Source organism: Streptomyces sp. AM8-1-1 (assembly GCF_032229325.1).
GTDB lineage: Bacteria > Actinomycetota > Actinomycetes > Streptomycetales > Streptomycetaceae > Streptomyces > Streptomyces achmelvichensis.
Genome location: NZ_CP135086.1, coordinates 2,970,553 through 3,026,558, shown reverse-complemented (window position 1 = coordinate 3,026,558; position 56,006 = coordinate 2,970,553). Strand labels below are relative to the sequence as shown.

General features: G+C 71.0%; 53 protein-coding genes (2 of these 53 only partly in view). 27 read left to right on the top strand and 26 right to left on the bottom strand.

The genetic code is table 11. From position 1 onward, the window contains the following. The 4 genes from RPQ07_RS13495 to RPQ07_RS13480 all read left to right on the top strand — a co-directional run. Positions 1 to 190, top strand: partial view of an OmpA family protein gene (locus tag RPQ07_RS13495; RefSeq protein ID WP_313944380.1) — the final stretch only. The gene continues 440 nt to the left of window position 1, outside the view; 190 of the gene's 630 nt are visible here — the last part of the coding sequence; the start codon falls outside the window, past its left edge; it ends in the stop codon at positions 188 to 190. Between the two features lie 83 nt (positions 191 to 273). Continuing rightward, the gene (locus RPQ07_RS13490; RefSeq protein ID WP_313944379.1) at positions 274 to 1,599 is read left to right on the top strand and encodes a hypothetical protein; all 1,326 of its coding nucleotides are present in this window, start codon (positions 274 to 276) and stop codon (positions 1,597 to 1,599) included. 286 nt (positions 1,600 to 1,885) lie between these two features. After that, positions 1,886 to 2,767, top strand: a complete 882-nt coding sequence (locus RPQ07_RS13485; protein WP_313944378.1) for a hypothetical protein — start codon at positions 1,886 to 1,888, stop codon at positions 2,765 to 2,767. Between the two features lie 89 nt (positions 2,768 to 2,856). Next, a complete protein-coding gene (locus tag RPQ07_RS13480) occupies positions 2,857 to 3,939 on the top strand; it encodes a phosphotransferase family protein (protein WP_313944377.1) in 1,083 nt (360 codons plus the stop codon). 140 nt (positions 3,940 to 4,079) lie between these two features. Here RPQ07_RS13480 and RPQ07_RS13475 read toward each other — a convergent pair whose 3' ends face one another. Beyond that, the gene (locus RPQ07_RS13475; RefSeq protein ID WP_313944376.1) at positions 4,080 to 4,484 is read right to left on the bottom strand and encodes a DUF192 domain-containing protein; all 405 of its coding nucleotides are present in this window, start codon (positions 4,482 to 4,484) and stop codon (positions 4,080 to 4,082) included. 103 nt (positions 4,485 to 4,587) lie between these two features. On the opposite strand from RPQ07_RS13475, the gene RPQ07_RS13470 reads away from it, so the two are divergent. The 4 genes from RPQ07_RS13470 (at position 4,588) to RPQ07_RS13455 (ending at position 8,237) form a co-directional block, all read left to right on the top strand. Next, positions 4,588 to 5,382 carry an A24 family peptidase gene (locus RPQ07_RS13470; RefSeq protein WP_313944375.1) on the top strand — a complete coding sequence of 265 codons (795 nt, stop codon included), beginning with the start codon at positions 4,588 to 4,590 and terminating at the stop codon, positions 5,380 to 5,382. A gap of 97 nt (positions 5,383 to 5,479) precedes the next feature. Further along, positions 5,480 to 5,875: a cupin domain-containing protein gene (locus tag RPQ07_RS13465; protein ID WP_313944374.1), complete on the top strand. Its 396-nt coding sequence runs from the start codon at positions 5,480 to 5,482 to the stop codon at positions 5,873 to 5,875. After that, positions 5,872 to 6,672, top strand: coding sequence for a class I SAM-dependent methyltransferase (locus RPQ07_RS13460; protein WP_313944373.1), 801 nt, complete (start codon positions 5,872 to 5,874; stop codon positions 6,670 to 6,672). Before RPQ07_RS13465 ends, RPQ07_RS13460 begins: the two co-directional genes overlap by 4 nt. Positions 6,673 to 6,683: 11 nt before the next feature. Continuing rightward, the gene (locus tag RPQ07_RS13455) at positions 6,684 to 8,237 is read left to right on the top strand and encodes a DUF2079 domain-containing protein (protein WP_313944372.1); all 1,554 of its coding nucleotides are present in this window, start codon (positions 6,684 to 6,686) and stop codon (positions 8,235 to 8,237) included. Between the two features lie 55 nt (positions 8,238 to 8,292). Here RPQ07_RS13455 and RPQ07_RS13450 read toward each other — a convergent pair whose 3' ends face one another. Then, a complete protein-coding gene (locus RPQ07_RS13450) occupies positions 8,293 to 9,447 on the bottom strand; it encodes a winged helix DNA-binding domain-containing protein (RefSeq protein ID WP_313944371.1) in 1,155 nt (384 codons plus the stop codon). Positions 9,448 to 9,560: 113 nt separating this feature from the next. On the opposite strand from RPQ07_RS13450, the gene RPQ07_RS13445 reads away from it, so the two are divergent. Next, positions 9,561 to 9,914, top strand: a complete 354-nt coding sequence (locus RPQ07_RS13445) for a helix-turn-helix domain-containing protein (protein WP_313944370.1) — start codon at positions 9,561 to 9,563, stop codon at positions 9,912 to 9,914. Between the two features lie 379 nt (positions 9,915 to 10,293). On the opposite strand, the gene mgrA is transcribed toward RPQ07_RS13445, so the two are convergent. Further along, positions 10,294 to 11,331: an L-glyceraldehyde 3-phosphate reductase gene (gene mgrA / locus RPQ07_RS13440; protein ID WP_313944369.1), complete on the bottom strand. Its 1,038-nt coding sequence runs from the start codon at positions 11,329 to 11,331 to the stop codon at positions 10,294 to 10,296. 210 nt (positions 11,332 to 11,541) lie between these two features. Here mgrA and RPQ07_RS13435 point away from each other — a divergent pair, with 210 nt between their 5' ends. The 5 genes from RPQ07_RS13435 to RPQ07_RS13415 all read left to right on the top strand — a co-directional run bounded on the left by RPQ07_RS13435 (position 11,542) and on the right by RPQ07_RS13415 (position 17,209). Beyond that, the gene (locus RPQ07_RS13435; RefSeq protein ID WP_313944368.1) at positions 11,542 to 12,303 is read left to right on the top strand and encodes an isoprenyl transferase; all 762 of its coding nucleotides are present in this window, start codon (positions 11,542 to 11,544) and stop codon (positions 12,301 to 12,303) included. A gap of 305 nt (positions 12,304 to 12,608) precedes the next feature. Then, entirely contained in the window at positions 12,609 to 13,931 is a 1,323-nt protein-coding gene (locus RPQ07_RS13430; RefSeq protein ID WP_313944367.1) for a PhoH family protein, read from the top strand. A gap of 388 nt (positions 13,932 to 14,319) precedes the next feature. Further along, positions 14,320 to 15,009 (top strand): transglycosylase SLT domain-containing protein, encoded by a 690-nt coding sequence (locus RPQ07_RS13425; RefSeq protein ID WP_313944366.1) that lies wholly within the window; start codon positions 14,320 to 14,322, stop codon positions 15,007 to 15,009. Positions 15,010 to 15,119: 110 nt separating this feature from the next. Next, complete coding sequence (locus tag RPQ07_RS13420) at positions 15,120 to 16,460, top strand: AI-2E family transporter (protein WP_313944365.1); 1,341 nt, start codon at positions 15,120 to 15,122, stop codon at positions 16,458 to 16,460. Next, on the top strand, positions 16,457 to 17,209 hold the full coding sequence (locus RPQ07_RS13415; RefSeq protein WP_313944364.1) for a hypothetical protein: 753 nt from the start codon (positions 16,457 to 16,459) through the stop codon (positions 17,207 to 17,209). Before RPQ07_RS13420 ends, RPQ07_RS13415 begins: the two co-directional genes overlap by 4 nt. A 108-nt stretch (positions 17,210 to 17,317) precedes the next feature. Here the strand turns inward: RPQ07_RS13415 and RPQ07_RS13410 are convergent, their stop codons facing one another. Together RPQ07_RS13410 and RPQ07_RS13405 are read right to left on the bottom strand one after the other, a co-directional pair. Beyond that, positions 17,318 to 17,851, bottom strand: coding sequence for an alkyl hydroperoxide reductase (locus RPQ07_RS13410; protein ID WP_313944363.1), 534 nt, complete (start codon positions 17,849 to 17,851; stop codon positions 17,318 to 17,320). Between the two features lie 2 nt (positions 17,852 to 17,853). Further along, complete coding sequence (locus RPQ07_RS13405; protein WP_313944362.1) at positions 17,854 to 18,408, bottom strand: peroxiredoxin; 555 nt, start codon at positions 18,406 to 18,408, stop codon at positions 17,854 to 17,856. A 141-nt stretch (positions 18,409 to 18,549) separates the two neighbouring features. Between RPQ07_RS13405 and RPQ07_RS13400 the strand changes: the two genes are divergently transcribed. Next, the gene (locus RPQ07_RS13400) at positions 18,550 to 19,482 is read left to right on the top strand and encodes a LysR substrate-binding domain-containing protein (RefSeq protein ID WP_313944361.1); all 933 of its coding nucleotides are present in this window, start codon (positions 18,550 to 18,552) and stop codon (positions 19,480 to 19,482) included. Here the strand turns inward: RPQ07_RS13400 and RPQ07_RS13395 are convergent, their stop codons facing one another. The 5 genes from RPQ07_RS13395 to RPQ07_RS13375 form a co-directional block, all read right to left on the bottom strand. Beyond that, complete coding sequence (locus RPQ07_RS13395) at positions 19,483 to 21,840, bottom strand: FtsX-like permease family protein (RefSeq protein ID WP_313944360.1); 2,358 nt, start codon at positions 21,838 to 21,840, stop codon at positions 19,483 to 19,485. It lies immediately after the preceding gene. Next, positions 21,840 to 22,523, bottom strand: coding sequence for an ABC transporter ATP-binding protein (locus tag RPQ07_RS13390; protein ID WP_313944359.1), 684 nt, complete (start codon positions 22,521 to 22,523; stop codon positions 21,840 to 21,842). The genes RPQ07_RS13395 and RPQ07_RS13390 overlap by 1 nt, the downstream gene beginning before the upstream one ends. Continuing rightward, positions 22,520 to 23,044 carry a PadR family transcriptional regulator gene (locus RPQ07_RS13385; protein ID WP_313944358.1) on the bottom strand — a complete coding sequence of 175 codons (525 nt, stop codon included), beginning with the start codon at positions 23,042 to 23,044 and terminating at the stop codon, positions 22,520 to 22,522. Before RPQ07_RS13385 ends, RPQ07_RS13390 begins: the two co-directional genes overlap by 4 nt. Positions 23,045 to 23,218: 174 nt before the next feature. Then, positions 23,219 to 23,494, bottom strand: coding sequence for a hypothetical protein (locus tag RPQ07_RS13380; RefSeq protein ID WP_391840179.1), 276 nt, complete (start codon positions 23,492 to 23,494; stop codon positions 23,219 to 23,221). Then, positions 23,440 to 24,375, bottom strand: a complete 936-nt coding sequence (locus RPQ07_RS13375) for an SPFH domain-containing protein (RefSeq protein ID WP_313944356.1) — start codon at positions 24,373 to 24,375, stop codon at positions 23,440 to 23,442. Before RPQ07_RS13375 ends, RPQ07_RS13380 begins: the two co-directional genes overlap by 55 nt. Positions 24,376 to 24,662: 287 nt before the next feature. On the opposite strand from RPQ07_RS13375, the gene RPQ07_RS13370 reads away from it, so the two are divergent. Next, positions 24,663 to 26,891 (top strand): transglycosylase domain-containing protein, encoded by a 2,229-nt coding sequence (locus tag RPQ07_RS13370; protein ID WP_313944355.1) that lies wholly within the window; start codon positions 24,663 to 24,665, stop codon positions 26,889 to 26,891. Positions 26,892 to 26,966: 75 nt separating this feature from the next. Here the strand turns inward: RPQ07_RS13370 and RPQ07_RS13365 are convergent, their stop codons facing one another. The 4 genes from RPQ07_RS13365 to RPQ07_RS13350 all read right to left on the bottom strand — a co-directional run bounded on the left by RPQ07_RS13365 (position 26,967) and on the right by RPQ07_RS13350 (position 32,835). Beyond that, the gene (locus RPQ07_RS13365) at positions 26,967 to 28,448 is read right to left on the bottom strand and encodes a catalase (RefSeq protein WP_413777736.1); all 1,482 of its coding nucleotides are present in this window, start codon (positions 28,446 to 28,448) and stop codon (positions 26,967 to 26,969) included. Positions 28,449 to 28,534: 86 nt separating this feature from the next. Continuing rightward, positions 28,535 to 30,385 (bottom strand): SpoIIE family protein phosphatase, encoded by a 1,851-nt coding sequence (locus RPQ07_RS13360; RefSeq protein WP_313944353.1) that lies wholly within the window; start codon positions 30,383 to 30,385, stop codon positions 28,535 to 28,537. Between the two features lie 309 nt (positions 30,386 to 30,694). Further along, positions 30,695 to 31,372, bottom strand: coding sequence for a DUF402 domain-containing protein (locus RPQ07_RS13355; RefSeq protein ID WP_313944352.1), 678 nt, complete (start codon positions 31,370 to 31,372; stop codon positions 30,695 to 30,697). Between the two features lie 68 nt (positions 31,373 to 31,440). Then, a complete protein-coding gene (locus RPQ07_RS13350) occupies positions 31,441 to 32,835 on the bottom strand; it encodes a class II fumarate hydratase (RefSeq protein WP_313944351.1) in 1,395 nt (464 codons plus the stop codon). A gap of 135 nt (positions 32,836 to 32,970) precedes the next feature. On the opposite strand from RPQ07_RS13350, the gene RPQ07_RS13345 reads away from it, so the two are divergent. Continuing rightward, entirely contained in the window at positions 32,971 to 34,527 is a 1,557-nt protein-coding gene (locus RPQ07_RS13345) for a ricin-type beta-trefoil lectin domain protein (protein WP_313944350.1), read from the top strand. 82 nt (positions 34,528 to 34,609) lie between these two features. Here RPQ07_RS13345 and RPQ07_RS13340 read toward each other — a convergent pair whose 3' ends face one another. Next, positions 34,610 to 36,307 carry a fumarate hydratase gene (locus RPQ07_RS13340; RefSeq protein ID WP_313944349.1) on the bottom strand — a complete coding sequence of 566 codons (1,698 nt, stop codon included), beginning with the start codon at positions 36,305 to 36,307 and terminating at the stop codon, positions 34,610 to 34,612. 253 nt (positions 36,308 to 36,560) lie between these two features. Between RPQ07_RS13340 and RPQ07_RS13335 the strand changes: the two genes are divergently transcribed. Next, positions 36,561 to 37,220, top strand: a complete 660-nt coding sequence (locus RPQ07_RS13335; protein ID WP_313944348.1) for a DUF1707 domain-containing protein — start codon at positions 36,561 to 36,563, stop codon at positions 37,218 to 37,220. Positions 37,221 to 37,372: 152 nt separating this feature from the next. Continuing rightward, a complete protein-coding gene (locus RPQ07_RS13330; RefSeq protein WP_313944347.1) occupies positions 37,373 to 37,726 on the top strand; it encodes a WhiB family transcriptional regulator in 354 nt (117 codons plus the stop codon). A 185-nt stretch (positions 37,727 to 37,911) separates the two neighbouring features. On the opposite strand, the gene glpX is transcribed toward RPQ07_RS13330, so the two are convergent. Next, positions 37,912 to 38,943 (bottom strand): class II fructose-bisphosphatase, encoded by a 1,032-nt coding sequence (glpX, locus tag RPQ07_RS13325; RefSeq protein WP_313944346.1) that lies wholly within the window; start codon positions 38,941 to 38,943, stop codon positions 37,912 to 37,914. 115 nt (positions 38,944 to 39,058) lie between these two features. On the opposite strand from glpX, the gene RPQ07_RS13320 reads away from it, so the two are divergent. Beyond that, the gene (locus RPQ07_RS13320; protein ID WP_413777735.1) at positions 39,059 to 39,613 is read left to right on the top strand and encodes a DUF4245 domain-containing protein; all 555 of its coding nucleotides are present in this window, start codon (positions 39,059 to 39,061) and stop codon (positions 39,611 to 39,613) included. Between the two features lie 138 nt (positions 39,614 to 39,751). On the opposite strand, the gene RPQ07_RS13315 is transcribed toward RPQ07_RS13320, so the two are convergent. The 4 genes from RPQ07_RS13315 to RPQ07_RS13300 all read right to left on the bottom strand — a co-directional run bounded on the left by RPQ07_RS13315 (position 39,752) and on the right by RPQ07_RS13300 (position 43,410). After that, entirely contained in the window at positions 39,752 to 40,342 is a 591-nt protein-coding gene (locus tag RPQ07_RS13315; RefSeq protein WP_313944344.1) for a malonic semialdehyde reductase, read from the bottom strand. A gap of 126 nt (positions 40,343 to 40,468) precedes the next feature. Beyond that, positions 40,469 to 40,708 (bottom strand): exodeoxyribonuclease VII small subunit, encoded by a 240-nt coding sequence (locus RPQ07_RS13310; RefSeq protein WP_313944343.1) that lies wholly within the window; start codon positions 40,706 to 40,708, stop codon positions 40,469 to 40,471. Between the two features lie 29 nt (positions 40,709 to 40,737). Then, entirely contained in the window at positions 40,738 to 41,946 is a 1,209-nt protein-coding gene (gene xseA, locus RPQ07_RS13305; RefSeq protein WP_313944342.1) for an exodeoxyribonuclease VII large subunit, read from the bottom strand. Positions 41,947 to 41,985: 39 nt separating this feature from the next. Then, positions 41,986 to 43,410 carry an APC family permease gene (locus RPQ07_RS13300; RefSeq protein WP_413777834.1) on the bottom strand — a complete coding sequence of 475 codons (1,425 nt, stop codon included), beginning with the start codon at positions 43,408 to 43,410 and terminating at the stop codon, positions 41,986 to 41,988. A 79-nt stretch (positions 43,411 to 43,489) separates the two neighbouring features. Between RPQ07_RS13300 and RPQ07_RS13295 the strand changes: the two genes are divergently transcribed. Both RPQ07_RS13295 and ppgK read left to right on the top strand, forming a co-directional pair. Then, the gene (locus RPQ07_RS13295; protein WP_384437415.1) at positions 43,490 to 44,494 is read left to right on the top strand and encodes a 4-hydroxy-3-methylbut-2-enyl diphosphate reductase; all 1,005 of its coding nucleotides are present in this window, start codon (positions 43,490 to 43,492) and stop codon (positions 44,492 to 44,494) included. Between the two features lie 30 nt (positions 44,495 to 44,524). Continuing rightward, a complete protein-coding gene (gene ppgK, locus RPQ07_RS13290) occupies positions 44,525 to 45,265 on the top strand; it encodes a polyphosphate--glucose phosphotransferase (protein WP_313944340.1) in 741 nt (246 codons plus the stop codon). A 46-nt stretch (positions 45,266 to 45,311) separates the two neighbouring features. Here ppgK and RPQ07_RS13285 read toward each other — a convergent pair whose 3' ends face one another. Beyond that, on the bottom strand, positions 45,312 to 45,884 hold the full coding sequence (locus tag RPQ07_RS13285) for a DUF6542 domain-containing protein (RefSeq protein ID WP_313944339.1): 573 nt from the start codon (positions 45,882 to 45,884) through the stop codon (positions 45,312 to 45,314). Between the two features lie 184 nt (positions 45,885 to 46,068). Here RPQ07_RS13285 and ychF point away from each other — a divergent pair, with 184 nt between their 5' ends. Further along, on the top strand, positions 46,069 to 47,157 hold the full coding sequence (gene ychF / locus RPQ07_RS13280; RefSeq protein WP_313944338.1) for a redox-regulated ATPase YchF: 1,089 nt from the start codon (positions 46,069 to 46,071) through the stop codon (positions 47,155 to 47,157). Between the two features lie 93 nt (positions 47,158 to 47,250). Here ychF and RPQ07_RS13275 read toward each other — a convergent pair whose 3' ends face one another. Then, positions 47,251 to 47,832, bottom strand: a complete 582-nt coding sequence (locus RPQ07_RS13275; protein WP_313944337.1) for a Uma2 family endonuclease — start codon at positions 47,830 to 47,832, stop codon at positions 47,251 to 47,253. An 89-nt stretch (positions 47,833 to 47,921) separates the two neighbouring features. On the opposite strand from RPQ07_RS13275, the gene RPQ07_RS13270 reads away from it, so the two are divergent. Continuing rightward, a complete protein-coding gene (locus RPQ07_RS13270; RefSeq protein WP_313944336.1) occupies positions 47,922 to 50,090 on the top strand; it encodes a DEAD/DEAH box helicase in 2,169 nt (722 codons plus the stop codon). A 183-nt stretch (positions 50,091 to 50,273) separates the two neighbouring features. On the opposite strand, the gene RPQ07_RS13265 is transcribed toward RPQ07_RS13270, so the two are convergent. The 3 genes from RPQ07_RS13265 to RPQ07_RS13255 all read right to left on the bottom strand — a co-directional run bounded on the left by RPQ07_RS13265 (position 50,274) and on the right by RPQ07_RS13255 (position 51,531). Further along, the gene (locus tag RPQ07_RS13265; RefSeq protein WP_313944335.1) at positions 50,274 to 50,603 is read right to left on the bottom strand and encodes a DUF4326 domain-containing protein; all 330 of its coding nucleotides are present in this window, start codon (positions 50,601 to 50,603) and stop codon (positions 50,274 to 50,276) included. A gap of 18 nt (positions 50,604 to 50,621) precedes the next feature. Next, on the bottom strand, positions 50,622 to 51,161 hold the full coding sequence (locus RPQ07_RS13260; protein ID WP_313944334.1) for a PaaI family thioesterase: 540 nt from the start codon (positions 51,159 to 51,161) through the stop codon (positions 50,622 to 50,624). 73 nt (positions 51,162 to 51,234) lie between these two features. Continuing rightward, on the bottom strand, positions 51,235 to 51,531 hold the full coding sequence (locus RPQ07_RS13255) for an antibiotic biosynthesis monooxygenase (RefSeq protein ID WP_313944333.1): 297 nt from the start codon (positions 51,529 to 51,531) through the stop codon (positions 51,235 to 51,237). 118 nt (positions 51,532 to 51,649) lie between these two features. Here RPQ07_RS13255 and RPQ07_RS13250 point away from each other — a divergent pair, with 118 nt between their 5' ends. The 3 genes from RPQ07_RS13250 to RPQ07_RS13240 all read left to right on the top strand — a co-directional run bounded on the left by RPQ07_RS13250 (position 51,650) and on the right by RPQ07_RS13240 (position 54,439). Next, positions 51,650 to 52,609: a GlxA family transcriptional regulator gene (locus RPQ07_RS13250; protein WP_313944332.1), complete on the top strand. Its 960-nt coding sequence runs from the start codon at positions 51,650 to 51,652 to the stop codon at positions 52,607 to 52,609. A gap of 129 nt (positions 52,610 to 52,738) precedes the next feature. Next, positions 52,739 to 53,902: a thiolase family protein gene (locus RPQ07_RS13245; protein WP_313948881.1), complete on the top strand. Its 1,164-nt coding sequence runs from the start codon at positions 52,739 to 52,741 to the stop codon at positions 53,900 to 53,902. Positions 53,903 to 53,989: 87 nt separating this feature from the next. Continuing rightward, positions 53,990 to 54,439, top strand: coding sequence for a helix-turn-helix domain-containing protein (locus tag RPQ07_RS13240; RefSeq protein ID WP_313944331.1), 450 nt, complete (start codon positions 53,990 to 53,992; stop codon positions 54,437 to 54,439). A gap of 198 nt (positions 54,440 to 54,637) precedes the next feature. Here the strand turns inward: RPQ07_RS13240 and RPQ07_RS13235 are convergent, their stop codons facing one another. Continuing rightward, positions 54,638 to 56,006: the 3' portion of a glycosyl hydrolase family 95 catalytic domain-containing protein gene (locus RPQ07_RS13235; protein WP_313944330.1), read on the bottom strand. The gene runs 1,199 nt beyond the window's last position; 1,369 of the gene's 2,568 nt are visible here — the last part of the coding sequence; its start codon lies beyond the right edge, outside the window; it ends in the stop codon at positions 54,638 to 54,640.

The following is a 56,006-nucleotide window of genomic DNA, read 5'->3' as shown; positions in this document are numbered from 1 at the left end:
CCGGGTCCTGTCCAAGAAGCGGGCCGACGCCGTGCACGGGGTGCTCAGCGGGCAGCTCGACGACGCCGGGATCACCTACGAGGTCCGCGGCTACAGCGAGGACTATCCGATCGCGGACAACTCCAGCGAGGAGGGCCGGACCAAGAACCGTCGTGTGGAGGTCTCCTTCCCGACCGGGGGCACCAACTGAACGCGTTCCCGCCGTACGTCCCGCAGCCGGCCCGCAGTACGCTGCGGGCCGGCTGTCGACCGAGTGGGCCGAGGAGCGCACGGATGAGACGGGTGGGGGCGGCAACGGTGAAGGTGCTCCGCGGAGTTCTCCTCGCGGTCGTCTCCGGTGCTCTCCTCGTGCCGGCCCCCGCCGCCGCGGTCTCCCCGAGCGGCCCGGCCGCCGCCTACCGGACCGCTCCGGACGCGAAGCCCGTCCATGGCGCGGCATCGAGCACCGAGGGCCCGCGGCTGCGGCCCGGGACGTACACCGACACCGTCTCCGCCGGGGAGCGGAAGTTCTACCGCGTCGTGCTCGACGACGTCTCGAACGCCTATGTCTCCGCCGTACTGGCTCCGCCGCCGGGCAGCCCGGTCGGCGCCACGGACGGCGTCCGGATAACGCTGGAGTCCGCGGACGGTGAGAAGTGCAGCGTGAGCAACGACGTCACGTTCGGCAGCTCCACCGCCCGGCCCGTCGCCGACTACGCCACGCGGCGCATCGGTCGGGGCCGGGAGTGCCAGGAGGCCGGTGACTACGTCTACAGCGTCGAGTGGATCGGCTCCGGAGCCGGTTCCGGGGCCCGCGACTGGCCGCTGGAGCTGAAGTACATGACGGAGCCCGGGGTCGGGGCGGGGACGGAGACGCCCGGGCCGTCCTCCTGGGCGACGCGCCCGGCGGAGCCCGTCACCGGTACGGCGAAGGGCGTCGACGGCGGATCCGGGTTCAACGACGCGCCCGCCGTCGGCCACGGCGTGTGGAAGGACCGGCTGAGCCCCGGTGAGAGCCGGTTCTACAAGGTGCCCGTCGAGTGGGGTCAACAGGTGTTCCTCGACGCGGAGTTCGCCGGTACGGCCACCGGCCGGGCCGCGTCCGTCCCGGACGGCCTGCGGCTGACGCTGTTCAACACGGGCCGCGGGTTCGTCAAGAACGCGGCGGCCGGGTACCGGGGCAGTTCCTCGGAGGTGTCGCTCGGCACGGCACCCGCCGCGTTCGCCAACCGGACCTCGCCCCGGGACGACACCGGAGCGATGCGGTTCTCCGGCTGGTACTACGTCCGGGTCTCTCTCGACCAACGGGTGGACACCGCACTGCCGTTGACCCTGCGGGTCGGCGTCGAGGGCGATCGCGTCGAAGGCCCGGCGTACCGAGGTGACGCCGTCGCGGCCGGCTTCGGGCTCACCGACGCGGACCGGGCGGCCGCGCAGGACGGGCGGGCGGCGTCCGGCGGCGGCACCCGGAACAGCGTGCTGTACCGGACCGTCGGCTACACCGGGATCGGCCTGGGCACAGCTCTCGTACTGATCCTCGCCGCCTGGACCCTGCTGGCCCGCCGCAGCCGCGGCCGCCATGTACGGCAGCCGCTGCCGTGGGAGCCGCGCGCCCACTGAGCGGGCGGGCGGCATGGGCCTCCTGGGCCGTCGCCGGCGCAGGTCGGGCACAAGGCCCAGGTCACGGGGGCCCACGATTGGGCCCGGGGGCCCATGACCCCGGCACATCCGCTCCTTACCGTCGCTTCATGTCGCCACACGGGGTTGCGCGTCGGGCCCGCCGTCGAGTGTGCCGGGGGCTGCCGCGCCCCCGGACAGGCCTCCTCGGCCCGCGGATGGAGCGCGGGGACCGGTCGGGCCGGCCTGCCGCCGACCGTGCGGACCGGGCCGACGGCGGGACGTCTTCGTGATCTACAGCTTTCTGACCGTCCACCGGCTGACCGTGTCCGCCATGGCGGTGGCGCTGGCGCGGGCGGTGGGTGTGCCCTCCACGGCGGTCGACATCGCCGACGAGGACTCGGCCGAGGACCGAAGCGGCCGCAACTGGGACGCGCTCGTGCTCTGCGGCTATCACGCGGTCGCCGGTGATGTCGCGCTCGCCTGGGAGGTGTCCGTCGCGGACGCCGTGCCCGACCCCCCGGACGAGGCGGAGGCGGCGCGGAGCCTCGCCGCCCTGAGCGGTACGACGGTGCTGTACCCCGCCGAGGAGGCGGTTCCGTCCGCGTACTGGGCGGCCGCTCCGGACGGCACGGTGACACGCGCCCGTGTGGTCGAGGCGGGCGCGAGCGGCGGAGCCGTGGTGGTGGAGGTCGAGGCCGTCGAGACCGCCGTCGCCCAACTGCCCTCGGCGCGCGTCCAGTTGCTGCCGGAGATCTTCCGCGAGGAGAAGGTGCCGACCCCGGTGGCGGACGCCTTCGCCGCCCTCACCGACGCGGACGGCAGCGCACCGGCCCGCGGACCGGAGAACCGGGCGCGCGAGGAACTGCTGCTCTGGGAGCGTCTCGTCCGCAGGATCGAGGCCGACTGGGCGCCGACCGGCCGCTACCCCGAGGAGTTGTATCTGGAGGACCTGCGCACCCGCGACGGGCTCGCCGAGCGGCTGTCCACCGTGCACGGCACCCTGGCCGAGGAAATCGCTCGTTCCGCCGAGACGCTCGACATACTCTTCCGTACGCACACCACGGACGACGGGGGAGAGCTGCTCGGGCGCCTGACCAAGGCGGGATCCGCGATGGCGGACCGCGGCTGGTGGTGGCGACGGCGACCCGCGCGGCTGCCCTGGGTCTGACGGCTGACGGCTTGACGGCCTGACGGGGTCCCGGGCAGCCCGGTCGGCGGCCTGCGGCAGGCAGGTGTGCCGGCGAAGGAGGGACGCGCGTGGCAGTGCCGTTCGGTGACCGGCTGCGGGACGAGCTGGGTCCGCCCCGGCGGGAGCGGCTGCTCGACAGCAGCCCGCGGTCGGCGGTCTGGCGCGTCGAACTGGTGGACGGCACAGCCGCCGTGGTGAAGCAGCTCGTCGCCGATGAAGCAGCCGATGAAGCAACCGGCGAGACACCCGATGCGGCAGCAGCCGACGCCGCGGCCGACGAACGCTTCCGCCGTGAGATCACGGCCCTGTGCTCCGCCGGACGCGTACGTCCCGCGGTGGTGCCACGCCTGCTCGGCGCGGACCCGGATTCCCGGGTGCTGGTACTGGAGCACGTGGAACACCGAACACCCGGCGAGGGCTGGCAGATCGCGTACGCACAGGGCCTCGCCCGGTTGCATGCCGCGGCCACCGGCGACGAGACGGAGCTGCCCCGTTGGACCGGTCCCGGCGAGCGCGATGTCACCGCGTTCCTGGCGTTCGCCCGGCGTCTCGGTGCCACTGTCCCGGCGGCGGCGGAGGACGAACTCGGTGCGTTGGTGCACCGCCTCGGAGCACCGGCTGCACGCAGCGCACTGCTGCACGGCGACCCCTGCCCCGGCAACGATCTCCACACCCCCGACGGCATCCGCTTCGTCGACTTCGAGCAGGCCTGCCTCGGCAACGGCCTCATGGAACTGGCGTATCTGCGTATCGGTTTCCCGACCTGCTGGTGCGTCACCGACGCTGCCGGGCCACTGCTGTCCGAGGCCGAGGAGATGTACCGCACCACCTGGCGCGCGGCGACCGGCACCGAGGTCGCGGGTGATCTCGCCGACGCCTGCGCGGGCTGGCTGATCCGGGGCGACGCCCTGGTGGAGCGCGCCCGCCGGGGCACCGTCGACCGGCTCGCCCGTGCGGTGGACGAGGACTGGACGTGGGGCACCGTCACCGCGCGGGAGCGGCTGCTGCACCGGCTCGGCGTGGTCGCCGGGATGACCGGGGGCCATGAGGCACTGGGCGCGCTGGGTGCGCTCGCCGGAGACGTGCGTGACCGGGTCCGACTGCGCTGGCCCCGGCTCGGTACGGTGCCGACCCGCAGACCGCCGTCATAGACAGCCGGGTGAACGCACGGGCCGGGCCGCCCGGCTCGCCGCCTGATGCGGTCCTGCCGGCGGCGTGGAAGGACCGAGCCCGCAGCGCGGAAGGACCGAGCCCGCAGCCTGGTAGCCCGCGGCCCGCCCGGCCGAGGGCATCACCGGTCAGCCGGCTCCGGACCCACCGTCCCCGCCGTCCCCGGCGTCTCGATCGTGAGCCGTGCCCCGGCGACGACACCCCACTCCTTCATCGCCCCCGCCTCGGCCTCCAGCACATGCCGCGCCCGCAGCCGGGGCCTCCCGAGCCGCCCCGGACCCATCGTCCGGACCTGCACGACCCGCAACTCCCGGTCCAGATAGGCCACATCGATCGCGAACCGCATCCGGAAGGTGTGCACGCTGTTGCACGGCGTCAGGAGCATGGCCCCGTCGATCCCTTCCCGGCCCAGCAGCCCCCGCCGTCGCGGACCGTACGTCGCCGCGATCTCCACCGGCACCGCGGCGTCGCGCCCGGCCACCCGCAACACCCCCGTGCCGTCCCGCCACCGACGCCGTCCGCTCATGGTCGTAGACCGTAGCGCCGGCCTTCCCGCCGTGGGCCCGGAAGCCCCGAGTGGGCCCCCGGACCCATGACCGCGGCCGGAGCGGGCCCTTACGCTCTTTGCCGTGTATGCCACGCTGCTCGCCGTCGCCGCCCTGTGGGGTGCCGCCGCGGGCCTGCTCGTGCCCCGCGCCGCGTACCGGCTCTCCGTGGAGCCGGGGGAGCCCTGGCGCGACAGCTGTCCTTCCGGGCACCGCTTCGCCGGTCCGGTGCGCGGGTGGATCGGCGGAGTCCGGTGCGCGGCGTGCGCGACGGCGGTACCGGCCGTGTCCGGCCGGGCGGCCGACGGTGTGGCGGGCCCTTCCCCGGACGCACCCGCGACGCCCGTCACGGTCCCCCTCGTCACCATCGCGGCCTGCGTCGCGGTGGCGGCTGCCACCGGGGTCCGCCCCGAACTGGCCGTCTGGCTGCTGATCGTGCCCTTCGCCGTACTGCTCGCGGTCGTCGACCTCCGGGTACACCGGCTGCCCGACGGGCTGACCCTGCCGCTGGCCGCCGCGGCCGCACTTCTCCTCGGGCCGGTGGCACTGCTGTCCGGCCACGCCGGCTCCTGGACCACGGCACTGCTCGGCGGACTCGTCCTCGGCGGCGCCTACTTCGTGCTCTTCGTCATCCATCCGAACGGCATGGGCTTCGGTGACGTCAAACTGGCGCTGTCGCTGGGCGTCGTCCTCGGCTGGTACGGCTGGACCGTGCTCTTCGCCGGCGCCTTCGCGGGCTTCCTGTTCGGCTCGCTCTACGGGGTCGTGCTGATGGCCCTCGGCCGCGCCGGCCGCAGGACGGCGATCCCCTTCGGGCCGTTCATGATGGCGGGAGCCCTGCTGGGGCTGCTGCTCGGCGCACTCGCCGTACGAGGCTGACACCGCACGTACCCGGCCGTCCCCACCCGCACGCCGCACACCGCGCGTCGCCCATAACGAGAAGACAAGCGCAGCCGCGGCGCGCAGTATCGGTCCCATGGACACCGAGCCGGTCAACATCATCGAGGCGCTCGCCTCCTTCGACGACGTCTACAGCCCGCGCATCGTCGCCCGGATGAACGACTACGACGTACGCATCGCCCACACCGCCGGAGAACATGTCTGGCACGTCCACGAGGACACCGACGAGTTCTTCCTCGTGCTCGACGGCCGCTTCGACATCGCCCTGCGCGCCGCCGACGGCACCGAGTCCACCGTCGAGCTCACCAAGGGCGACACCTTCGTCGTGCCCAGGGGAACCGAGCACAAGCCGTCGTCGCCCGGCGGCTCGATCCTCATGTTCGAGCCGTCCGGTACGAAGTCGACGGGCGACCGGCACGAGGGCGAGATCCCCGGCCATGTCGACAGCACCACGGGACACGCCCTGTCATGACAGCGCAGCAGCACGGCACACCGCGGTCGTTCGATGACCTGATCGAGGAGGCGGCGGCCGTCTCCGTCGAGGGATGGGACTTCTCCTGGCTGGAGGGGAGAGCCACCGAGCAGCGCCCTTCCTGGGGGTACGCCCGGTCGATGGGCGAGCGCATGGCGCGGGCCTCGGCGGCGCTGGACATCCAGACCGGTGGCGGTGAAGTCCTGGCCTCCGTACCGGTGTTGCCACAGCTCACCGTTGCGACGGAGGCCTGGCCGCCGAACGTCGCCAAGGCCACCGCCCTGCTGCGGACGAGGGGCGTGGCGGTCGTCGCCGATCCCGAGGAGCCGCCGCTGCCGTTCGCCGACGAGGCGTTCGACCTCGTCGTCAGCCGCCATCCCGTCCGTGCGTACTGGCAGGAGATCGCCCGCGTACTGCGCCCCGGCGGCACCTACTTCTCGCAGGAGGTCGGCCCGGCCAGCGTCTTCGAACTGGTGGAGTACTTCCTCGGGCCGCAGCCGCCCGAGGTGCGCGGCGTCCGCGACCCCGGGGCGGCGCGGGCCGCGGCCGAGTCCGCGGGTCTGGACGTGGTGGATCTGCGGGCGGAGTCGCTGCGCACCGAGTTCCACGACATCGGGGCCGTCGTCTACTTCCTGCGCAAGGTCATCTGGATGGTCCCCGGGTTCACGGTCGAGCAGTACCGTCCGCGGCTCGCGGCGCTCCACGAACGGATCGAGTCCGAGGGACCCTTCGTCGCCACGACGACGCGCTTCCTCATCGAGGCGGTCAAGCCCGTCCAGTGCCGCTCCCGGCACTAGCATTCGGAGATATGCGGACATTTTCTGACAACTCGGTGGTTCGGCGCAGCGTCCTGCGATCCCTCGTCCCCGCGCCCTCGCCGGAGCCCGGAACCCGCACCGCTGCCCGCTTCCCCGCCGCCCTCCTCCCCTGGAGCTGGGCGGCGGCCTTCTTCCTGCTCTACGCCACCGTCGCCGTGCGCCGTCATCTGCTGCTGCGCACCACCGGCTACGACCTCGGCATCTTCGAGCAGGCCATCCGCGCCTACTCCCAACTGCGCGCTCCGATCGTCCCGTTGCGCGGGGAGAACTTCCATCTGCTCGGCGACCACTTCCACCCCGCGCTCGCCGTCCTCGCCCCGCTCTACCGCCTCTGGCCGTCCCCGCTGTGTCTGCTCCTCGCCCAGTCGGCGCTGCTGGCGCTCGGCGCCGTACCGCTGGTGGCCTGGGCGCAACGGGTGCTCGGGCGGCGGCCGGCGCACGCCGTCGCCCTCGGGTACGGGCTCAGCTGGGGCATCGCGTCAGCCGCCGCGTTCGACTTCCACGAGGTCGCGCTCGCCGTGCCGCTGCTGTCGTTCGCCGTCGTCGCACTCGGCCGGCGGCGCTGGGGAGCCGCGGTGGCCTGGGCCGCACCGCTGGTCCTGGTCAAGGAGGACCTGGGCCTCACGCTCGCCGCGCTGGGCTGCTTCGTCGCCTGGAAGGGGCCGCGGCTTCTCGGCGTCGTCACCGCGGCCGCCGGTGTGGTCGCCTCGGTGATCGAGATCAAGGTGCTGCTGCCCGCGTTCAATCCGGCCGGCGGCTATGCCCATGGTGTGAACCTGGGCGAGGGCGGCCACTCCACCCTGCTCGGCACCCTCGTCTTCGCCCCGCTCGACGCGCTGCGCCCGGACATCAAGGCGATGACGCTCATCCTGGTGTTCGCGCCCTCGGCGCTGCTCGCCCTGCGCTCTCCGCTCGCCCTGCTGGCGGTGCCCACGCTCGCCTGGCGGATGCTCTCCCAGAACGGCTTCCACTGGGGCACGTCCTTCCACTACAGCGCCGTTCTGATGCCGATCGTGTTCGCCGGGCTCATCGACACCCTGCGGCGCTGGGGCGCGGCCGACCACCCGCTCGCCGCGCGGCAGGTGAGGGCGTCCCTCGCCACGGTCCTCGCCGTCACCGTCGTGATGCTGCCGTCGTTCCCCCTGGCCCAGCTGGCGCAGCGGGCCACCTGGCGCACGACACCGCACATCGAGGCCGCCCGCTCCCTGCTGGCGAAGATCCCCGACGGCGCGTCGGTCGCCGCCTCCAACCGCCTGGTGCCCCAGCTCACTTCACGCTGCGACGTGGTGCTCTTCCCGACCTTCCCGGTCGACGCCCGGCTGTACGAGTACGACAAGGACCGGCTGCCGCGCCCGACGGCCGAGTGGATCATCCACGACCGGGAGGCGCCCGAGGCCTGGCCGTACCGCACCGGCCACTGGCCCTATCCGCCCGAGAAGCAGGCCGCCGAACTCGACGCCGCCGAGCGCCGGTACGGCTACGAGCGGATCGCCGAGAAGGACGGCATCACCCTGCTGCGCCTCAGGCATGCGGCCCGACCGTGACGGTACCGACCGCCGCTCAGGCATGCGGCCCGACCGTGACGGTACCGACCGCCGCTCAGGCATGCGGCCCGACCGTGACCGTACCGACCGTCAGCTCCGCCGTCCCCTCCAGCACTTCGGCGACCCGCTCCACCTGGCGCTGAAGGTCACGGCGCGTCCGGGCGCCCTCCAGCGCCTTCCCCACCGGCTCGACCGTGACCGCGATCCGCTTCCCCGACCGCTTCTGGTGCCACACCCCGCGGACCTCTCCGTCGACGAGGACGACGGGGAAGTTCCCGGCCTGACCGCCTGCGAGCGCCCGCTCGCGGGCGGCGCCCGGGAAGAGCAGCTCGCGCGGCTGCGAGGCGATGGTGAACGCGTCGAAGTAGGGCAGCAGCCGCACCCCGCGCGGTGCCTCGTCGGCGAACCCGGTGTCCCCGGCCGCCACCCATGCCCGCTCACCCGCGAACGCGACCTCCTCGATCCGGCCGTCGGCCGCCGATGACGCGAAGACCCCGGCCGCCCAGGCGCGCGGAGCGGCGAGCCACTTCGCGAAGTGCGCGGGTGTGGCGGGCCCGTACGCCCGCAGATAGTGCTCCAGGAGGACCTCCAGCGCTGCCGGCCCCTCCATCGGGGTGACGCCGGGGTTCGTGCAGGTCGCCTTGCGCCCGCGGTTGGGGGCGAAGGCGAGCAGCCCGCGGTGCGCCGCCAGATGGGTCGCCTGGCGCCACCGGGGCCACTTGTCCTGGAAGGCCTCCATCACCCGATCGCCCGCCCACGGACCGGTGCGCTCGACGATCGCCTCGGTCAGCTCGTCGATCGTCAGCTCCGCGCCGGTGAGTGCGTCGCCGATGGCCGCCAGGACCTGCTCCGTCTGCTCGTCCGTCATCCGCACATCGGGCGGCATCGGGTTCGATCCGGTGGGGATCGCGGAGAGCGCCCCGGTCCACATCGGCATGTCCTCGGCCGCCAGCAGATGGACGGTGCCACGGGGTCCGTACGTCTTCACCAGACTGCGCTCCGTCCACAGCGCCTCGCGCACGCCCGTCCTGTTCGCGCCGCCGTCCAGGCGCAGCGCGACGGACAGCTCGGCGGCGGAGAGGACCTGCGCGTGTGCGCCGAGCATGGCGGCGGTGATCCGGGCGGGTGAGTCCTGGGCGGGGGTGACCAGGCCCTGGCGGCGGAGCCTGCGGGCGGAGGCCTCGGTCCATGTCACGTCGCGCGTCGTCATGACAGGACTGTAGGAGCCGTACAGGCCAGATCCTGTCCGCGTTCCGGACCGCGATCCGCGAACAGTGGTGTACTGGCGAAACGGTAAGTATCGAGCGTGTCGGAGGAGTTGCCGTGGCCAAGGCGAAGAGTGCGTACAGCTGCGGTCTCGATGCCGCCGTGGATGTCGTCGGCGGCAAGTGGAAGCCGCTCATCCTGTGGGCGCTGCACGACGGCACGCACCGCTTCGGGGAGCTGAAGCGCCATGTCGGCGGCGTCAGCGAGAAGATGCTCATCCAGCAGCTGCGCGAGCTGGAGGCGGACGGTGTGGTGCACCGCGAGGTCTACCGGGAGGTGCCGCCCCGGGTGGAGTACTCCCTCACCGAACTGGGGGAGGCGCTGAACACCGCGCTGCTGCCGCTCGGGGCGTGGGGCGACACCTTCATGGAGCAGATCATCGCCAACAAGACGAAGGAACCGTCGGCCTGACGGACCGGCTGACGGGCCTCCGTTCCCTACACGCCGTCACCGCGTCAACGGCGCGCCCGTACCCCGGGTCCCCCCTGAGGGGTACGACCCGGGATGCCCGAAGAGCCCAAAAGCCCCTGGTTTCCGGGCTCCCGGGCTACAAGGGGCCCTCCGTTCGCCGCATCCGTGGCGTAGTTCCGGCACGGCGTGGCACGCAGCATCACTTACGAAGGGTTATGGTGGAAACCCCCCCTCGGGCCGGTCCGTATCCCCCCCACGGACCGGCCCGTTTTCTGTCCCGGCGCGTGCGGCACCCGCAATTCCCGGCAGTGGGCGGCTTCCGCCCCCTCCCCGCCGGTGCACGGCCACCGCTTCCCCCGGCCTCACGCGGCGTCAGCCGTCAGCTGCGGCCCGCCCAGATGTTGGTGCCTTCGGTGTCGACCGCGTAGACATCGATCTCCCGCAGCTCCTCCTCACTCAGAGGCGCACCGGCCAGAGCCGCCACGTTCTCCTCGAGCTGCTTCACACTGGACGCGCCGATCAGGGCCGACGTCATCCGCGGATCCCGCAGCACCCAGCTGATGGCCAGCTGCGCCAGCGACTGACCGCGCCCGGCGGCGATGTCGTTCAGCCCGTTCAGCCGGCGCACGACCTCGTCGGAAAGAAGCTTCGGGTCCAGCGACTTGCCCTGGGTGGCCCGCGAGCCCTCGGGGATGCCCTTCAGGTACTTGCCCGTCAGCAGGCCCTGCGCGAGCGGCACGAAGGAGATGCAGCCCATGCCGGCGCTCTCCAGGGTGTCGAGCAGCCCGTCGTCCTCGATCCAGCGGTTGATCATCGAGTAGGAGGGCTGGTGGATCAGGGCGGGGACGCCCATCTCCTTCAGCAGCCGGGCCGCCTCGGCGGTCTGCTCCGCGGTGTAGGAGGAGACGCCCACGTACAGCGCCTTGCCCTGCTGCACGGCGGTCGCCAGCGCGCCCATCGTCTCCTCGAGAGGAGTGTTCGCGTCGAAGCGGTGCGAGTAGAAGATGTCGACGTAGTCGAGCCCCATGCGGTCCAGGGACGCGTCGAGCGAGGACAGCAGGTACTTGCGGGATCCCCACTCGCCGTACGGCCCCGGGTGCATGAGATAGCCGGCCTTGGTGGAAATGACCAGTTCGTCGCGGTAGGGCGCGAAGTCCTGCGCGAAGAGCTTGCCGAAGTTGAGCTCGGCGGAGCCGGGCGGCGGGCCGTAGTTGTTCGCCAGGTCGAAGTGCGTCACGCCGAGATCGAAGGCGCGGCGCAGGATGGAACGCTGCGAGTCGAGCGCGCGGTCGTCGCCGAAGTTGTGCCACAGGCCGAGCGAGAGCGCGGGGAGCTTCAGCCCCGACCGGCCGGAGCGGCGGTACTCCATCGAGTCGTAACGGTCGGGAGAAGCGAGGTACGGGGAGGTATGAGTCACGTATCCCTCCTTATCACGGACTTGTGACAGACCGGGTTGGGTGGCCGTGGCCCGTGCGCAGTACTGTTGCGGCTTCGGGGATTGCCGCCCGGCGGGGGCCGAGGCCGGTGCTGCGTTCACCCGGGGCACGGCGCCCGACGGCGGCCGCGCCACGGGCCGGGCCCCGGGTACAGGGCGGGTGAGCCCGACGGAACCGAGAGGTGGACTGGCGTGAACTTGCGTGACCTGGTGTACGGGCTCTACGCACGCCGGGTGGAGGGCCGACTCGACCACGCCCAGGTGCCCAAGCACATCGGCGTCATCCTGGACGGCAACCGTCGCTGGGCCAAGGCATCCGGCGGTACCGCCGAACAGGGTCACAAGGCCGGCGCCAGCAAGATCCAGGAGCTGCTGGGCTGGTGCGCCGAGACCGATGTCGAGGTCGTCACCCTGTGGCTGCTGTCCACGGACAATCTGGACCGCCCGGAGAAGGAGCTCGTCCCGCTCCTCGGCATCATCGAGAACGCGGTCCGCGACCTGGCGGCCGACGGCCGCTGGCGCGTGCACCACGTCGGCACGCTCGACCTGCTTCCCGCCCGCACCCAGTCCGTGCTGAAGGAGGCCGAGCAGGCCACCGACGGCATCGACGGAATACTGGTGAATGTCGCGGTCGGCTACGGCGGCCGGCAGGAGATCGCGGACGCGGTCCGCTCCCTCCTTCTGGAGCACGCCGACAAGGGCACCAGCTTCGAGGAGCTGGCCGAGATCGTCGATGTCGAACACATCTCCGAACATCTGTACACCCGCGGCCAGCCCGATCCCGACCTGGTCATCCGCACCAGCGGCGAGCAGCGGCTGTCCGGATTCATGCTCTGGCAGAGCGCCCACTCGGAGTACTACTTCTGCGAAGTCTTCTGGCCGGCGTTCCGCAAGGTGGACTTCCTGCGAGCCCTCCGTGACTACGCCGCGCGCCATCGCCGCTACGGAAACTGAGGTCCCCACGGGGCTCTCGCAGCGCTGATCACCCTCTGTTCACCCACACGTCGTCATATGCCATGGCATGGCTGCGCGTGTTCGAGGGAATATCCCTTCCAGGTCGACGTCCGATCCACGAACGTCGTATCTCAGTGAGCGGCCGAGACCGCTCACCCGGGAGGCCCTTTGCACACGAAGGAACGCACCCCCTGTGCGGACCGCGCGGAGGGCCGGTGCTCGGCCCGCGCATCGTGGCCAGAGCCCGGCCCAGTCGCCCGCGACGCCGTCGCAGCCCGACCTCGTCCGAGGGGGTACGTCCTTCCGTGGTGAACAGCACTAAGCGCCGCATGCCCGACAGGCGCACTTACGTTCTCGACACCAGCGTCCTGCTGGCCGACCCGAACGCCATGACCCGCTTCGACGAGCACGAAGTCGTGCTCCCGATCGTGGTCATCACGGAGCTGGAGGCAAAGAGGCACCATCCGGAACTCGGCTACTTCGCCCGTCAGGCCCTGCGCCTGCTGGACGACTTCCGAATCCGGTACGGACGCCTCGACGCCCCCATCCCCATGGGCGACCTCGGCGGCACGATCCGTGTCGAGCTCAACCACTCCGATCCCGGCGTCCTTCCGGCCGGCTTCCGATTGGGGGACAACGACTCACGGATCCTGGCGGTAGCGCGCAATCTCCAGGCCGAGGGGTACGACGTCACGGTCGTCTCCAAGGACCTGCCTCTGCGGATCAAGGCCTCCTCCGTCGGTCTGCTGGCCGAGGAGTACCGCGCCGAGCTCGCCATCACCGACTCCGGCTGGACCGGAATGGCGGAGATGTCGCTCTCGGCCGAACAGGTCGATCTGCTCTACAGCGAGGAGACGCTCTACGTCCCCGAGGCGGCCGAGCTGCCCGTCCACACCGGACTGGTCCTTCAGTCCGAGCGCGGCAAGGCGCTCGGCAGGATCACGGCCGAGGGCAACGTCCGGCTCGTGCGCGGTGACCGGGAGGCCTTCGGCATCCACGGCCGCAGCGCCGAGCAGCGCATCGCCCTCGATCTGCTCCTCGACCCGGACGTCGGCATCGTCTCGCTCGGCGGCCGGGCCGGCACCGGAAAGTCGGCGCTCGCGCTCTGCGCGGGACTCGAAGCGGTCCTGGAGCGCCGACAGCACCAGAAGGTGATGGTCTTCCGGCCGCTGTACGCGGTGGGCGGGCAGGAGCTCGGCTATCTCCCCGGCACCGAGGCCGAGAAGATGAGCCCTTGGGCGCAGGCCGTCTTCGACACGCTCTCCGCCGTGGCGGGCCGTGAAGTGATCGAGGAGGTCCTGGGGCGCGGCATGCTCGAGGTCTTGCCGCTCACCCACATCCGGGGCCGCTCGCTGCACGACGCGTTCGTCATCGTGGACGAGGCCCAGTCCCTCGAGCGGAACGTCCTGTTGACCGTTCTGTCCCGAATCGGGGCCGATTCCCGGGTTGTTCTCACGCACGACGTGGCACAACGGGACAATCTGCGCGTGGGGCGGTACGACGGAGTCGTCGCCGTGGTCGAGAAGTTGAAGGGCCATCCGCTGTTCGCGCACGTCACCCTCACCCGGTCCGAGCGGTCGCAGATCGCCGCGCTGGTGACCGAAATGCTCGAGGAAGGCCAGATCTAGCACCGAATAAGGCAGTTGGCGCCGCCCGGCAGACGCAAGAGCGTAGCCGGGCGGCGTCGTGCTGTGCGCCGCTTTCCGTAAAACTCCTGGGGCAAACGGCGTGTGAGCTTTCACACGCAACGAAGAATTGCCTTGCGGCGTCGGCTTCCGGCAGAGTCTTGCTTCCGTCAGGCCCCGCATACGACACACCCGCACCACCCGTGGTGCACCGCAACACACAACTCAAGACCTGCCGTCGTGTGCCGCCCGCGAGCTTCATGGGCTCTCCCGCAGGGGAGTTGCCCACCGGGCCAGCGCCTCCTGTGACCCCATGCAGTGAGGAGGCCAGCGCCAGGGGCACGATTCGTACGCGAGGTCACCCATGCGCGCGATGCTGGAAGGAAACCGTGTGAGCCGGATCTCGGTCCGGGGATTCGCCGTGGCGTCAGCCACCGCGGTCACCACCGTCGGAGCTGTAGTGGGCGTTGCCTCGGGCAACACCCAGCCCGCGGGCGACACGCTCGAGGCGACGGCCGCCGACGCGACTCTCCTCGCAGACATTCCCATGGGCCAGCAGGCCCAGGTTCAGGTCTCCTCCCTCGCGGAGCAGGCCGACGCCCAGGCCGCCGCCGCCGACGCGACGGCCAAGAAGTCCGCCGAGGAAGCTGCCCGCATCGAGGCCGCCAAGACCGCCAAGGCGAAGAAGGAAGCCGCCGAGGAGAAGGCCCAGGCCGAGCGCGAGAAGGAAGAGCGGGCCAACCGCGACTCCGTGCGCGACGCTTCGAGCTTCTCCGCGAAGGGCTCCTACTCCGTCGCCGAGGTCCAGGCGATCGCCCGGCAGATGGTCCCCGCCGACCAGTTCCAGTGCTTCAGCAACATCGTGGACCACGAGTCCACCTGGAACTACCGCGCGCAGAACCCCTCGTCCGGTGCGTACGGTCTCGTCCAGGCCCTGCCCGGCTCGAAGATGTCCTCGGCCGGCGCCGACTGGCAGACCAACCCGGCCACCCAGATCAAGTGGGGCCTCAACTACATGAACGAGCGCTACGACAGCCCCTGCGGCGCGTGGTCGTTCTGGCAGGCCAACAACTGGTACTAGAGCCGTCGCTCAACTTCACGCGGCCCCTCACCGTCCTACGGTGAGGGGTTTCGTGCGTGTACCGTCGTCCGGGATGCGTGGGGGGAGCAGTGGGGGGAAGAGAGAAGATCATGTCAAGACTGCCAGGCTGGCTCGCGGGGCTGGGCGCCGGAATCACCCGTGCGTCACAGCGGCTGGACGAGCGCCGCAAGGAAGCAGCGGCCGGTGACCTCGCCGACGAGGTCGTCGTGCCCACCCCCCGCCCCGAGCGGATCCCGGCGCCGCCCTCGTACGCCCCGGCGGTCGCGGCCAAGCCCGACCCCGTCTCCGCCATCCCGTGGGGCATGCGCGTCGCGGCCGAGGCCGGCTGGCGGCTCCTCGTACTCGCGGGCACGCTCTGGGTGTTGATGAGGATCATCAGCGCCGTCCAGCTGGTGGTGCTCGCCTTCGTCGCGGCACTGCTCGTCACCGCGATGCTCCAGCCCACCGTGGCCCGGCTGCGCCGGCTCGGTCTGCCGCGCGGGCTCGCCACCGCGGTCACCGCGATCGCCGGGTTCGTCATCATGGGCCTGGTCGGCTGGTTCGTGGTGTGGCAGGTCATGGACAACCTCGACAACCTCTCCGACCGTGTCCGGGACGGCATCGAGGAGCTCAAGCGCTGGCTGCTGGACAGCCCGTTCCATGTCACCGAGTCGCAGATCAACGACATCGCCAAGAACCTCAGCGACACGATCGGCACCAACACCGAGGAGATAACGTCCGCCGGCCTTCAGGGCGTGACGGTGATGGTGGAGATCCTCACCGGCATCCTGCTGGCGATGTTCTCCACGCTCTTCCTGCTCTACGACGGGAAGCGCATCTGGCAGTGGACGCTGAAGCTGGTCCCGGCGCAGGCCCGCGAGGGAGTCGCCGGAGCCGGGCCGCGGGCATGGCGCACTCTGACCGCGTATGTGCGCGGCACGGTGATAGTCGCCCTGATCGACGCGATATTCATCGGTATCGGCATCTATTTCCTCGATGTCCCGATGGCCGTGCCGCTCGCCGTGTTCATCTTCCTGTTCGCCTTCATCCCGCTCGTCGGCGCGGTCATCTCGGGCGCTCTGGCGGTCGTCGTCGCGCTCGTCACCCAGGGCGTGTTCACCGCCCTGATGGTGCTGATCGTCGTCCTGGCCGTGCAGCAGATCGAGGGGCACGTACTGCAGCCCTTCATCCTGGGACGCGCGGTCCGGGTGCATCCCCTCGCCGTCGTCCTCGCGGTCGCGGCCGGCGGCCTGACCGCCGGCATCGGCGGAGCGGTGGTCGCGGTGCCGCTGGTGGCCGTGACCAACACCGTCGTCGGCTATCTGCGGGTGTACAGCCAGGAACAGGCCCTGCTCGCCACGTCCGCGCCGCACGACGCGGCGGTCGTCGAGGTGGCGCCCGGCGCCGTGGCCGTTCCCGAGGGGACGCCGGAGCCGCAGGAGCGCGAGTGATCTCCGAGCCGGAACTGGTCGGTGACGAGGAGCCGTTCGGCGAGCCGGAGATCCCCGGTCAGCGGAAGGACGACGCGGGGGACCGGGACGCCGCCGCGGAGACCGTCTCGGCGGCGGACGAGTCGTGGTTCCGGCGCCCGCCCCCGCAGGCCTGGCGGTGGGCCCTCGGTGGCGCGCTGGTGGCCTCGGCGGTGTGGGCGGCCGGTCTGTACGTCCACGAGAGCCGGGGCCCGGACATGGGCGCCTACCGCGAGAGCCGCAACCTCTGCCTCGACACGGAGGTGAAGGCACTGTCCACCACCCTGGGCAAGGTGGACTCCCCGCGGCCGTCCGGGCGCGAGCACGCGGCCCGGGACATGGCGACCTGCTGGATCCACCTGGTGGACTCCGCCGCGAAGGAGGCGGACCAGCACACGCCCACGACGGTGTTCGTCACATACGCGCTGCACAAGAAGACGGACCCGGGGCCGGAGTTCGAGGCCGACGTGGGCACGGACATGTTCTTCGGTGACACCGAGATCGCCATGGAGCGGGTCGACGGGCTGGGCGAACGCGCCTACTTCGTGCGGTCCGGCGGTTCCGGCATTCCGGGCCTGCATGTCCTGGACGGGCAGGCCGTCCTCACCATGACCGTGTCGCCCGGCGCCCTGTCCGGAGCGGACAGCGACGTCACCCCGGCCGACGCGTCGGAGATCAGGCCCTTCATGGTCGAGGACATGCGGGCGCTGATGGCGAAGCTCCGGAGCTGACCGGGCGGAACCGGGAAAGCCCCGAGCCATGACAGACGAGAAGGGCCCCTGCCGGTCCGATGCCGGCAGAGGCCCTTCTCGTACATCCGTTGTCCCTCGGCTGCTCGCCTACTCGGCGAGGACGGCCTCGGCGTCCAGCGTCGTCCCGACCGCCTGGATCACCGCGGCGATCTTGAAGGCTTCCTGGACCGTCTCGCGGTCCACGCCCGCCTTGCGCAGCACCTGCTCGTGCGAGTCCAGGCACTGGCCGCAGCCGTTGACGGCGGAGACGGCGAGCGACCACAGCTCGAAGTCGACCTTCTCCACACCCGGGTTGCCGATGACGTTCATCCGCAGGCCCGCGCGCAGCGTCCCGTACTCCGGGTCCGACAGCAGGTGCCGGGTCCGGTAGAAGACGTTGTTCATCGCCATGATTGCGGCGGCGGACTTGGCGGCGGTGTACGCCTCGGGGGAGAGGTTCTCCCGGGCCTCCGGCTCCAGCTCGCGCAGCACCTTCGGCGAGCGCGAGGCGATCGCGCAGGCCAGCACGGTGCCCCACAGCTGCTGCTGCGGGAGGTCGCTGTTGCCGATGACCGAACCGAGGTTCAGCTTCAGGTCCTTGGCGTAGTCCGGCAGTGCGGACTTGAGCTCATCGAGTGCCATGATCACTCACCGGCCAGCAGCTTGACCGGGTCGAGGGTCTCGTCGCCGGACTTCCAGTTGCAGGGGCACAGCTCGTCGGTCTGCAGGGCGTCGAGCACCCGCAGGACCTCCTTGGGGTTACGGCCGACGGAGCCGGCGGTCACCATCGTGAACTGGATCTCGTTGTTCGGGTCGACGATGAAGACGGCGCGCTGGGCGAAGCCGTCCTCGCCCTCGATGCCGAGGTCGCGCATCAGCTCGTGCTTGGAGTCGGCCATCATCGGGAAGGGCAGGTCACGCAGATCGGCGTGGTCCTTGCGCCAGGTGTGGTGGACGAACTCGGAGTCACCGGAGAAGCCGAGAATCTGAGCGTCGCGGTCGGCGAACTCGTCGTTCAGCTTGCCGAAGGCGGCGATCTCGGTGGGGCAGACGAAGGTGAAGTCCTTGGGCCACGCGAAGACGACCTTCCACTTGCCCTCGTAGGACTTGTGGTTGATCACCTCGAACTCCTTGCCGGTCTCCAGCGAGACGCAGGAGGTGAGTTCGTACGTGGGGAACTGGTCACCGACAGTGAGCACGCGCTCTCCTTGCAAAACATGGAATTCCCTTTTGGGGCATTCCAGGGGGTTGGACGGATCTTGATCCTGGCACAGAGTGCATTGATCAAAGAAATAGCTAGACTCGGTCGCCGCGATCGGAGGTAGCTATCAGTGGGTGGCATGAACAGGGGCAAACAGCCGAGCCTTGCACAGCTGCGGGCCTTCGCGGCCGTGGCCGAGCATCTGCACTTCCGGGACGCGGCGGCATCAATCGGGATGAGTCAGCCGGCACTCTCCGGGGCCGTCTCCGCGCTGGAGGTGGCACTGGGTGTCCAGCTCGTCGAGCGCACGACCCGCAAGGTGCTGCTGTCGTCCGCCGGCGAGCGGCTCGCCGCCCGGACCCGGGCGGTGCTGGACGCGGTCGGTGAGCTGATGGAGGAGGCCGAAGCGGTACGGGCGCCGTTCACCGGAGTGCTCCGGCTCGGCGTGATCCCCACGGTCGCGCCCTATCTGCTGCCGAACGTCCTGCGCCTGGTGCACGACAAGTACCCCGCGCTGGACCTCCAGGTCCACGAGGAGCAGACCACCTCGCTGCTGGAGGGTCTGGCGGCGGGCCGGCTCGATCTGCTGCTGCTCGCGGTCCCCCTCGGCGTCCCCGGCATCGAGGAACTCCCGCTGTTCGACGAGGACTTCGTCCTCGTCACCCCGGAGGACCACTGGCTCGGAGGCCGCCAGGACATACCGCGCGAGGCGCTGCGCGAACTCCCGCTGCTTCTGCTCGACGAGGGCCACTGTCTGCGCGACCAGGCCCTCGACATCTGCAGGGAGGCCGGCCGCAGGGACGGCACACCGGTGACGACCACCGCCGCCGGGCTCTCCACCCTGGTGCAGCTGGTCGCCGGCGGACTCGGCGTGACCCTGCTGCCGCGTACGGCGGTCGACGTGGAGACCGGCCGCGGCGGTCTCCAGACGGGGTGGTTCGCCGACCCCGCCCCCGCACGCCGCATCGCCCTGGCGATGCGCTCGGGAGCGGCACGCCAGGGCGAGTTCGCGGAGTTCGCACAGGCGCTGCGGGACGCGATGCGCTCCCTGCCCGTACGGGTTCTCGGCTGACTACTCCGTACGCAGCCCGTCGGGGCGCATCAGGCGCCACAGCACGGGCAGGCTGAGAAGCGTCACCAGCAGGATCAACGCGGCGCCGACGGCGTTGACCGGCAGGAACGCCCACCAGTCCTCGACCTGCTTGTCCACCATCCTCAGCAGCACCAGACCGAGGCCCACCCCGCCGCCGGTCGCCAGGGTCAGGCCCAGCACGATCGGCACGGCCGTCTGCCACAGCACCGACCAGCTCAGTGTGGCGCGCCGGGTGCCGAAGGCGACCAGCACCGACAGCAGCCGCTTGCGGTCGCGCAGTTGCTCCAGCGTGGAGACGAGCATGGACGCGGCGATCAGCAGCATCGTGGCGGTCGCTCCGACGAACAGCCCGGTGCGGACGCTGGAGTACTGACTGTCGCGCTCGAAGTTCTGCAGCGTGTTGACGGACGTCAGCGGGTCGATGGCGGCGGCCGTGTTGCGGGCGTACTCGGCCGCGTCCGGCACCGCCGGATCGAGCTTGATCATCGTCCTGGCCTCGGGAGACATCAGCGCCTTGACGTCGATCGCCGACGGTGTGGCCATGATGCCGAAGGCCAGGTCCCCCATCGGATCGGGGCGCGAATCCACCGTGCGGGCCGATTCCGGTACCCGCCACAGGGCGGGCGCGGGGCGTGTGGTCCTCCCCTGGCTCCACTGCTCCGGATGGAGGTTGACCTGGGCGCCCGCCCGAGCGGTCTTGGCGAGGTAGTCGTCGGGCGGTCCCTCACCCTTGGGCGTCCGGACGATGAAGACATCGCCGTCCCGGCAGGAGGAGATCTTCGCCAGCTCCTGCAGGGAGGGGCAGTCGCCGACGGTCAGCTGGGTGGTGGGGATGAAGTCCTCACCCGCACGCTGCGGCCCCGGCCGCTCGACGCCCGCCTCGATGAACCCGACCACGCCGAGGACGCCCTTGGTCCGCGCGTACTCGTCGATCATGCCGCGGGCCAGGGTGCCGTTCTTGGCCGGCACCCTCGTCTCCAGCTGCGCGCGGGCCGAGTCCATCCCGGTCGGTCGCATGAAGTCGTCCTGCACGGCGGTCAGCAGCATCTGGAGCGCGATCGCACCCGCCGCCGCGACCACGATGCCGCTCACCGCCCTGGCCGCCGTGCCGCTGCTCAACTGGAGCCTGCGCACGGCCAGTTGCCAGGCCACCGGTCCGCCCCGGAGCCGGCCGACGACCGCCTCCACCAGCCACGGGAGCAGCGAGGTGGTGCCGATCAGCACCAGCATGGCGCCGGCGGCGATCTGGTAGGTGGCGATGCCGGTCTCCTCCATGCCGATGCTCCCCGACTGGGGCAGCAGCAGCGCGACACCGACGGCCGGGAGCAGCAGACGCCACCACAGCCGGCGCCGCCGCGGAGCCGCGTCGCGGACGACGCCGAGCGGCTCGATGGACACACGGCGCAGCGCGGAGAGGGTGACACCGATCGCGGAGGCGGGCACCGCGATGAGGATCAGTACGGTCAGCCAGAGGCTCGGGACGATGTCGGAGGGGAAGGCGTTGACATCCCAGACGGTCACCGAACCGGCGAGCTGCCGCAGCCATGCGAAGAGCGCGGCGCCGGTGGCGAGACCCAGCAGCGCTCCGCCCAGGGACTCGCCCGCCGCGATGCGCCGGGTCATGGCCTGGTCCGCACCGACCAGGCGCAGAGCGGCCAGCCGGCGGTCACGCTGCTCGCCGCCGAAGCGCACGGCGGTGGCGATGAACACGGCGACGGGCAGGATCAGGGCGACGCAGATCATCACGACGATGAGCAGCAGCACCGCGTTCAGCGGATCGCCGGGGCTCGCGTCGCCGTAGTGGTCCGCCCGGCCCTCCGCGCCGGTCTCCAGGCTGACGGGACTGCCGGCGTAGTAGAGGAGCTCGGCCCGCCCGGTCAGCCCTTCCTTGCCGATGGTCGCTCCGACCTTGTACGGCAAGCGGTCCTTCAGCAGGGAGCCGCCCGGGGAGTCGAGCAGTTCGGCCAGCGCGGGGGAGACGGCCATCTCGCCGGGAGCGGGGAGTTCCGTGAGGCCCGCAGGTGCGGGGGCGTCGCCGCCGTCGGGACGGATCACGAGGCCGTTGACGGTGTCACCGCGGTACAGCGTGCTGGTCCGGTTGAAGAGGAAGGAGCTGCTCGACCGCTGCGCCTCGTCGAGGCTCACCGCGCGGGCGATCGCGCGGTCGTCACGCGTCTGCAGAAGGCCCGGCACGGACGCGGCGAACAGCAGCATGGCGACGCCGAGTCCGACGCCCAGTGCGGTGAGGGCGGTTCGGGTCCAGCCGGGCCGCCCGCCGGTGACGGCGAACCGGAGACCCAGCGTCAGGTCCCGTATCCAGGGGGAGCCGCGGTTCATCAGACGCCCGCCATGTCGCGGACCCTGCCGTCGCGGACGACGACCTCGCGGTCGGAGTAGGCGGCGACCCGGGCCTCGTGGGTGACGAGGACGACCGCGGTGCTCGACTCGCGGGCCGCGTCGGTCAGCAGTTGCATCACCCGCTCGCCGTTCAGCGAGTCCAGCGCGCCGGTCGGCTCGTCGGCGAACAGCACGCGTGGCGATGTGACCAGGGCACGGGCCACGGCGACCCGCTGGCCCTGACCGCCCGACACCTCGCCGGGCCGCGCGCCGCTCACGTCGGCGATCTCCAGGCGCTCCATCCACTCCGCGGCGGTGCGCTCCGCGGCCTTGCGCCGCGTGCCGCTGAGCCGCAGGGGCAGGGCCACGTTCTCCAGGCAGGTCAACTCCGGTACGAGCTGCCCGAACTGGAACACGAAGCCGAACTCGGTACGCCGCAGTGTGCTGCGCTGCGCGTCCGACATCGCGGTGAGGTCGCGCCCGCCGTAGCGGATGGAGCCCGAGTCGGGCGGAACGATCCCGGCCAGACAGTGCAGCAGCGTCGACTTGCCGGAGCCGGAGGGACCCATCACGGCGACGACCTCACCGGGGTGGATGGAGAACGAGGCCCCGGCGAGGGCCGGGGTCGAGCCGTACGCCTTGTGCAGGTCATCGGCCACGAGCAGGGAGCCGGCCGGGGTCATGCGCCGACCTCCTTCGCGAGCTGCCCGAGCCGGGCGGCGGTCAGTTCGAGCCAGCGCAGATCGGCTTCGAGGTGGAAGAGGGCGTGATCGCAGATGAGCTGGTCGGCGAGGTCGCCGCGGCGCTTGCGGTCGGTGAGGACACGCATCAGCCGCAGATGCTCGGCGCGCTGCCTGTCGAGCAGATCGGCCGCGCTGCGGCCGGTGAGCAGGGCGAGGACGACCTTGGTGTACAGGGTCGACTGGAGATACGGCTCCGGCTTCTCCGGCTCGGCGAGCCACTGCGAGACGTCGGTGATCCCGGCGTCGGTGATGGCGTAGCGCTTGCGCTCGGGCCCGCCGCCCGCCTCGACCCCGTCGACCTCGACGAGTCCGTTCTTCAGGAGCCGGGACATGGTCGAGTAGACCTGCCCGTAGTGCAGGGGCCTGTCGTGGCCGAACTTCTCGTCGAAGGCGCGCTTGAGGTCGTAGCCGTGGCGCGGGCCGGACTCGAGGAGTCCGAGGAGGGTGTGACCGATGGACATGCGGAGCACTCTACACACAGCGTATACATGGTGTGTATAGCCGGGGTGTAGAGCCATGTGAGGGACCTGTGGGGGAGAGGGGGGCCTTGCTTCCTGCGCGCGGCAGGCGACCCGTCCCCAGTGCCACGAAGGAGCGGACCCGCGCGGTCGCGCGCGGGTCCGCTGTCCTTGTCCCTATTCCTGCTGCTCCTCCGGCCGGGTGGCCGGCGGGCGGCCCCTCTTCGGGATCGGGCGGGCCGTGGACGGCAGCCGGCCCGCGTCCGACAGTGCCCTGCGCAGCAGGAACTCGATCTGCGCGTTCGCGCTGCGCAGTTCGTCGGACGCCCACCGGGCCAGTGCCTCGTACACCGCCGGGTCCAGCCGCAGCAGCACCTGCTTCCGCTCGGGCGGGGGCGTCACTGGTAGAGCGTGCCCGTGTTGAGGACCGGCTGCACCGACCGGTCGCCGCACAGCACCACCATCAGGTTCGACACCATGGCCGCCTTGCGCTCCTGGTCCAGCTCCACGATCTCCTGCTCGGTCAGCCGGGCCAGCGCCGCCTCGACCATGCCGACCGCGCCGTCCACGATCTGCCGCCGTGCGGCGACCACCGCACCCGCCTGCTGGCGCTGGAGCATCGCGGACGCGATCTCGGGCGCGTAGGCGAGATGCGTGAAGCGGGACTCGATGATGTGCACACCCGCCGCGTCCACCCGGGCGCGCAGCTCCACCGCGAGCTTCTCGGTGATCTCCTCCGCGTTGCCGCGCAGCGACAGGTCCTCCTCGTCGTGCGCGTCGTAGGGGTACTCGATCGCGATGTGCCGCACGGCCGCCTCCGTCTGGGTGGAGACGAACTCCAGGAAGTCGTCCACCTCGAACATGGCCTGGGCGGTGTCCTCCACCTTCCAGACCACCACGGCCGCCAGTTCGATGGGGTTGCCGTAGGCGTCGTTGACCTTCAGGACCGCGGTCTCGTGGTTCCGTACGCGCGTCGAGATCTTGCTCCGCGAGGTGAGCGGATTGACCCAGCGCAGCCCGTCGGTGCGGATCGTGCCGCGGTAGCGCCCGAAGAGCTGGACGACCCGCGCCTCGCCAGGCGCCACCATGTTGAGCCCGCACATCGCGAAGAAGGCGGCGATCGCCACGACGACGCCGATCGTGATGAGGGCCACCTTCAGTGCGGTCGAGCCGGACGCGGAGCCGGCGATCACGAGCACGACCCCGGCCGCGAGCCCGAGCAGGCCGAGGAGCAGGGCGAGACCGCCGCCGATGCTGTGAGCAGGGACTTCCCGGACCTGCGGAGCAGGCATCTCGGGTACGTCGTCGGGTGTTGTCGATCCGGCGGCAGACATGTGCGCTCCCCGTTTCCCGGGCAGGGCAGCCCTGTCGGAGGCAGCCCTGCCAGCTAGCAAAGTGATAACACTTTATCGCCTGCCGCAACCCTCCGCACCCCTCGTGAGTCGGTTCCATGAGACGGGGTGCTGATTGTCACGTCCGGAAAAGGCCGGATCGGTAGCCGTTTGTCTGGGTGACCGGTGTTAGCTTTCTGAGCTGCTTCCGGTCGGAGCCCGGAAGGCACCACCCACCACCAGCACCAGGGCGACGACGGACAGAGACCGAAGAGCGGAGCGGACGAGCGATGGGTCGAGCGGAAGCGCGACAGGCCCGGCAGCGCGGAGCGCGCCGGGGGAACAGAGCCGGGCGGACGGGCATACGACGCTTCTTCACCTGGAGGAAGCTGCTGGGCACCTTCCTCGGCTTCTGCCTGCTCGTCCTGGGTGCGTTCTTCATCATCTATCTGCTCGTCCCCGTGCCCTCGGCCAACGCCCAGGCCGAGATGCAGAGCAACGTCTACAAGTACAGCGACGGCAAGGTCCTCACCCGCACCGGCAAGATCAACCGCGAGATCGTGCCGCTGGAGAAGATCCCGAAGAGCGTCCAGTACACCTTCGTCGCCGCGGAGAACAAGACGTTCTTCAAGGACTCCGGCATCGACTTCAAGGGCACCACCCGCGGTGTGCTCAACACCCTCCGGGGCAAGGGCAAGCAGGGTGGCTCGACCATCACGCAGCAGTACGTCAAGAACTACTACCTGAGCCAGGAACAGACGGTCACCCGCAAGCTCAAGGAGCTGGTGATCTCCCTCAAGGTGGACCAGAAGCAGGACAAGCACGAGATCCTCGCCGGGTACATCAACACCAGCTACTACGGCCGCAACGCCTACGGCATCCAGGCCGCCGCCCAGGCCTACTACGGTGTCGACGCCTCGAAACTGACCGTCAGCCAGGGCGCGTACCTCGCCGCCCTGCTCCAGGCCCCGAACCAGTACGACTGGGCGATCGCGTCGGACACCGGCAAGAAGCTGGTCACCCAGCGCTGGAACTACGTGCTGGACAACATGGTCGAGGAGGGCTGGCTGGAGAGCTCGGTCCGCCAGGGCCTGACGTTCCCCGTGCCCAAGCCCCCCAAGGCCGCTCCCGGCCTGGAGGTGGGCCAGACCGGGTACCTCGTCGACGCCGCCGAGGCCGAGATGGAGCGCATGGGCATCTCCGAGGAGGAGATCAAGGCCGGCGGCTGGACGATCACGCTCAACATCGACCGCAAGCGCCAGCAGGCCCTGGAGAAGGCCGTCGCCAAGCAGCTGGAGGCCAAGCTCGACCGCAAGGGCGACAAGGCCGACGCCACCGTCCAGGCGGGCGCCACCTCCGTCGACCCGAAGACCGGCAACGTCCTCGCGCTCTACGGCGGCGTCGGTGCCACCGAGCACTGGCTCTCCAACGCCACGCGCCGCGACTACCAGCCGGCGTCGACCTTCAAGCCCGTCGTCCTCGCCTCGGCCCTGGAGAACGGTTCCGAGACCCAGGACGGCCGCCCGATCGGCCTCCAGACCCGGTACGACGGCACCAGCAAGCGCCCGGTCGAGGGCAGCGACGTCGCCTTCGCGCCGGAGAACGAGGACGACAAGGACTACGGCCAGGTCAGCGTCCAGCGCGCCACCAACAGCTCGATCAACTCCGTCTTCGCGCAGATGATCGTCGACGTCGGCCCGCCCGAGGTGAAGAAGACCGCGCTCGACCTCGGTATGACGGACGGCGACGGCTGGCCCGAGCAGCCGGCGATGTCGCTCGGCACGATGGGCGCCTCCACCTGGGACATGGCCGCGGTCTACGCGAGTCTGGACGCTCACGGCAAGAAGATCACGCCGACGATCGTGAAGTCGGCCGAGCGCGAGGGCCGCGAGGCCGAGCGCAAGGTCGATCCGGTCGGCGGCCAGGTCATCAGCCGGGAGGCCGCGGACACCGTCACCGCCGCCATGACGGGCGTCGTCCGCAGCGGTTCGGGTGTGAACGCGGCCGGCGACTACCAGGCGGCCGGCAAGACGGGCACCTCGGAGAACAACCGCTCGGCGTGGTTCGTGGGCTACACCCCCGAGATCGTCACCGCCGTCGGCCTGTTCGGCGAGCAGTCCGACGGCACCGGCCAGGTCACCCTGACCAACACCGTCAACGAGGGACGCGCCAACGGCGGTGGAGTCCCGGCCAAGATCTGGAAGGCGTACACGACCGGTGCGCTCGGCGGCGGTTCGGACGCGCGGTTCGACCTCGACGTCGACGAGTCCGCGACGGCCGAGCCCACCCCCACACCGACGCCCACGCCGACCCCCTCGCCCACGGAGTCCGAGACGGACGAGCCCGACGACTCGCCGACCCCGACCCCGACGGAGTCGGAGACCGAGCCGCCGACGGGGGACCCGACCCCGACGCCGACCAAGTCGCCGTCCGGTCCGCCGAGCTTCACCCCGCCGCCCGACCCGGGTGACGGCGATCCGGGCGACCCGGACGAGCCGGGCCTCAACCTCAGGCCCTGACAGCGGCACTGTGCCCGCGGACCCGGATGCCGGGTGCCGCGGGCACTGTCGTGCGGGGATCGGTCCTGAAGTCGGTCAGCCGCCGTTCACCTGGTTGGCGATGCGGTCGCCGAGATTCTTGTCGATGTTGCGCCAGTACTGCAGCGCCCGCTGCTGGACCGGCTTGGTGACACCGCCGAGGAGATGGCCGCTGACGTTCGACGCCAGCCGCTCGCGGGCCGCGTCGTCGAGCACTTCACGGACCATCGTGCCCGCCTGGCCGAAGTCGTCGTCCTCACGGTGCGGCTTGTACGCCTCGCGCACCATCTCGCCCGCGGTGGCCCAGCCGGCGGGGTCGCCGAAGCGCTGGTAGTCGGCCGCGGGACCGCCGTACGAGTTCGGCGCGTACGGCATGGCCGCGTTCGACGGCACGTACCGCATCGGCCCGTCCTTGGCGTAGGAGTTCACGCCGGAGTGCGGACGGTTGGGCGGCAGCTGCGCGTAGTTCGGGCCGATCCGGTACCGGTGCGTGTCCGGGTAGGAGAACAGCCGGCCGAGCAGCATCTTGTCCGGCGACGGACCGATGCCCGGCACCATGTTGGACGGCTCGAACGCAGCCTGCTCGATGTGGATGAAGTAGTCGTCGGGGTTCTTGTTCAGCGTCATCCGTCCGACGTCGATCAGGGGGTAGTCGCCGTGCGGCCACACCTTGGTCAGGTCGAAGGGGTTGAAGCGGTAGTCGGGCGCGTCGTCGAAGGGCATGACCTGCACCTTCAGGGTCCACGACGGCGCGTCGCCCGACTTGATCGACTCGTACAGATCGCGGCGGTGCTTGTCCGCGTCCGACCCGGCCAGCTCGTCGGCCTCGGCCTGGGTCAGGTAGTCGATGCCCTGGTCGGTCTTGAAGTGGTACTTCACCCAGAACCGCTCGCCACCGGCGTTGATCCACATGAAGGTGTGCGAGCCGTAGCCGTTCATGTGCCGGTAGGTCTTGGGTACGCCCCGGTCGCCCATCAGCCAGGTCACCTGGTGCGCCGACTCGGGGGAGAGGGTCCAGAAGTCCCACTGCATGTCGTTGTTGCGCAGCCCGGTGACCGGGTGGCGCTTCTGGGACCGGATGAAGTCCTGGAACTTGATCGTGTCCCGTACGAAGAAGACCGGCGTGTTGTTGCCGACCAGGTCGTAGTTGCCGTGCTCGGTGTAGAACTTCAGCGCGAAGCCGCGGGGGTCGCGCCAGGTGTCGGGCGAGCCCTGTTCACCGGCGACGGTCGAGAAGCGGGCCAGCATCTCGGTGCGCTTGCCCGGCTGGAACATGTCCGCCCTGGTGAACTGGCTGACGTCATTGGTGACTTCGAAGAAGCCGTACGCCCCCGATCCCTTCGCATGGACCACTCGCTCCGGCACCCGTTCACGGTTGAACTGGGCCATTTTCTCGATGAGGTAGTGGTCCTGGAGCAGGATCGGGCCGTCGGCCCCGACGGTGAGCGAATGCTCGTCGCTCTCCACGGGGATGCCGACGTTGTTGGTCGTGTACGGAGTCGCGGGGGATGACTCGGTCACGAGCGTCCTCCCATTCATTGGGGAATGTGGTCGCTTCGGCCGTGTGCCCCACTTAACTCCGCAGATGCGATGTCGGCAACATTTGGACAGGGTCCAGATTTGGCCTACGTACGAGTGGGCAGCTCGAACCAGACGACCTTGCCGGTCGACAGCCGGGTCGCTCCCCACCGCCTGGCCAGCCGGTTCACCAGGAACAGCCCTCGTCCGCCCTCGTCCGTGTCCCGCGCCCGGCGCTGCCGCGGCAGCTGCGGGGAATCGTCCCCGACCTCGCACCGCAGGACGTCCGTCCGCAGCAGCCGCAGGGTCACCGGCCGCTCCGCGTACCGCACGGCATTGGTCACGACCTCGCTGACCAGCAGCTCCACCGAGTCGCTCAGCTCCTCCAGACCCCAACGGGCCAGGGCCCGGCGGGCGAGACGGCGGGCCCGGCTCGGTGCCGCGTCCTCCGGCTCCAGGAACCAGTAGGCGACGTCACTCGGCGCGATCCCGTCGAAACGGGCCGCGAGCAGCGCGATGTCGTCGTCCCGGTCGCCCGGGCCGAGCATGTCCAGCACGTCGTCGCAGAGCGCCTCCAGCGGCGGGGAGTGGTCCGGTCCGGTCAGCTGGGCGGTGGCGGCCAGCCGCTCCCGCAGCTGCTCGATCCCCGTCCACACGTCCCGCAGCCGGGACTCGACCAGGCCGTCCGTGTACAGCAGCAGCGTCGCTCCGGCCGGGGCGTCCAGCTCCACGGCCTCGAAGTCGACCCCGCCGACGCCGATCGGCGCCCCCGGCGGCACGCGCAGCACCTCGGCCCGCCCGCCCAGATGCAGCAGGATGGGCGGCGGGTGGCCCGCGTTCGCGATGGTGATGCGGTGCGAGACCGGGTCGTACACCGCGTACATGCAGGTCGCCATGCGGTCGGTGCCGAGCCGCTGGGCCTGCTCGTCGAGATGGTGCAGCACCTCCTGCGGCGGCAGATCGAGCCCTGCCAGCGTCTGGGCCGTGGTGCGCAGCTGTCCCATGATCGCGGCCGAGGTCATCGAGTGGCCCATGACGTCGCCCACGACGAGTGCCACCCGGCTGCCCGGCAGCGGGATCGCGTCGTACCAGTCACCGCCGACGCGGGCCGTCTCGGCCGCCGGCAGATAGCGCGAGGCGAGCCGGACGCCGGTCGGCTGGGGCAGCGAGTCCGGCAGCATCGTGCGCTGGAGCTCATCGGCGATGTACGCCTCGCGCCCGTACAGCACGGCCTTGTCGATGCCGAGCGCCGTGTGCGTCGCCAGCTGCGCGGCGACCAGCAGATCGTTCGGCTCGAAGGCCGGCCGGTCCGGCCGGCGCAGGAAGACGGCAGCACCGATCACCCGCCGCCGCCCGCGGAGCGGGGCGAGTATCGCCCGATGGCCGTTCGGCACGGTCCGGTCCGCGCCGAGCAGCTCGGGCAGGGCGGCCCTCGCCGCCGCGGAGTCGCCGAACACGGGCCGCACACCGCGCAGCACCTCGGACAGCGCCCCGCCGGAACGGACCTCGCACAGCTCGGCGGCCGGCGTGAGGTCGTTGTGCGGGTCGATCACGGGGATGGGCCCCGAGCTGCCCAGATCGGCGTCCTCTTCTGCTAAACGCAGCCGGTCCGTACGGCGCAGCCGCAACACGAACGGCGAGATGGGACGCTCGTCGCCGACCGGCAGCGGGTCCCGCAGATAGACCAGGATCGCGTCCGAGAACGTCGGCACCGTCGCCCGGCACAGTCCGAGGACGATCTCGTCGAGGTCGATGCCCCGTGCGATCCGCCGGGTCGCTGCTCCCACGAAACGCAGCCGGTCACCCTCGCGCCGGGCCGTGCCCGCCAGGTCCTGCGGCGGGCCGCTCGGCGAGGGAACGGCCGACGGACCGGTCGCCTCCGCCCGCGGCCGGGTGCGTTCCTGCGACCGGGCAGCCAAGGGCTGCCGGCCTTCGTGGGAGGTGGGCTGCTCCGTCACGCGTGGGCTTCCGTCCGTCCGGGCCGGTGGTGCGATGCATTCGCCTCTTGAGGCGGTATACCCGCTCTGCGGGTGGGGGCGACAGGGTGGCAGGCATCCGGCACAGCTCCACCCCCTGGTGATGATTCCGAGATGACTTACGGTCAGGTCAGGTGCTGCGCTCAACAGTTGCGGTAACGGCGCAGCCTTGCGGACGACGATCCTACGTTTGCCCCCAGGGGGCGCATCAAGAGTCTCACGAGGTCGTATGCGCCGGAGCGTGTTCCTGGACGGGAGTCAGTCACATCGCATCTGTGACTGCGGCCCTGTTCAGGACGTCAGCTGCACGGCCGCACGGGCCCAGTCCGCGGGCAGCTCCGGCACCCGCCAGGCGGGATCGGGGCGCCAGTGCTCCCAGCCGTCGGAGAACGGCGCTCCCCAGGCCCGTACGGCCCGCAGGGCCTCCTCGCCCGCCAGGCGCACCCGCTCGGCCTTCTCCGGGCCGATCAGGCCCACTCGCTGCGCCTGGTCGAACTCGTCCTCGTCGTGCCAGCGCCAACTCCGGTCGGGATCGACCGAGATGTCCAGAAAGTGATCCTCCGAGTCGATGCCGCCCGACCAGCGGGTGCGGGGCTCCTCGAGGTTCACGTACCAGTTCTTGAACCGCCAGCCAGGCTCCCAGAAGAGCCAGACCGACCACGGTTCGCCGGGTCTGGCCAGTTTCAGCACCCCGGTGCCGAACCAGTGGCCGCGGGTGACCGTGCGGGGAGCCGTGTAGCGGGTGGCGAGCGGCTCCTCGTGGACGGGAGTGCCGTTCGCGAGCACCGGCTTCACGCACTCCGTCCCCGGCGCGAGCCACACCGCGAGCGCCTCGTCGGTGTCCTGCACGACGGTCACCGGGCGGCAGATGTGGACGCCCTGACCCGTCAGATCCGGGGCATGGCCGCGATAGCGCCAGAGGATGTGGTCCCCGGGCGTCCAGCGTTCGATGCGTTCCGAGCCTTTCATGAGGAGATCTTAGGAGTACCGCCAGTGCGACGCCGCGACCCGGGTGGCGGGCGTGTGGCGGGCGGGCGTCAGGGCCGGGTCATCCGCAGCACGTCAAGGGCCTCGTCGAGCTGCTCCAGGGTCAGCGCTCCCCGCTCCACATAGCCGGATTCGAGCACGACCTCACGGATCGTCTTCCGCTGCGCGAGCGACTTCTTGGCGACCTTCGCGGCCTCCTCGTAGCCGATGTACTTGTTGAGCGGAGTGACCACGGAGGGCGAGGACTCGGCGTACTCACGGGCGCGCTCGACATGCGCGGTGACGCCGTCGACCGTGCGGTCCGCGAGCAGCCGGGCGGCGTTGCCGAGCAGCCGGACCGACTCCAGCAGGTTCTTGGCGATCACCGGGAGCATCACGTTCAGCTCGAAGTTCCCCGCGGCGCCGGCCACGGCGACCGTGGTGTCGTTGCCGGTGACCTGGGCGGCCACCATCAGGACGGCCTCCGGGATCACCGGATTGACCTTGCCCGGCATGATCGAGGAGCCGGGCTGGAGATCGGGCAGGCTGATCTCGGCGAGACCCGTGCGCGGTCCGCTCGCCATCCAGCGCAGATCGTTGCAGATCTTGGTGAGTGAGACGGCGATGGTGCGCAGCTGCCCGGAGGTCTCCACCAGGCCGTCGCGCGCTCCCTGCGCCTCGAAGTGGTCGCGGGCCTCGGTCAGCGGCAGTCCGGTGGAACGGGCCACCTCGGCGATGACGGCGGCCGGGAAGCCGGGCGGGGTGTTGATGCCGGTACCCACCGCCGTACCGCCGAGGGGGAGTTCGGCGAGCCGGGGCAGGGACGACTTCAGCCGCTCCACGCCGTACCGGATCTGCGCGGCATAGCCGCCGAACTCCTGGCCCAGCGTCACGGGTGTGGCGTCCATCAGGTGCGTACGCCCGGACTTGACCACGTCCGCGAACTCGGCCGACTTGCGCTCCAGCGCCTCCGCCAGGTGTTCCAGGGCCGGGATCAGGTCCCGGGTCACGGCGGCGGTGGCGGCGATGTGGATGGAGGAGGGGAAGACGTCGTTGGACGACTGCGAGGCGTTCACATGGTCGTTGGGGTGCACCGGCCGGCCGAGCCGCTCGGTGGCGAGGGTGGCGAGGACCTCGTTGGTGTTCATGTTGGACGACGTCCCGGAACCGGTCTGGAAGACGTCGACGGGGAAGTGCTGGTCCCAGCGGCCTTCCGCCATCTCGGCCGCGGCCTCCGCGATGGCCTGCGCCATGTCCTTGTCCAGGACGCCGAGTTCGGCGTTGACCCGCGCCGCGGCCGCTTTGATGTGCGCCAGGGCCTCGATGTGCGACCGTTCGAGCCGCTGCCCCGACACGGGGAAGTTCTCCACCGCGCGCTGGGTCTGGGCCCGCCACTTGGCGTGTGCGGGCACCCGCACCTCGCCCATGGAGTCGTGCTCGATGCGGTACTCGCTCGCGTCGGACATCGGTGTCCTACCTCCTGGCTCTGCCGTCCGGGTCCCGAACCCCCGAAAAACTTGAGCACTTGTCTTGTTCTGCCTATTCCCCATTGCGCTACCTGCCAGTAAATACCCGGAGCAACCACATACCGGGGAGGCGCAATGCTGCATCTGTTCGGGGGAAGATCCCCCTGCCCGCGCAGCACCACGCACAGACTCCGTCGTACCGTCGCGGTCACCGCCGCGCTCGCGGCCGGGCTCGGCGGACTGGCGGTCACCGCACCCGCGGCCACCGCCGGCCAGACCCGCACCACCGCATCCGTACCCCTCCCGCCCGAGCTGGAGGCCATCCGGGCGGCCGAGGCCGTCAAGCTGTACGGCACCCCCGCGGAGCGCCCGTTCGACGAGCGCAGGACCGGCCTGATCTCGCTGGGCGACAGCGAGATCTCCGGGGAGGGCGTCGGCACCTACGAGCCGGGCACCAACGGCCCCGACAACTGGTGCCATCGCTCGCCCGAGGCCGCCATCCACCGCACGGGCATCGCCGCGGACGTCACGTACAACGTCGCCTGCTCCGGAGCGGGCACCGGAAACATCCGGATCGGCGGCTCGAAGCAGCACGCCGACGAACTGGTCCAGAGCGACAACCTGGCCGTCAAGGCGCGCAACACCCGTATCAAGATGGTCCTGTTGGTCGCCGGGGCCAACGACGACCTGCAGTTCGGTCCGGTGATGACCGACTGCGTGATCCGCTTCGTGACCTTCCAGGGGCCCTGTGAGCCGAAGTACGCGCCCGGCTGGCAGGCGCGGGTCGACGGTCTCGTCCCCAAGGTCGAGCAGACCGTGCGCGACCTGCGCACGGTGATGCGCGACGCCGGGTACGCCGACGGCGACTACCAACTGGTCGTCATGGGCTACCCGAGCCCGATCGGCCCGGACTTCCGCGACAACCCGCAGTTCCCGGGCAAGCTGCTGTGCGGCGGAATGGGCTACGACTCCGACACCGTGTGGGGCCGCAACACCGCGGTCCCGGCCTTCGAACGCGGGATGCGCCAGGTGGCGCGCTCCACCGGAGCCGTCTATCTCGACAACTCCCGGCTCTTCCACGGCCACGAGGTCTGTATGCAGGAGCCCTGGGCACGCGGCCTCTACATCGACCTCAGCCTGCCCTTCCCGCCGGACTCCAACTCCGTGCGCCAGTCCTTCCACCCCAATGCGCGCGGCCATGCGGCCTTCGCCTCCTGCCTGACCCAGCTCTACAACTCGGGTCTGCGTGAGGCGAGTTGCGCACCGGCGGCATCGGGGCAGAACCCGGCCCTGTACGCGGGCGCCTGGGACGACGCCTTCAAGCCCCTGAAGAACGAGGGCACCGGGTCCTGCGCGGACGTCTCGGGCGCGGTCACCCGCAACGGCTCCGGAGTCGTCGGCTGGGACTGCCACGGCGGCCGCAACCAGGGCTGGTGGTTCGACGGAGCGCGCGGCTCGCTGCTCACGGAGCTGACGCAGGACCGCTGCGTGGACGTGCCACGGGGGCAGTACACACCGGGAGCGGCCCTGGTCCTGTGGGACTGCTCGGGTGCGGCGAACCAGCGCTTCGTCCGCACCGCGGGCACGCTGCGTCCCGCGGAGGCGCAGGGGCTGTGTGTGACGCACGCGGCCGCACGGGAGCCGTTGCGGCTGCAGCCGTGCTCGGGCGCCGCGACACAGCGCTTCAGCTGATCGCGGGCCCGGTCTGAGGGATCGGAGCAACTCCCGCTGCCCGCACCGTCCTTCGGGCGGTCCGGGCAGCGAGAGCGAGCCCTTACAGGCCGGGGCCGCGCACCGGGATGGAGGTGAACGTCGGCGCGGGAGCCGGCTCCGTGAAGAAGTCGTTGCCCTTGTCGTCGACCACGATGAAGGCCGGGAAGTCCTCCACCTCGATCTTCCAGACGGCTTCCATGCCGAGCTCCTCGTACTCGAGGACCTCGACCTTCTTGATGCAGTCCTGCGCGAGGCGTGCGGCCGGTCCGCCGATGGAGCCCAGGTAGAAGCCGCCGTGCGTGCCGCACGCGTCCGTCACCTGCTTCGAGCGGTTGCCCTTGGCCAGCATGACCTTGGAGCCGCCCGCCGCCTGGAACTGCTCGACGTAGCTGTCCATCCGGCCGGCCGTCGTCGGGCCGAAGGAGCCGGAGGCGTAGCCCTCGGGGGTCTTCGCCGGACCGGCGTAGTACACCGGGTGGTCCTTGAGGTACTGCGGCATGTCCTCGCCCGCGTCCAGCCGCTCCTTGATCTTGGCGTGCGCGATGTCGCGCGCCACGACCAGCGGGCCGGTCAGCGAGAGCCGGGTCTTGACCGGGTACTTGGTCAGCTCGGCGAGGACGTCGTCCATGGGCCGGTTGAGGTCGATCTCCACGACGTCACCCGCCTCGGCGGACTCGCCGAGGTGCTCGTCCGTCGTGTCCGGGAGGAAGCGCGCCGGGTCGGTCTCCAGCTGCTCCAGGAACACACCCTCCGCCGTGATCTTCGCGGTGGCCTGGCGGTCCGCCGAGCAGGAGACGGCGATCGCGACGGGCAGCGACGCGCCGTGGCGGGGGAGCCGGACGACCCGCACGTCGTGGCAGAAGTACTTGCCGCCGAACTGCGCGCCGATGCCGATCTTCTGCGTGAGCTCGAAGACCTTCTCCTCCAGCTCCTTGTCACGGAAGCCGTGCCCCGTGGGGGAGCCCTCCGCCGGCAGCTCGTCGAGGTAGTGGGCGGAGGCGTACTTGGCGGTCTTCAGCGCGAACTCGGCGCTGGTGCCGCCGACGACGATGGCCAGGTGGTACGGCGGGCACGCGGCCGTGCCCAGCGAACGGATCTTCTCCTCCAGGAACTTCATCATGGAGGCCTCGTTCAGGACGGCCTTGGTCTCCTGGTAGAGGAACGACTTGTTGGCGGAACCGCCGCCCTTGGCCATGAAGAGGAACTTGTACGCGCCGCCGTCGGTCGCGTACAGCTCGATCTGGGCCGGCAGGTTGGACCCGGTGTTCTTCTCCTCCCACATGGTGAGCGGAGCCATCTGCGAGTACCGCAGGTTGAGCTTGGTGTACGCGTCGAAGATGCCGTGGGAGAGGGCTTCCTCGTCGCCGCCCTCGGTGAGGACGTTCTGGCCGCGCTTGCCCATCACGATGGCCGTACCGGTGTCCTGGCACATGGGCAGCACGCCGGCGGCGGCGATGTTCGCGTTCTTCAGCAGGTCGAGCGCGACGAACTTGTCGTTGGAGGAGGCCTCCGGGTCGTCCACGATCCGGCGCAGCTGGGCGAGGTGGGCGGGCCGCAGGTAGTGCGAGATGTCGTGCATGGCCTCGGCGGCGAGCGTGCGCAGCGCCTCGGGCTCGACCTTGAGGAAGGTACGACCGTCGGCCTCGAAGGTGGAGACGCCCTCGGCGGTCACCAGCCGGTAGGGCGTGGTGTCCTCTCCCAGCGGGAGCAGATCGGAGTACGCGAACGCAGGGCTCGGTGGGCGGGAGACAGAGGGCATTACGGCCATTCCTCACTCGGCAGACAGCAGCGCCGCCTCCGTTGGCGGCGCGCTCCCAGCGTAGAACGGCCCTCGGGCCCCGAGCTTGTGAGGTAAGGCTCACCCGGCGCCCGGGCGCCTCGCGACGCGGATCGCACGTACCAGACCTTCCCCCTGCGCCCTGCGGGCGTGGGGGGACCCCCACTCACCGATCCGGCCTGATCCACACGACAGGCCCTAGTCGCGATCTATCGCGTTTCGCTAGGCTGGTTCCGTGGACCTCGAAAAGCAGCCCCAGAAGCCCGTCGTCCCCGCGGAGCCCGGCGCGGGGATCCGCGCGTCCGACGCCGACCGGGACCGGATCGCCGACATCCTCCGGGACGCCCTGGCGGAGGGCCGGCTGGACGCCGAGGAGCATGCCGAGCGGATCGACGCCGCCTACCGGGCCAAGACCGTCGGCGAACTCGAACCGCTGGTCCAGGACCTGCCCGCGACCCGCAGGAGCGGCGAGTCCGGTGCGTACGCCTACGGGCCGGAGGCGCCCGCCGGGCCCGCCGAGAACCTGATCGCCGTCTTCTCCAGCTCCGTGCGCAAGGGTCGCTGGCGCGTCGGTCGCCGCACCAACGCCTTCTCGCTCTTCGGGAGCATCGAGATCGACCTCACCGAGGCCCTGTTCGAGCAGCGGCTCACGGTGATCAACGCGACGGCCATCTTCGGCAACGTCGAGGTGCGGGTACCCGAGAACATCTCGCTGCGCGGCAGCGGCACCGGTTTCTTCGGCAACTTCGAGGTGCTCACCCTGGAGTCGGCCGACCCCGAGGCGCCCGTGGTCGTCGTCAACGGGTACACGGTTTTCGGCAATGTCGAAGCCAAGCCGAAACGCGGCCGGCGGGTCTCCGACCTCCACGATCGCCTGCGGAAACACTTCCGCTGACGTCCGCCCTCATGGGCGGTTTTCGGCCACGCACGCCGGTGCGCCGTTCCGCGCCTCCTCAGCGCGGTACCACGCAGTGAATAGGAGTGCGTACAGCGGGTAGGGAGTGCTGCATCGTCTCTCGCTCGCGAAGCCGTCGTCAGGAGTAGACCGTGCTGCAGCTGCCTTACCAGTCCTTGCAGGTCACCGCCGTTCCGGCCCAGCGAGCACCCGCCAGGTCGGATCAGGACGGTCCCTGGCACGCGGAGGCGGTGTGCCGTCGGGACGAGGCCGGGCTGTTCTTCGCCCCCTCGAAGGAACCGACCGCCGCGCGGCTGTCGCGCGAGGAAGCCGCGAAGCGGGTCTGCGCCCGCTGTCCGGTGATGGTCGAGTGCCGGGAGCACGCGCTGCTCCAGCCCGAGCCGTACGGCGTGTGGGGCGGCCTCACCGCGGCGGAGCGCCGGGTGGTGCTGGCCAGGCGCAGGCGGCGCGAGGTCGAGGTCAAGAAGTCGCAGTCCGCGGCCTGAGACGACGCGGACAGACGCAGGACAGACGAAAAGGGGCGCCCCCGCACATGGGGCGCCCCTTTCGTGTCCGCTCTGCCGTACCGCCGCTCCGTCGTACCGCCGCGGTGTGCCGCGCGACCGGTTCAGGCCCGCGGCGCATCCTCACCGCGCCGGGCGCACCGCGTTCGGGCCGACTGCGCTGCGGCTCACTGCGCCCGGTCGAAGTCCACCTGGCTGTACGCGCGCAGCTTCGAGAGCCGGTGCGTGGAGTCGATCTGGCGGATCGTGCCGGACTTGGAGCGCATCACCAGGGACTGCGTCGTGGCCGTCTCCGAGCGGTAGCGCACGCCGCGCAGCAGTTCGCCGTCGGTGATACCGGTGGCGACGAAGAAGACGTTGTCCCCGCTGACCAGGTCGGTGGTGTGCAGCACCCGGTCCAGGTCGTGGCCCGCGTCGAGCGCCCGCTGCCGCTCGGCGTCGTCCTTCGGCCACAGCTTGCCCTGGATCGTGCCGCCGAGGCACTTGATCGCACAGGCCGAGATGATGCCCTCGGGGGTGCCGCCGATGCCCATGAGCATGTCGACGCCGGTGCCCTCGCGAACGGCCATCACCGAGCCGGCGACATCGCCGTCCGAGATGAACTTGATCCGGGCGCCGGTCTCGCGGATCTCCTTGACGATGCCCTCGTGGCGGGGGCGGTCCAGGATGACGACCGTGACGTCCTCGGGCGCGGAGTGCTTCGCCTTGGCGACGCGGCGGATGTTCACCGAGACGGGCGCGTTGATGTCCACGAAGTCCGCGGCCTCGGGGCCGGTGACCAGCTTGTCCATGTAGAAGACCGCGGACGGGTCGAACATGGTGCCGCGGTCGGCGGCGGCGAGTACGGCGATGGCGTTGGGCATGCCCTTGGCGTTGAGCGTGGTGCCGTCGATCGGGTCGACGGCGATGTCGACCTCGGCACCGGTCCCGTCGCCGACGCGCTCTCCGTTGAAGAGCATGGGGGCTTCGTCCTTCTCGCCCTCACCGATGACGACGATGCCGTTCATCGAGACGGTGGAGACGAGGGTCCGCATGGCCTTGACGGCCGCTCCGTCGGCACCGATCTTGTCGCCGCGGCCGACCCACCTGCCCGCGGCCATGGCGGCGGCCTCGGTGACCCGGACGAGCTCCAGGGCCAGGTTGCGGTCGGGAGCCTCGGGAGAGACCTCGAGCTGGGACGGCAGACTGTTGTCGGTCATCGGAGCGCACCTTTCTGTACGACGACGGCCGGAATAGAGGGTGCTGCGACTCTATCGGTACGTCGACAAAATGAGCAGTGGGGGCCACGTTTGAGCACGCACCCTTGATGCGACCATGGGGGGCGTGGCAGGTATGCGAGGCAGACAGACGGTGCGCGACATGGTGCTGTCGATGGCGGTGATCGGAGCCGTCGTCGCGGTGATCTATGTGTTCATTCCGCACGACGACAAAGCGGATCCGGTCAAGGCGGTCGACTACCGGGTCGAATTGCTGACGGCACGGCGAGCGGCACCCTATCCGGTGGCCGCGCCCCAGGGCCTGCCGAAGGAGTGGAAGCCGACCTCGGTGACGTACGCGCGGACCTCCGCCGACGCCTGGCACCTCGGGTTCCTCGACCCGGACGGCGAGTACGTCGCGGTGGAGCAGTCGACCGAGCCCGCCCGCAAGTACGTGGCGAAGGTCAGCCAGCGCGCCGAGCGGACCGAGAAGACCCAGCAGGTGAACGGCGTGACCTGGCAGCGCTGGGAGGGTGCGAAGTACGACGCCCTGGTGCGCGAGGACAAGGGCTCGACGACCGTGGTGACCGGAACGGCGTCCATGGCGCGGCTGGCGGAGATGGCCGCGGCACTGGAGGCCGAGAAGGCGCCGGCGCCGTCCGCGACGCCCTGAGGCGGAAGCTGCCGCGCGGGACCCCCGATTTCCCGCGGCACGGCCTCTGACGGTGGACCCGTCCTGAGGGGGAGACAGACATGCCGAAGGCCGCCGCACCCTCGAGGGTGCGGCGGCCTTCGGCTGCGCCCTGTGCGGTCAGACGGTCGTCACGACGTCCTCGTACGCCAGCCGCGGCGAGCGCGGGAAGCTCGCGTTCTCGCCGGGCTTGCCGATGTTCACGACCATCAGCGGCGTGTGGTCGCCGTCCAGGAACTCCTTCTGGACGCCCGCCGGGTCGAAGCCCGTCATGGGGCCGGCGGCCAGACCGGCGGCGCGGACGCCGACGATGAAGTACGCGGCCTGGAGGGCGGCGTTGAGACCGGCTGCCTGCTCACGGACCGGGCGCTCGGAGAAGAAGGCGTCCTTGGCCTGCGGGAAGTGCGGGAACAGGGTCGGCAGCTCCTCGTGGAACTCGTTGTCCGCGGCGAGGATCGCGACGAGCGGGGCGGTGGCGGTCTTCGGCCGGTTGCCCTCGGACATGTGGTCCACCAGGCGCTCGCGGGCCTCTTCGGAGCGGACCAGGACGACACGCAGCGGGCTCTGGTTGAAGGCCGTGGGGCCGAACTTGACCAGGTCGTAGATCGCCTGGATCTGCTCCTCGGTCACCGGCTCGTCGGTGAACGTGTTGGCCGTGCGGGCCTCACGGAACAGCAGATCCTGGGCGGCGGAGTCGAGAACGAGAGTCATGCTGGTCGAACCTTCCGGTGGTGCAGGGTGTGCTCGGTACGCGGGGGTCAACCCTGCCCCGGTTGATTAAATTTCAACTACATGGCGATCGTGATCCGACTCACACTCCGCACGCCGCTGACCTGCTCAGTCGTCGGATTCGGCGGTGCCGTCCCCGTCCTCGCCTCCGGACAGAGCCGCGTCCAGACGGGCGCGGGCGCCCTCCAGCCAGTGGCGGCAGACCTTGGCCAGCTCCTCGCCGCGCTCCCACAGCGCCAGCGACTCCTCGAGCGTCGTACCGCCGGCCTCCAGGCGGCGCACGACCTCGATCAGCTCGTCCCGCGCCTGCTCGTAGCCGAGCGTGCTCTCTTCCGTCTTGGCTGCCATGCCGCCCACCCTATTCGCCCCGTTCGTACTCACTCGGACACCCGTACCGCGAACTCGCCCTCGAAGACCCGCGCCCGCAGTTCCTCGCCCGCCGCCACATCGTCCGGCGAGCTGACGACCGCCCCGTCCGTGCGCTGGAGCACCGCGTACCCGCGCTCCATGGTCGCCGCCGGCGACAGCGACAGCACCCGCGCGCGGGTGTGCGACAGCTCGGACTCCGCGCGGTCCAGCAGATGCCCGAGCACCCGCCGGCTGCGGGCGACCAGCGCGTCCACCTCGGCTTCGCGTTCCTCCACCATCCGCTGCGGATGCTCCATCACCGGACGGGCCAGCGCGTGCGCCAGACCCCGTTCCTCGCGGTCGAGCACGGCCTGCACCGTCCGCAGCGCGCGGTCCCGCAGATGCCGCACCCGCTCCAGCTCCTCGCCGACGTCCGGTACGACCTTCTTCGCCGCGTCCGTCGGCGTGGACGCCCGCAGGTCCGCCACCAGGTCCAGCAGCGGCGAGTCCGGCTCGTGGCCGATCGCCGACACCACCGGCGTACGGCACTCGGAGACGGCGCGCACCAGCTGCTCGTCCGAGAACGGCAGCAGGTCCTCCACGCTGCCGCCGCCGCGCGCCACGATGATCACGTCCACGTCCGGGAGGCCGTCCAGCTCCTTGACCGCCTGGACCACCTGGGAGACCGCGTGCACGCCCTGCACGGCCACATTGCGCACCTCGAAGCGGACCGCCGGCCAGCGACGGCGGGCGTTCTCCAGGACGTCGCGCTCCGCCGCGGACGCCCGGCCGACCACCAGGCCCACCCGGTGCGGCAGAAACGGCAGCGGCCGCTTGCGCTCCAGAGCGAACAGCCCCTCGGCGCCCAGCGTCCGCTTCAGCTGCTCCAGCCGCGCCAGCAGCTCGCCGATGCCCACCGGCCGTATCTCCACGGCACGCAGCGACAGCTGCCCGCGCGGTGCGTACCACTCGGGCTTGGCGTGGACCACGACCCGGGCGCCCTCCGCCACGACGTCCGCGACGGCGTCGAAGACCTGCCGGAAGCAGGTCACGCTCACCGAGATGTCGTACGAGGGATCACGCAGGGTCAGAAAGACGACCCCCGCGCCCGGCCGCCGCGACAGCTGGGTGATCTGCCCCTCCACCCAGACCGCGCCGAGCCGGTCGATCCACCCGCCGATCAGCCGGGACACCTCACCGACCGGCAGGGGCGCGTCCGCTGACGTGTTGAGAGCCATACGGGCGAGCGTATCGGCCGCGTACGACAACACCTCCCGTCATGGCCGACGGCGGGACTCCACGCCGGGCAAGGGCGTGCGCGGGCGCCTCCACTGGACCGCCAGCACCACCAGCCCCACCCCCAGCCAGACGGCGCCCACCAGTTGCGCCGAGCCGGCCGCCTCGGCGATCACCAGCAGCAGCACGGCGGTGCCGACCACCGGCACCACCACATGCCGCAGCCAGTCCGGGCGGCCCTCCGCCCGGCGCACCACGAACCAGCCGACGACACTCGCGTGCAGCAGCACGAACGCCGTGAGCGCCCCGATGTCGACCACCGACACCAGCTGATCCAGGCCGTCGTCGAGCCGTGCCGCCCACACCGCGGCGGCCATCGTCACCGCGGCCGCCAGCAGCAGGGCGACCCGCGGCACGCCCGCGTCGGTGCGCGACAGGATGTGCGGCAGCCGCCGGTCCCGGCCCATCGCGAACAGCAGCCGGCCCGCCGCCGCCTGCGCTGCCAGTGCCGCGAACGCCGCTCCGATCGCCTTGCTCAGCGCCACCAGATCGTGCAGCCAGGTGCCCACCGAGGCGTCCACCGCGTCGTAGAACGCCGAGCCCTGCGCCGCCGGATCGGCGGCCAGTTCGGCCGACGACACCGGTTCCAGCAGTGCGGCGAGATAGGTCTGCGCCACGAACAGGAAACCCGCGAGGCCCAGGCAGATCAGCACCGCCCTGGCCACCTTCCGCGATCCGCCGGTGACCTCCTCCGCGAACGAGGCGATCGCGTCGAACCCCAGATACGACAGCACCGCGACCGAGACCGCGCTGAGCACCGCCGTCATCGAGAAGCCCGCGTCCCCGGTGAACGGCGACAGCCAGCCGCGCTGCGCTCCGTCCCGGGCGAGCACCACCACCGCGGACACCGCGAAGACCAGCAGGACGACGATCTCCATCGCCAGCACCGCGAAGCCCACCCGGGCCGCCGCCCGTACACCCCACAGATTCAGGAGCGTGGTCACCACGACCGCGATCCCCGTCCACACCCACCGGTCCACCTCCGGGATCAGGGCCTCCAGCGCGATCCCCGAGAAGAGATAGGCGACCGCCGGGATCAGCAGATAGTCGAGCATCGCCATCCACCCGGCGACGAAGCCCGGCCCCTCGCCGAGCCCCTTGCGGGCGTAGGTGAAGACCGAACCGGCCTGCGGGGCGACCCGCACCATCTGCGCGTAACTCGATGCGGTGAACGCCATGGCGATCGTGGCCACGACATAGACGAGCGCCACCGCGCCGTCCGACTTCGCGTCCAGGGTGCCGAAGATCCCGACGGGTGCCATGGGCGCGATGAACAGCAGCCCGTAGACCATGAGGTCACGGAATCCGAGACTGCGCCGCAGACCTGAGCCCGCGTCGCCCTTGCCGTCGCTGCCGTCCGGACCGCTGCTCCCGCCGCCCGGCCGGGACATGTCCGCCGCGGCCATCCCGCCCTCCGTCCGTCGCGTACCGTTCATCAGTCTTCCCCCGGGCGGTGATCTCCCGCCTCTTCTGGGCGGCCTTACGATGGGGGGCATGACTGCTACGCCTCCTGCCCGCCGCGTCCTCCTCGCCGCTCCTCGTGGCTACTGCGCGGGCGTGGACCGCGCCGTGATCGCTGTTGAGAAGGCCCTTGAGCAGTACGGCTCGCCGATCTACGTCCGCCACGAGATCGTCCACAACAAGTACGTCGTGCAGACCCTCGAGAAGAAGGGCGCGATCTTCGTCGAGGAGACGGCCGAGGTTCCCGAGGGATCGATCGTCATGTTCTCCGCGCACGGCGTCGCCCCGGTCGTCCACGACGAGGCGGCGGAACGCAAGCTCGCCACCATCGACGCGACCTGCCCGCTGGTCACCAAGGTCCACAAGGAAGCGGTCCGCTTCGCGAACGACGACTACGACATCCTGCTCATCGGCCACGACGGCCACGAGGAGGTCATCGGCACCTCCGGCGAGGCCCCCGACCACATCACCCTGGTCGACGGCCCGGACGATGTCGCGAACGTCGAGGTGCGCGACGAGTCCAAGGTCGTCTGGCTCTCCCAGACCACGCTGTCCGTCGACGAGACGATGGAGACGGTGGACAAGCTGAAGGAGAAGTTCCCGCAGCTGATCTCCCCGCCCAGCGACGACATCTGCTACGCGACGCAGAACCGTCAGATCGCCGTCAAGCAGATGGGCGCCGAGGCCGACCTGGTCATCGTGGTCGGCTCGAAGAACTCCTCGAACTCCGTCCGGCTCGTCGAGGTGGCCCTCGGCGCCGGCGCACGCGACGCGCACCTGGTCGACTTCGCCGACGAGATCGACGAGGCCTGGCTGGAGGGCGTCGCCACCGTCGGCGTCACCTCGGGCGCGTCCGTGCCCGACGTGCTGGTCGAGGGCGTGCTGGAGTGGCTGTCGCAGCGCGGCTTCGAGGACGTCGAGATCGTGAAGGCGGCCGAGGAGTCCATCACCTTCTCGCTGCCCAAGGAACTGCGGCGCGATCTGCGCGCGGAGGCCGCGAAGCTGGCGGGTCGGGCGTCCGGGGAGTAACCGACGGGCCCTGCCCGTAACGTTGTGTCCATGAACGTGTTCGGAGTGGACATCGGCGGATCGGGCATCAAGGGCGCTCCCGTGGATCTGGAGCGCGGTGACCTGGCGCAGGAACGACATAAGGTGCTGACCCCGCATCCGGCGACGCCGGATGCGGTGGCGGACGGCGTCGCCGAAGTGGTGCGTCATTTCGACTGGTCGGGCCCGGTGGGCGTGACCTTCCCCGGCGTGGTGACGAGTGGCGTCACCCGCACCGCGGCCAACGTGGACAAGGGCTGGATCGACGTGGACGCGGCCGGACTGCTCAATGAGCGTCTCGGCGGTGTCGGCGTGACCCTGCTGAACGACGCGGACGCGGCGGGAGTGGCGGAGATGACCTTCGGCGCGGGCCGGGGCCGCAAGGGCGTCGTCATGCTGCTGACCTTCGGTACCGGCATCGGCAGCGCACTCTTCGTCGACGGCCGGCTCGTGCCCAACACCGAGCTCGGCCATCTGGAGCTGCACGGTCACGAGGCGGAGAAGCGCGCGTCGACGAAGGTCAAGGACGACGAGGACCTGAGCTGGCCCCACTGGGCGCACCGGGTCCAGAAGTACCTGGCCCATGTGGAGATGCTGTTCTCGCCCGAGCTGTTCATCATCGGCGGCGGCGTCAGCCGCAAGGCCGACAAGTTCGTGCCGCTGATCGAGGGGATCAGGGCGGAGATCGTTCCGGCGGAGCTGCAGAACAACGCGGGCATCGTGGGCGCGGCGATGGCGTCGGCGAGCAAGTGACGCCGCGCCTGTCCTGCTGAGAGCGGCTCTAGCGGCTCTAGCGGCTCTAGCGGCGGGGCGGGGGTGCGGGCCTGGTGCGGCGCTTGCGTCGTGACATCGCCCGCACCTTGCGTACGCAGGTGATCAGCCCGGCGACGAGCGTTCCGCCGTACAGCCAGCCTGCGTGCACCGCGAGCGAGGTGACGACCGCCATGATCTGGCCGCCGACCCCGCCCTCACCGCCGGAGATCGGCCCGATCCCGGTGGCGAAGGCGATGGGCACACTGATCGGGGCGGTGACCAGGTCCGCCTCGCGCACCCAGAGCGCGGTCAGCGCACACACGGGCAGGAACAGCACCCCGTACACCACGGCGGAACCGTCGAACAGCAGCCAGACCAGCGAGCCGAGCACCAGCATGGTGGCGGACGCGAAGAGCCCGCCGCCGATACCCGTCAGCCGGGGGTTGGGCAGTCTGCGCAGGGCGAGGACCACGGGAGGCACGTTCCGTGCCGGCCGCGTCGGCCGTACCCCGTACACGGCGGGGCCGTCCGCGACCTGCGGGGAAAGGGGCCCGGGAGGCGAAAGGGGTGCCTGCGGGCGCTGCCGGGGCCGGGGGTTGCTCGTCCTGTGCTGCTCCACCCGACCAACGTAGGTTGCCGGTGGGGAGGAATCAGGCACAGGACACGCCCTTTGGGTGACCTTGGCGAAGAGTTCGACTCCCGGCACCCGTCGCTGTGCGGCCGGGGCCGCCCGTAAACTGGGGGATCGGCCCACCATCGGGCCGGGCGCCCATCGCCAGTCCTCACTTCAGGAAGTCGCCAACGTGTCGCTCACGATCGGAATCGTCGGCCTGCCGAATGTCGGCAAGTCGACCCTGTTCAACGCCCTGACCAAGAACGACGTGCTGGCGGCCAACTACCCGTTCGCCACGATCGAGCCGAACGTCGGCGTGGTCGGCGTCCCCGACCCGCGCCTGACCAAGCTGGCGGAGATCTTCTCCTCCCAGCGGGTCCTCCCGGCGACGGTGGACTTCGTCGACATCGCCGGCATCGTGCGCGGCGCGAGCGAGGGCGAGGGCCTGGGCAACAAGTTCCTGGCGAACATCCGGGAGTCCGACGCGATCTGCCAGGTCATCCGCGCCTTCAAGGACGAGAACGTCGTCCACGTCGACGGCAAGGTCTCGCCGAAGGACGACATCGAGACGATCAACACCGAGCTGATCCTGGCCGACCTCCAGACCATCGAGAAGGTCCTGCCGCGCCTGCAGAAGGAATCGCGGATCAAGAAGGACATCGCGCCGAAGGTCAAGGCGGTCGAGGAGGCCAAGGAGATCCTGGAGAAGGGCGACACGCTCTTCTCGGCGGGCATCGTCCAGGGCTCCGGCAACGAGGAGCTCCTGCACGACCTGCACCTCCTCACCACCAAGCCGTTCCTCTACGTCTTCAACGTCGACGAGGACGAGCTGACGGACGACACGTTCAAGGCGGAGCAGAGCGCGCTGGTCGCCCCGGCGGAGGCGATCTTCCTCAACGCGAAGCTGGAGTCGGACCTCGCGGAACTCGACGACGAGGAGGCGCTCGAACTCCTCCAGTCGGTGGGCCAGGAGGAGCCGGGCCTGGCGACACTGGCACACGTCGGCTTCCGGACGCTGGGCCTCCAGACGTACCTGACGGCGGGCCCGAAGGAGTCCCGCGCCTGGACGATCAAGAAGGGCGCGACGGCTCCGGAGGCGGCAGGTGTGATCCACACCGACTTCCAGAAGGGCTTCATCAAGGCGGAGGTCATCTCGTTCGAGGACCTGGTGGAGACGGGGTCGGTGGCGGACGCGCGCGCGAAGGGGAAGGCGCGGATGGAGGGCAAGGAGTATGTGATGCAGGACGGGGACGTGGTGGAGTTCCGCTTCAACGTGTAGCGGGCGCCTTGTCGCCACGCTGACACGCCAACAGGCAGGTCGGAAGGGGTCGACCCCTCCAGGGGTCGGCCCCTACCCACCGACCAGGACGCGTCAGTGGGGACGACCCGGCGTCAGCTTGTCGAGGTCGAGCGTGATCTCGAACGGCACGGTCCGGCGGAGGTACCCGCGCACGATTCCGGCCGGCGCGTAGGCGCCGGTCGGGCGGTCGAGTTCATAGATATGGACGAGGGGCGAGCCGTCCTCGTCCTCGACGCACCAGTAGTGCGGAATGCCTGCCTCCGCATATTTCCGGAGCTTGACCGTGCGATCGCGGTGCGCGGACTCGGGAGAGACGACCTCGACGACGAGCCGGACGTCCTCGGGAGCGAACCAGGTGCGGTCCGGATCGTAGGAGGCGGTGGTCACCACGATGTCCGGCTCGGGACGGTTGCGGACGTCGAGGCGGATCGTCATCTCTCGTTCGACTTCCACGCCGTCGGGAGCCTGGGACGTGAGGGCCACGGTCAGGGCGGTGACAAGGCGACCGTGCCAGGCGCGCTGCGGCGACATCATGAAGACGAGGGCTCCGTCGATCAGCTCGGTGTGGCGGGGGGCCTCGGGGAGGCGGTCCAAGTCCTCCGCGAACCAGCCTTCCGCGCGGGGCGGGCGCATCCAGTCGGGCAGTGCGGTCATGGCTTCACGGTAGCGGTTTCCGGGCTTTTGGCTCCGCTCCCGTGGAAAGATGCCGGCCACGCAGTGGCAGAAACGCACCGAGGGGCGGCATGGCAGTGAGTGCGGGGCCCGTACCGGGTGGGCGGCGGGCGCGGGAGGTGCTCGGCGGTGGGGCCGCGCTGCATCGGGCCGCGCTAGGGGTCCTCGCGGATCATCGGCGGGCCGTCGAGGCCGTCCGGGCCGCCCTCGCTCCGTTGCACGACGAACTGGCCGGCCGCGAGCTCGCGGCGATACCCGTCGCGCGGCTCAAGGACGTCACCGAGGGGCGGCTGAGGCTCGGCGTCATCGAGGCGGCCGGGTACCGCTTCGTGGGGGACGTGCTGGCCGCCGACCGGTACCGGCTGCGGCAGATCCCCGGGGTCGGGCAGCAGACGGCCGATCAGGCGCTCGCCGCCGCCCGGCAGATCGCCGAGGCCGTCGGGGAGACCGTCGCCGTCCGTATCGATGTCGACAACCCCGAGCCCCGCACCTCCGCGCTCGTCGTCGCCCTGCACCGGCTCGTCGAGGCCGGCCCCGACGCGCGCCGGGCCGTCGACGCCGCCGAGGCGCTGGACCGACGGCTCGGGCCGCTGCTCGTGGAGGCCGCGCCGGCCGGTGGGCGGCTGCGGATGTGGCTCGCCGGGCAGGAGCGGCGGGAGCGGGTCCACGCCGCGGTCGCCGAGATCCTGGCGGTGACCGAGGAGGCCGGGAGCCACGACGTACCCGTACTGCTCGGGCAGGCCTCCGTCGACCTGCTGCGTGCTCCCGCCGACGACGTCGAGGCCTGGGTCGACTTCGAGCTGCGCTCGGCCGAGTACTACAGCCTGCTGGCCGAGATCGCGGGCCGCGGGCCCGACCTCGCGGCGGCGGAGGGGTTCCTGCCCGGTGAGGTGGCCGAGCGGGTGCGCGCGCAGCCGCTCGACGACACCCTCCGCCGGGTCTCGTTGCGCGGCTACCAGTCCTTCGGCGCGCGCTTCGTGCTGGCCCAGCGGCGCGTCGTCCTCGGCGATGAGATGGGCCTCGGCAAGACCATCCAGGCCATCGCCGCCCTGGCGCACCTCGCCGCGACCGGGCAGAGCCACTTCATGGTGGTGTGCCCCGCGAGCGTGCTGATCAACTGGACGCGCGAGGTCTCGGCGCGCAGCGCCCTGCGGGCGATTCCGCTGCACGGTCCGGACCGGCAGGAGGCGTTCGCGCAGTGGAAGGACGGCGGCGGTGTCGCCATCACGACGTACGACGCCCTGCGCGGCTTCCCCGTTCCCGGCGCCGGGGAGCTGGGCATGCTGGTCGTCGACGAGGCGCACTATGTGAAGAACCCGGAGGCCCGGCGGTCGAGGACCGTGGCCGAGTGGGCCGCCCCCTGCGAGCGGGTCCTCTTCCTCACGGGGACACCCATGGAGAACCGGGTCGCGGAGTTCCGCAGTCTCGTACGCCACCTCCAGCCCGAACTGGCCCCCGAGATCGGGGGAGTCGAGGGTGCCGTCGGCTCGCGTGCGTTCCGCAGGGCGGTGGCGCCGTGCTATCTGCGGCGCAACCAGGAGGACGTGCTCACCGAGTTGCCCAGCCTGCTGCACACGGACGAGTGGGAGGAGCTCAGCGCGGCGGATCTGGACGCCTACGCGGAGGCCGTGGACGCGGGCAACTTCATGGCGATGCGCCGGGCGGCGTACGTCCACGCGGAGAAGTCGGCGAAGCTCCAGCGGCTGCGCGAGCTGGTGGCCGAGGCGGCGGACAACGGGCTGAAGGTACTGGTCTTCTCCTACTTCCGCGATGTGCTCGAGACGGTGGGGGAGGCCCTGGGGCCGCAGGCGTACGGCCCGATCTCCGGGAGCGTGGCGCCCGGGCGGCGCCAGAACATCGTGGACGAGTTCAGTGCGGTGGCCGGGCATGCCGTGCTCCTCGCCCAGATCGAGGCCGGCGGGGTCGGGCTCAATCTTCAGGCGGCCTCCGTCGTGATCATCTGCGAGCCGCAGATCAAGCCGACCATCGAGCACCAGGCGGTGGCCCGCGCGCACCGGATGGGGCAGGTACGCGCCGTGCAGGTGCACCGGCTGCTCGCCACGAGCGGGGTGGACAAGCGGATGCTGGAGATCCTGGAGAACAAGTCACGGCTGTTCGACGCGTATGCGCGCCGCAGTGACGTCGCGGAGGCCACTCCCGACGCGATCGACATCTCGGACGGGTCGCTGGCCCGGCAGATCGTCGAGGAGGAACAGCGACGACTCGCGGCTCGGGGCTGAGTCCTCGGGGAGGGGCGGGGAGGTGGTGCACCGGTCCGCCGGCACCTCACCGCCCGCCGCCACCGTCACGCCCGCCGCACCTCACCGCCCGCCGCCGCCACCGTCACGCCCGCCGGCACCTCACCGCCCGCCGCCGCCACCGTCACGCTCGCCGGCACTTCACCGCCCACCGCCCCGCCGCCGTCACGCCCCGCCGTCCTCGCCGTACCCCGCGTCCGCCAGTTCCGCCACCAGCTCCGCATGGCAGCGCTCCGGCACGCACCAGCAGCCGAGCCGGCGGCCCCGCAGCTCGGGAAGCATCGCCAACAGGTCGGGCCGGGACAGCAGATGGGCCCGGTACATCTCCACCACCTCCTCGCGGGTGCCGTCCTTCCCCGGCCGGTACGGGCTCGCCAGCGGGGATCCGGCGAGGTGCCAGCCCCCGCGGTGCATGGGCCGGCCGACATAGACGACGTCCGCGTAGCCGGGGTCGTCGCGACGGCCCTTGAGATTGACGACGGTCGTTGCGGTCATGGAGTGGATCCTCCGGCGTCAGGACGTTCCCTGCCAGGCGAACACGGCGCAGGTCGTCGTCGCGTGTGCGTACAGCTTGCCGCTGTCGGCCCCGGTCACCCGTGCCTCGGCGGTCGCCGTCGTGCGGCCCACGTGGATCACCGTTCCCTCGCAGCGCAGCCGCTCGCTGTCGGCGAACACCGGGCGCACCAGATTCACCCCCAACTGCACGGTCGTGTAGGCGCGGCCGGCCGCCAGGGTGGTCATCACGGCGCAGCCGAGTGCCGAGTCGAGCAGCGTCGCGAGGTAGCCGCCGTGGACCGAGCCCATCGGGTTGAGCAGGTGCTCGCCGGTTTCGCCCTCGAACACCGCGCGGCCCTCGTCTGCCTCGACGAGCCGGAAGCCGAGCGTGCCGCAGATCGGCGGCTGCGGCAGTCCGCCGTCGATGGTGAGGCTGAGCAGTTCGAGCCCGGTCAGCCGGCCCGCTGCCTCGTAGCTCGTGGGCAGGGACCAGGTGTGGGTACGACTCCGGGGCTCGGTGAACTCCACCGTCTCGGGCAGGCTCGTCAGCTCGGGCATGGGGGATCTCCTCGGTGGACGGGGTGATGGGGCCCGCGGGCCGCCGGGAAACGGCCCGCGGGCGGTTCATGGGTCAGGGGAGCTTGACGGCCAGCAGGTCGACGGGCCGGATGTCCGGTGGCGAAGCGAGCATCGTCCCCGCGGCCTCCGTCAGCGCGGCGGCGATACGGCCGCGCAGATGGCCCGTCCGCCCCTCCTCGTTCTCGAAGGTGTCGAAGACCCCGAAGACCGTGTCGCTCTCCTTGAACGCGAACCAGGTGACGGTGTGGTCCTCCGCGCGGGCGAGCCGCAGGGCGTCGCCCAGCATCGCCTCGACCTGGCCGGCGTACTCCGGCCGCGCCTCGATTCTGGCCAGCAGTCCGATGTTCATCGTGTGTCGCTCCGTCGCGTCGTGGTGGGCGTCCCGTCCAGCGGGATATCCGCAAACCTAGGGTCGCGACCCGGCCGCTCCCAGTGGCGTGAACGACGCATCCGATACCGTTTCCGCCATGGATGTTGCGGTGCTCGTCTACGACGGCGTGTTCGATTCCGGGCTCTCGGCGGTGCTCGATGTGATCGAGGGGGCCAACGCGATGCGGGGCGAGCTTCCGCAGCCGCCGCCCGCCTGGCAAGTCACGACGATCGGTTTCCGGCGGCGCATCCGTACGGGCGCGGGCCACGTCGTGACCACGGCGCCCGCAGCCCGCGCCGAGGGAGCCGGCCTGCTGATCGTGCCCGCGCTCGCGGAACGCCGTCCGGAGGCGCTGCTCGATCATGTCGGCGGCCCGGACTCGGCTGCCGTACGACGCCTCGTGTCCGATGCGCGTGACCGGGGGACGCCGGTCGCGTCCGCGTGTACGGGGACGTTCCTGCTCGCCGAATCGGGCGTACTCGACGGGCGCCGGGCGACGACCAGCTGGTGGCTGGCGCCGGTCTTCCGCAAGCGCTACGCGGCGGTGACGCTCGACGAGACGCGGATGGTCACCACATCGGACGGTGTGACGACGGCGGGTGCGGCGTTCGGGCACGTCGATCTGGCGCTCGCGGTCGTCCGGATGGGCAGCCCCGTCCTCGCGGACCTCGTGGCCCGCTACCTCGTCGTCGACGAGCGGCCCTCCCAGTCGGCGTACACCATCCCGAGCGCGCTGGCCCAGAGCGATCCGGTGGTCGCCGCCTTCGAGCGGTGGGTGAGGGTGCATCTCGACGGCCCGGTGAACGTCGCCGAGGCCGCGCGCTCCCTGGGTGTCAGCGAGCGCACCCTCCAGCGGACCGTGCGCCGGGTGCTCGGGACCTCGCCGGTGCGCTTCGTGCAGGACCTGCGGGTCGAGCGGGCCTCGCATCTGCTGCGGACGACCGATCTGTCCCTGGACTCCATCGCGCGGAAGGTCGGCTACGAGCACGCCAACACCCTGCGGATCCTGCTGCGCGAGCGCACCGGCAGCACGGCGGCGACGCTGCGAGGCCGCTGAAACGCCTGCGCAGGAGTCGGTTGGGATTGACAACTCTCTCGGCACGGATGCATCGTCGCATGGTGGGTTGTGAATTCCAACCCACTGGTGCGGCCCACCGGGGTGGGCGGCAGGATCGCGGGAGGCACAGTGCGGGACGCGGTGATCGTCGAAGCTGTTCGGACGCCGGTCGGCAGGGGAAAGCCGGGAGGGGCGCTGCACGACGAACCCCCCGTCGACCTGCTCGCCAGGACGCTCCTCGCGCTGGTGGAGCGCACCGGGATCGACCCCGGTCTGGTGGACGACGTCATCGGCGGATGCGTGACCCAGGTGGGCGACCAGGCCGTCAACATCACCCGGAACGCGGTGCTCGCCGCCGGGTTCCCCGAGAGCGTCCCCGGCATGACCGTGGACCGTCAGTGCGGCTCCTCCCAGCAGGCCGCGCACATCGCGGCGCAGGGTGTGATCAGCGGGGCCTACGACATCGCCATCGCCTGTGGGGTCGAGTCGATGTCGCGGGTGCCGATGGGCTCCAACGTGCTGCCGGGCAGCGACCCGTACGGGCGACGGCTCGCCGAGCGCTACCCGGACGGCCTCGTCGGACAGGGCATCAGCGCCGAGTTGATCGCCGCGCGCTGGAAGATCTCCCGCGAGGAGATGGACGCCTTCGCGCTGGAGTCCCACCGCAGGGCCGCGGCCGCCTGGGAGTCGGGGGAGTTCGACCGCGAGGTCGCCTGGGCCGGGCAGCGGGACGAATCCGTACGGCCGGGGACCTCGGCGCAGGCGCTGGCCGGTCTGCGGTCGGCGTACCACGACGGCCCGACCGGCGAGCGCTTCCCCGAGATCGGCTGGCAGATCACGGCGGGCAACAGCTCACCGGTGAACGACGGCGCGGCCGCGCTGCTGATCATGGGCGCGGATGTCGCGGAGCGGCTGGGTCTGCGCCCGCGCGCCCGCTTCCACTCCTTCGCCGTGGCCGGGGACGATCCGCTGCTGATGCTTACGGCGATCATGCCCGCCACTGAGAAGGTCCTCGCCCGGGCCGGGCTGGGCATCGGGGACATCGGCCTGTTCGAGGTGAACGAGGCGTTCGCGTCGGTGGTGCTGGCCTGGCAGCGGGAGACGGGCGTGGAGGCCGACCGGCTGAACGTGCGGGGCGGCGCCATCGCGATCGGGCATCCGCTGGGCGCCAGCGGCGCGCGCCTGATGACCACGCTGCTGCACAACCTGGAGGACCGCGGCGGGAGGTACGGGCTTCAGACCATGTGCGAGGCCGGCGGCCTCGCCAACGCCACCATCGTCGAACGCCTCTGAAGCGCCGGTGGGCGGCCCGTCCGAGGGCCGCCCCCCACCGCTTCCACGGCGTCCGGCCGCACGGAGGGGCGGCCTAGAATGAACCGTATGCCGAAGAGCGCCGAGCCCAGGGAGTGCTCCATCGCGGATGCGCTCGACCTTGTCGGCGAGCGCTGGACACTGCTCGCCGTCCGCGAACTGACCCACGGTGTACGGCGCTTCGACCAGATCATCCGCAACACCGGGGCGTCCCGGGACATCCTCGCGGCCCGGCTGCGCAAGCTGGAGACGGCGGGGGCCGTGCGCCGGGAGCAGTACAGCGACCGGCCGGCGCGTTACGAGTACCACCTCACGCCCGCGGGGCAGGAGCTCGGGGACGTCCTCCTCACCCTGATGAAGTGGGGCGACCGGCACCTCAACGCCGGGGATCCGCCGCTGACGCTTCAGCACGCGTGCGGAGAGACGCTGGAGCCGGAGGTCGTCTGCGCCCACTGCGGACAGCCGGCCCGCCGCGGCCTGCACGCGCCCGCGGGCCGCGGAGCTCGGAAGCGGGACTGAGCGGGACTGAGCGGGACGGCGGTGGCCCGGGCGGGACCGGCAGGACGGGGCAGGTCGACCGGGACCGGCAGGACCGGGCAGGACGCGCGCGACCGGCAGGACGGCACTCGGGCATGACCGGCAGGACCGGGCATTGCCGGTGGTGCGGATCGGCCCGAGCGTTGCCGGTGGTGCGGCCTCGGCCCGGCCCCAATCGCCTCAGCCCCTGCGCCGCGCCGTCAACTCCCGTACGCCCGCCGGGTTCTCCGCGTCCTTCGAGCGCACCGTCACCCGGATGTGCCGCACCGCGGCGCCCGGCCTGAACGGCGCCCAGTGCACGGCGTCCTTCGACGCCTCGACGGTGTACGCGGCGGGGCGCACCTCGGTCCACCGCGGGGTCACCGACGCGAGCGCCGTCGAACGGCCGAGGTCCGCCATCAGCGTGCCGGTCGCGCCGTCCGGTACCCAGGCCGTTGCCGGACTGCCGTCCACCGCCGCTGCCGCATACATCCCGGGCTCCTCCGAGGACGCGGACGCCGTGACGCACCGGGCCGCGTTGTCCGTCGGTGCGAGGTCCGGGCGGCGCGTGGGCAGGGTGACCGAGTGTTTCAGCAGGACCGGTCCGGCGGGGGTGTGCAGCGTGAACGGCTCGCCCTGCGTCAGCCGTACCGTCGTCCGACGCGCGCCGAGTGCGATGTCGTACGTACGCCCCTGCCAGCGAAGGCCCCGCAGGGTGACACCGCTCGTTAGCTGCGGCGGCAGCGTCGGGGCGATCCGCACCCCGTCCTCCCGCAGCCGCAGGCCCGTGAGACCGTGCGTGAAGACCTGAAGGAAGCCGCCCTTCCCGGTGAGGAAGTCCTGTGCCGGCGAGCCCGCGAGCGGATCGTCCGCACCCGCCTTGTCGCCCCGGGCCTCGGCGAACGTGGCGAACGGGCCGCGGACGAACGGCCTGATCGAGCGCTGGAGATAGGTGTACGCCGAGCAGCCCGGCTCGCCGATCTCCGCCGCGTCGACGGCGTGGACCGAGTCGGTCATCGCGGGGCCGTCGGGGTCGGTGCGCTCCGCGTAGTAGTCGAGGGTGGCCGCGCCCGCGCCCTGCTCCATCGGCCATTCGAGCGGGTAGGTCAGCAGCACGGTGTCGGCCTGCTTGATCCGCGAGCCGTTGTAGCCGGCGTACTGGAGGAAGATCTTCCGCTCCGCGTCGTACGGAATGCGCAGACCGTCCGCCGTCCTCCGCCACTCCGGCGGCGCGCTCTCGCCGAGGAGCCGGGCGGCGCGGATCGCATGGCGCAGAGCGGTGGCCGCACCGGCGTTGGTGAACACCCCGTCGTCGACGCCGTTGCTGTACTCGTCGGGGCCGGCCACGTCCTTGACGGAGTAGCTGCCGTCCGGGTTGGCGGTGACGCGCGAGGCCCAGAACTCGGCGATGCCCTTCAGCAGCGGCCAGCCCCGCTCGCGCAGCCAGCCGCGGTCGCCGGTGGCCAGGTAGTACTGCCAGACGGCCAGCGAGACATCGCCCTGGAGGTGGTTCTGGGTGAGACAGTGCGGCGGATTCCAGCTCTGGCACTCGGACCAGAGGGCGCCTTCC

Bases quoted from the DNA above. Each gene is read 5' to 3' on its own strand.
- RPQ07_RS13460 (WP_313944373.1), top strand. From the start codon at position 5,872: ATGACAGCGCAGCAGCACGGCACACCGCGGTCGTTCGATGACCTGATC.
- RPQ07_RS13410 (WP_313944363.1), bottom strand. From the start codon at position 17,851: ATGGCACTCGATGAGCTCAAGTCCGCACTGCCGGACTACGCCAAGGAC.
- RPQ07_RS13365 (WP_413777736.1), bottom strand. From the start codon at position 28,448: ATGAATGGGAGGACGCTCGTGACCGAGTCATCCCCCGCGACTCCGTAC.
- RPQ07_RS13315 (WP_313944344.1), bottom strand. From the start codon at position 40,342: ATGACTCTCGTTCTCGACTCCGCCGCCCAGGATCTGCTGTTCCGTGAG.
- RPQ07_RS13420 (WP_313944365.1), top strand. From the start codon at position 15,120: ATGTCAAGACTGCCAGGCTGGCTCGCGGGGCTGGGCGCCGGAATCACC.
- RPQ07_RS13375 (WP_313944356.1), bottom strand. From the start codon at position 24,375: ATGTCTGCCGCCGGATCGACAACACCCGACGACGTACCCGAGATGCCT.
- RPQ07_RS13475 (WP_313944376.1), bottom strand. From the start codon at position 4,484: ATGAGCGGACGGCGTCGGTGGCGGGACGGCACGGGGGTGTTGCGGGTG.
- RPQ07_RS13270 (WP_313944336.1), top strand. From the start codon at position 47,922: ATGGCAGTGAGTGCGGGGCCCGTACCGGGTGGGCGGCGGGCGCGGGAG.
- RPQ07_RS13455 (WP_313944372.1), top strand. From the start codon at position 6,684: ATGCGGACATTTTCTGACAACTCGGTGGTTCGGCGCAGCGTCCTGCGA.
- RPQ07_RS13400 (WP_313944361.1), top strand. From the start codon at position 18,550: ATGAACAGGGGCAAACAGCCGAGCCTTGCACAGCTGCGGGCCTTCGCG.
- RPQ07_RS13265 (WP_313944335.1), bottom strand. From the start codon at position 50,603: ATGACCGCAACGACCGTCGTCAATCTCAAGGGCCGTCGCGACGACCCC.
- RPQ07_RS13395 (WP_313944360.1), bottom strand. From the start codon at position 21,840: ATGAACCGCGGCTCCCCCTGGATACGGGACCTGACGCTGGGTCTCCGG.
- RPQ07_RS13340 (WP_313944349.1), bottom strand. From the start codon at position 36,307: ATGCCCTCTGTCTCCCGCCCACCGAGCCCTGCGTTCGCGTACTCCGAT.
- RPQ07_RS13310 (WP_313944343.1), bottom strand. From the start codon at position 40,708: ATGGCAGCCAAGACGGAAGAGAGCACGCTCGGCTACGAGCAGGCGCGG.
- RPQ07_RS13370 (WP_313944355.1), top strand. From the start codon at position 24,663: ATGGGTCGAGCGGAAGCGCGACAGGCCCGGCAGCGCGGAGCGCGCCGG.
- RPQ07_RS13320 (WP_413777735.1), top strand. From the start codon at position 39,059: ATGGGGGGCGTGGCAGGTATGCGAGGCAGACAGACGGTGCGCGACATG.
- RPQ07_RS13350 (WP_313944351.1), bottom strand. From the start codon at position 32,835: ATGTCCGACGCGAGCGAGTACCGCATCGAGCACGACTCCATGGGCGAG.
- RPQ07_RS13390 (WP_313944359.1), bottom strand. From the start codon at position 22,523: ATGACCCCGGCCGGCTCCCTGCTCGTGGCCGATGACCTGCACAAGGCG.
- RPQ07_RS13260 (WP_313944334.1), bottom strand. From the start codon at position 51,161: ATGCCCGAGCTGACGAGCCTGCCCGAGACGGTGGAGTTCACCGAGCCC.
- ppgK (WP_313944340.1), top strand. From the start codon at position 44,525: ATGAACGTGTTCGGAGTGGACATCGGCGGATCGGGCATCAAGGGCGCT.
- xseA (WP_313944342.1), bottom strand. From the start codon at position 41,946: ATGGCTCTCAACACGTCAGCGGACGCGCCCCTGCCGGTCGGTGAGGTG.
- RPQ07_RS13345 (WP_313944350.1), top strand. From the start codon at position 32,971: ATGCTGCATCTGTTCGGGGGAAGATCCCCCTGCCCGCGCAGCACCACG.
- glpX (WP_313944346.1), bottom strand. From the start codon at position 38,943: ATGACCGACAACAGTCTGCCGTCCCAGCTCGAGGTCTCTCCCGAGGCT.
- RPQ07_RS13240 (WP_313944331.1), top strand. From the start codon at position 53,990: ATGCCGAAGAGCGCCGAGCCCAGGGAGTGCTCCATCGCGGATGCGCTC.
- RPQ07_RS13250 (WP_313944332.1), top strand. From the start codon at position 51,650: ATGGATGTTGCGGTGCTCGTCTACGACGGCGTGTTCGATTCCGGGCTC.
- RPQ07_RS13450 (WP_313944371.1), bottom strand. From the start codon at position 9,447: ATGACGACGCGCGACGTGACATGGACCGAGGCCTCCGCCCGCAGGCTC.
- RPQ07_RS13295 (WP_384437415.1), top strand. From the start codon at position 43,490: ATGGGGGGCATGACTGCTACGCCTCCTGCCCGCCGCGTCCTCCTCGCC.
- RPQ07_RS13275 (WP_313944337.1), bottom strand. From the start codon at position 47,832: ATGACCGCACTGCCCGACTGGATGCGCCCGCCCCGCGCGGAAGGCTGG.
- RPQ07_RS13300 (WP_413777834.1), bottom strand. From the start codon at position 43,410: ATGGCCGCGGCGGACATGTCCCGGCCGGGCGGCGGGAGCAGCGGTCCG.
- RPQ07_RS13385 (WP_313944358.1), bottom strand. From the start codon at position 23,044: ATGTCCATCGGTCACACCCTCCTCGGACTCCTCGAGTCCGGCCCGCGC.
- RPQ07_RS13490 (WP_313944379.1), top strand. From the start codon at position 274: ATGAGACGGGTGGGGGCGGCAACGGTGAAGGTGCTCCGCGGAGTTCTC.
- RPQ07_RS13465 (WP_313944374.1), top strand. From the start codon at position 5,480: ATGGACACCGAGCCGGTCAACATCATCGAGGCGCTCGCCTCCTTCGAC.
- RPQ07_RS13355 (WP_313944352.1), bottom strand. From the start codon at position 31,372: ATGAAAGGCTCGGAACGCATCGAACGCTGGACGCCCGGGGACCACATC.
- RPQ07_RS13255 (WP_313944333.1), bottom strand. From the start codon at position 51,531: ATGAACATCGGACTGCTGGCCAGAATCGAGGCGCGGCCGGAGTACGCC.